Raw genomic sequence first — 51,668 nt, 5'->3', positions numbered from 1 at the left:
GGTTGCATCTCTACAATCACCACCGCGGTCACACCGCACTTGCAGGCCAGCCACCCGCCAGCCGCGTTCCTAACCTCTCAGGGCACTACAGCTAGTCGTCCCCAGCGCTAGTCGTCCCAATCAGGATCCGCTCGTCGCTCAGCCGCGGCGTCGACGACGGCGTTGACGCGCGCGACCTCCGCCTCACGATCGGCGTCGTCGTGCTGATCGCGCAACCGCTCCAGCCCTCCGCCCCAGGCCTGCACGACGCCCACGGCCTCGTGCAGCGCGGCACGTCTCGCGATCGCGTCGACGAGGCGCAGCGCCGCGGCGGTGTCGCCGGAACCGCAGCTGGGTGAGGACATGCCCTCACCCTCCTCTGTCGCGGAGAGGATGGCGACCGTCCCGCGCGGCTCACTTGGCCCGCAGTGGCAGGACACGGGACAGCACCGGCACTGTCGCGACGGCGACGACGGTGTGCATCGCGATCAGCGCGAGCGAGTTCACCAAGGTGGCGCCAGCGGCGAGAATGCCCAGGTCCGGGATCCACGAGAGCACGACGACGACAGGCACCAGAACGCGCAGCACTCGCTGCGGGTCGCGGGCGGAGCGTCGCACGAGGTACCAGCCGAGCGTGCCGAGCAGGATCCCGATCACCGTGGCCGGCGCGTACTCGGCCAGTGCCAAGCCCATGCGTTCGGTACCCGCGGGCACGAACTTGCCCGCCACCAGGGCGATCAGCGAGTTGACCGCGATCGAGACGACCGCGGCACCGAGAAGGCCGATGACGACCTCCGCTGTGCTGGGCGCGAGAGTCGAGGAGGGAGCGGGGAAGCTGGTGTCGGCCATGAGCCCGTCCTTCGGTAAGCTGAATTGCAAGCGGTCACTTGCAATTACCGTAGCCATGCGGTCACGCTGATGCAAGTGAACACTTGCATCAGCTGAGGATGGAGGAGGACGCGTGGCCAGCCGGGTGACCGACGAGACGGTGTTCGACGCGGTGCTGGCGGTGATCGCCGAACAGGGCTACGAACGGGCGGCCACCCGCGCGATCGCCGACGCCGCCGGAATCAACGAGGCGACGCTGTTCCGCCGGTTCGGCTCCAAGCAGAACCTGCTGAGGCAGGCCGTTCGCCGCAACTTCGCGGGGTTCGCACTCGACCTCGACGCACCCGGCGACGACGTGGCCGCCGACCTGCTCACGATCGTGACCTACTACTCGCGGCTGTACGAAACGCGCGGCGGCGTGGTGCTGACCCTGATGAGGGAGGCGAAGTTCAGCCCCGAGGTGGCGGCCGTGCTCACCGAACCGGAGGCACTGCTGGAGCGGGTGGACGCCGTGATCCTGCACCACCAGCGCCGCGGAGCCCTCGTCGCGGAGCCGCCACGGCACACGTTCTTCGCGCTGGTGGGCCCGGTGATGATGCGGGCCATCGCCCGGCGGGTCGACCAGCGGGCGACCCAGGCGCCCGTCGATCCCGAGGCCGTCGTGCGGCGGTTCCTGCACGGGCACCGGCCCGATCCTCGAGAGTCCTCGGCAGCCGTTGAGTGATCGAATGCAACGTTCGGGGTCACTTCTCCATTAGGGGTGCGAAATCGAGGTCGAGTCGACGATCGGGAGTGGCCGGTGGAGTTTGCCGAGTACGTGGCAAGGGAGCGGCCAGCGCTGATGCGGTTCGCCATGGTCCTGACCTGCCGGACGTGGCTGGCCGAGGACCTGGTGAGCGATGTGCTGGGCCGGGCGTTCGAGCGCTGGGAACGGATCTCGGGGATGGACGAGCCACACGCCTACGTGCGGCGGATGGTCGTCAACGAGTACCTGTCCTGGCGCAGGATGCTGACCCGCACGTCCCCGCGCGCCGAGGTCGAGCCGATGGTGATCTCCGACGGCGCGGACGAGCGCGCCGAGCGGGACGTGATGATCCGCCGCCTCGCCGGCCTGCCCAGGAAGCAGCGCGCGGCCGTGGTCCTGCGCTACTACGCGGGCCTGTCCGACCGGGAGATCGCCACGCAGTTGGGATGCCGGGAGCCGACCGTGCGCAGTCAGATCCATCGGGCACTCAACGTTCTGCGCATCGACCTCACCGCGACCGCCCCCAACTTCCAGGAGACCTCATGAGCGACCTGCGGACCCTCCACGACGCCTTCGCCGAGTTGGAGCGGCGCGTCGACGCCGTGGCCCCGGGTATGGCCCCGGTCGTGCGGCCGCGGCGGGCCATGCGGCTGGTACCCGTCGCGGCCACCGTCGTCGTGGTGGCGGGCCTGGTCGCGGGTGCGGTGTGGCTGGTGCCGGGCGGCTCCGGCACGCCCGCCGCCGGCCCGGCGACCGCACTGTCCGCGACCGCGGCGCGCAGCCCGGTTCCCACCTCGCCGGACGACCTGATCGCCCGGTTCAGGGTGGTGCTCGGCGACACCGCGACGTTCGAGGTGACCCAAAAAATCGACGTGCCAGGGCCGGGGGCTCTCCCGTCCTCGGGGAACCCCGCGCCACCGGGGACAGGATCGGTCGTGACACCACAGGTGCCGAACCCGGACGTCCCCTCCCACGCGCTTGTCTTCGGGACGCTGACCTCCGCGGGCATCACCGGGAGCTTCATCCTGACGATCCTTCCCGCCGGCGATTCCGAGCCCAGCGTGTGGTGCAGCTTCAACCGCACGGGTCCCGGCATGACTCCAACTCGACGAGAGGACTGTCATGTCAGCACGCTGCCCGACGGCTCCCGGCTGGCGACCGAGACCGCGCGGCCGTATCCCAGCGCGGTCTCGTACCTGGCGTGCCTCAAGCGGCCCGACGGGACGACGATCCTCATGCGCGTCGGCAACCAGGAAGACCCCAATGGCGCTGTGATCGGCTCGCCGGGCGGCCGGGTCCTCTCGTCGCAGCCGCCACTGACCCTCGACCAGCTGAAGGCGATCGTCACCTCCGGCAAGTGGTGACGAGGTTCGTGATGGGCCGGTCACCTCGGTGGCGGCCCATCACCGGGAGCGCGTGCCCACTACGACCGCCAACGCGCACGAGGACGCCGCTCGGGGGTCCGGGGGAGGAGCCCGTCGGCTGGGGGTTTGGGGGCTCGGCCCCAAAAGACGCGCCTGCGGCGTGCCACACAACGCCGCCCTACGCCACCTCGCCAACCGCCTCGTCGGCATCCTCCACGGCTGCTTCACCAGCCGCACCACGGCGTAGATGGCGCCGCAGACCGACAGGCCGGGTAGCCGGCACGGCGATGTTGGCAGACCAGGCGCGTATGGGGCGGGATGCGCGACGAGGGATCACATGCCGAGGGTGGCACCCTGGCGATCCGTACGGCGTTTCGCCCCCAACGATTCCACCATTGACGACAGCGCAGGTCGTTCATCGTGTTCGGGCGCCACGCCCACCTGACGCAGCCATCAGCCACCGCCACCGTGGTTGTTCGGTGACCGTCACAATCACGCAGAGCACAGTCACCCCGAGTGCGAACCAACTCGGCCCCAGCACCCATGCTGCCGCTGTCGCCGCCGCGAGCTGGATCAGCACCAGCAGGATGGTCACGAAGCCGGGTACCGGGACGAGCGCGACGCCGCTCGGCCTGTCGCCTGGCGTGCTGAAGATCGCCGGCAGACCGATCAGCACGACCACGGCGCCGATCGCCAGGAGCGCCGAATGCGACCACAGGGCCAGGGGAACGATCACCCACGCGATCAGTTCGGCGAGGAAACGCAGACCTCCGCTGAGGTAGTCGTGCCCAGGTTGTTTCTTGTCGTTCACAGCAATGGCCGCCTGTCGTCTGTTCGGTGTGTGGGGCACCGCATGCCCGAAGGGCAGGTGATGGCACGCAGGCCGTTGTCGATGAAGGTGATCATCCAGGTGAAGCTGTCGTCGACGTCCACGTCGATCTGGTACCCGCCTGCCGCTTCCGTCGTCGCGATCCCTGGCATCACACTGCGCAACATCCTCAGTGCGTGAATCTCCTGCCTGGGATCCAGCCGGTACCCGCGCAACACTGCCGTGAAGGAGCTGAGCAACCGGCTTCTTGCAGGGATGAGCGGGTCGTCGGGGCCGTCCGGACGTGCGCTGCTGACCGCCGCATAGCGGCCGGGGTGCTCGCTCACGTACCTCCGCAGTGCCCGTGCCGCAGCGGCGAGAGCATCGCCACCGGCGACGCCTTGCGTCGCGTCACGGAGGGCGTCGCCGAGTTCCGTCGCGGCCAGGACGGCGATCCGATGAACGAGGTCGGCCAGGCTGTTGACGTGTTTGTAGAGCGAAGGGGTCTTGACTTTGAGCCGCTGGGCCAGCAGGCCCATGGTCAAGCGATCGAAGCCGATCTCGTCGACCAGCGCCGCCGCGGCCTCCGTCACCAAGGAGGGAGCCAGTCGCCCTCTAGGCATGGGCCAGTGTCTTGGCCAGGAACGGCAAGGCGAGCGCGAGGACCTCGTCGGGTGTCTGCACGTGCGGGTAGTGCCCGGCGCCCTCGATGATCGCCAGTTCGCCGCGTCCTCGGGGGAGGTCGGCGATGACCTTCTCGCCCTCGGCGCGGGGGTCGGCCCAGTCGGGGTCGTCGCTGCCCTCGATGACCAGGACCGGACAGGTGATGTTGGCCAGCTGTGCACCGGCGTCGGCGGGGCTGGTCTTGCACATGGCCTGGAGGACCTTCATCCGGCCGGGTTCGCGCAGCTTGGCCTCGATGCGGGCGAGTTCGGCGTCCCAGTCGGCGGGTTTGGCCGGCGTCGCCAGGTCGAGGTAGCGCTTCCAGCTGTCCAGGCTTCCGCCGAACATGACCTTGGCGAGCTGGGTGTAGCCCGCGCGGAAACGCTTGACGCGCAACAGTCCTGCGAGATCGAGGGACTGCGCGCGGGTGAACGGCGCGAGCTCGATGACGCCGGTGATCACGTCGGGTGCGGTGGCGGCGGCGATGGTCGCGGCACCGCCGCTGATCGACTGGCCGATGATCACGGCCGGGCCGCCGAGGTGGCGGGCGACGGCGACCAGGTCGGCCGCGATGTCGGTGCGGGTGTAGCCGTCCCAGCCGAGACTCGAGTCGCCGCACCCGCGGATGTCGACGTTCGCGACCCGGTATCCCTTTGTGGCCAGGGCAGGGGCGAGGAAGCGGTAGGAGTGGCGGCTGTCGCCGATGCCGTGAGCCAGCACGACGAGCGGGCCCTGCCCGGTCACGTCGTAGGCGATGGTGTTGCCGGCGATGTTCAGGTACTCGGTCATGCCGTCCTCCGAAGCAAAGCTAATGGTGTTAGTTCTAAGCTAATCCGATTAGCAACCGCTGTCAACGTGCAGGGTCTCAGGTGGTGGCGCGGCTCGTTCAGGCATGGGATCGCTGCTGCGCCTGCCTGAAGCGTCACGTAGGGGATTTGGCTGATCAGTCGGGCGGGCTGGAGTCGACGGCGTGCTGAACGCGTTCGCGGCAGGCGCTCAGCCGGGCGAGCCTGAGATGATCGACGGTGCGGGGCTGCCCGCGCGTCCAGCTGACCCCGGCGAAGTGGTGACCCTGATGCTGACCTTCCTCGCGGCGACTGCCCGTGCCTAGGGCGGGCCTCGTTCCGGCCACGGTCATCGAGGCCGGCGCGCAACTGGCCGATGAGGTCGGCTTCGAAGCGCTGACCATGGGTCTGCTGGCCGAACGGGTCGGGGTGCGAACACCCTCGCTCTACCGGCACGTCGAGTCCCTGGACGCCCTGCGCCGCGGCATCGCCCTGCAGGCCAAACGGGAGCTCGGCGAGGTGGCGGCCAGAGCGGCCGTCGGCAAAGCGGGTCCGGACGCGATCCACGCCTTCGCCGACGCCTACCGCCGCTGGGTCATCGCGCACCCTGGTCGCTACACGGCCACTATCCGCGCACCCGCGGCCGGCGATGAGGAAGACCGCCGCGTCAGTGACGACTCGCTGCGAGCCCTGTTCGACATCCTCGCCGGACTCGGCCTGCGCGACGCCGACGCGATCGACGCCGCCCGCGCGCTGCGATCGGCGATCCACGGTTTCGCGAGCCTGGAGAGCGCCGGTGGCTTCGGACTGCCTCGTGACATCGACCGCAGCTACCGCGTGCTGATCGAAGCTGTGATCGCAGGCCTGAGGGAGAGAGTCGCGCCGCCTGCCGAAAATTCCTGATCGCTTGTCGCAGATCCGCGTGGCGAGGTCGCGGCAACAACGCGTGAGTTCGACAGCGAGGCGGCAGTGAGGCGTGCGATGCGGTTCGCGATCTCGCCATGAAGGCCGCGAAGGACAGCTGCGCATCGCTGTGTGCGCAGCGGCGGGCTTGGCGTTGGTCGCCGCGAGCGCGCTGCGTTCACCGGCGGAGGTCTGGGCCCGCCGGTGAACGCATTGACCGAGCGACGACCCTATTCGGTGAACATGGTGAACGAACGCATCTGGTCGAAGCGCTTCGCGGCGAGGTCATCAAAGCGGATCAGGAAGCATCCGTAGTAGAACTCGCCGTTCGTGGGGAACTGAGCGAGCGGCAACCATTCCTGGATCAACCGGTGCTCCTCTTCGCCCTGCAGGCGGAACCGCTCCTCCATCGACGTGTCGGCATCAGCTGCCAGCAGGCTACTGACGCTGTCGAACGCCATCTGCGCGTACGGGTTGTCCTGGCCGCCGATCTCCCGGCAGTACCCGCCGATGCGAAGCGTGCAGAAGCGGTCCTGAGACGGCCAGAGCTCGTCGACGAGCTCGCACAACTGCTTCACGGCGTCCGCTTCGGACTGGACATCGCGCCGTTCGATCCAGTCGGGCAGCACCGGTTGCACCCATGCGGTGAGCCTGCGCTCGGGAACGAGGAACGGGATGGGCTCCATGAAGAACGTCCTGGTGTCGTGGCCGGGCGGCGGTGATGCCACCTCCGTCTCCGTGCCGGCCGGGACGTAGAGGACTTGCGAGAACTCGGTGGTGGGGTGTTCTTCCATGTCTTCCTCGTGGTGCAGGAAGAACAGCAGCGAACCGTCCGCCGGCAGGTCAAGCCCTTCGGCTCGCGGAAGGGCCGCGCAGTCGACGGAGCCGATGAACGGCAACGGGTACTCCTCACCCGGCCACTCCATGCCCGCCGGTAACTCAGGAAGCCCACCGAACTGCCCGACGACCTCATCCCCGGCACCGCTGGGACCCGCCCAGATCGCGAAGCGGAGCTGGTCGGCGAACTTGTCGGCCTCGTCCTGCGGGATGCCTCGATCGATTGCGACGCTGCGGAACTGCTCGTGACGATCCATGGCGCAGCATGATCGCAGATCGGTGGAAGCGCTCCCCTCACTGTCCACAGCGCTGGTGTCCAGCTCCTCCAGCTGTACTTGGTCATGAGGTTGGTGACTGAACGCGGCTGATGGGTGGATGCCATCGAGTGCGGTGTGACCGCGTTCAGTGTTGTAGTGATCAAGCCAGGGCGGCGGTGCGGGCGTTGTTGTCGAGGAAGATCTCGCGGTAGGCCCACTCGGTCTGCAGGGTGCGGTTGCACCGCTCGACTTTGCCGTTCTGTCAAGGACAATGCGGCTTGATGGTCTTGTGGCGGGCGCCGATCGTGGCGACCGCGGCGGCCATGCCGTTGACCGTCGCCGAAGTCATGGCGCTGCCTGCCGTCGTCGACATCGTCGTCGCCGGCCGGGCTTTCGGACTCCCTATGTCTCGGGCCAAGTTCACCCATTTCTCGGGCTCGCTCGGGCGCAGCCCGCAGCGCGAGCATCATGGGCATCCAGTCCAGAACGGCTGACGCGTCGAAGGGCGTCGCGCTCGGCTCCACCTTCAAGCGCTGTTCGTGCCGCAACCCGGCGACGAACAGGCTGTTCGGCCAGTCCTGTCCGAAACTGCGCAGGAGCGAGCACGGCACATGGGGCTACCGCATCGAGCTGACCGCAGACGCGAACGGTGATCGGCGCCCTCGCCGCCGCACGACCTTCGACTCCGAGACCGCGGCGCAGGACGCCGATCCCAGATGAGGACACCGTGCGTCGCCGGGTGCGGCCGAAGGGCGGCCTGCGCGATCGCATCCAGGTCGGCCCTTACTTCCTGGGGTGGTTGCCGAAGCGGAAGGGCATCTCGAAGAAACACCTACCGCAGCTACGAGTCCCACATCCGGCTTTACCTCGTGCCGTACCTCGGCGGGATCTGGCTCGACGAGCTGGAGAGCGCCGACTTCGCGCGAGGTACCGCCGACCGGTCGGCGTCGCGTCGATGCACCGGATCGTGGCCACAGCACGTAAGGGGCTCAACGACGCGATGTACGGCGAGGGGCTGATCACCCTCAACCCCGCCGTGAAGGTCGAGCTGCCTCCCGAGGTACGGCCCAAGCCCCTCGTGTGGACCGAGGCCCGCGTGGCGCGGTGGCTTGAGACGGGGGAGATCCCCGGCAACAGCGTGAGCGTGAAGCGGCGGGAGACGCCTGGGTCGACCTCGGCCTGATGTTCACCGAGCTCGATGGCTCACCGTTGCATCCAGCTGCCGTCACCGACCTGTTCAACGCACTTGTCGAGCAGGCAGGCTTGCCGCCGATCCGCCTGCACGACCTGAGGCACGGCGCCGCGACCTTCGCTCTCGCATCGGGAGCGGACATGAAGGTCGTGTCCACCATGCTGCGGCACTCCTCGATCACCATCACCGCGGACACCTACCCTCGGTCCGGGGCATGCCGGACCGTCCCGCGATCGAAGATCATCCGCGTCTCGGGCTCACAAAACATGATCCACAACGATGGAACGGAGAATGACGATGAGTACGGAAAAGCAAAGAAGCAGGTCGAGATGAATCTCGACCTGCTTCTCTGAAGTACGCCGCCAGGGACTCGAACCCCGGACCCGCTGATTAAGAGTCCTCGGGTGGCCACCTGCTGTGGTGCCGGGTGATGTCGGTGGGTGTCGTTTCCGCACTTCAGGGTCAGGATGAGCCGAGTGCTCTTGTTACCTCGTACCGCCCAGTGTCGTCGCAGGTCGGGGATCTCGGGCACGCCTCGGGCTCCTCGGGCGCCGCTTCCCGAGCAGCTACGAGAGATCAAAGGGGGCGAGGGAGTGGTCTTCCCAGATCCGGCGGGATGCCTGTTCGGGGTAGGGCAGAGTCTTGGACTCGGTGTCCAGGACGCGGGTGAGGTACCCGCCGGGCCGGTGAGCGGACCAGCCCGCGTCGCCGGTGGTGACGAAGCGGACCCATGTCTCCTGAAGTTCGCGTGAGAGCGCGGCGGCCTCGGGAGTGGGCACCTCGCCGATGAGCTGGATGCCGACGGGGCTGTCCAGCGTGCCGAACGCCAGGGGCATGTCGAGGCTGTGGCAGGCGCCCAGGATGCCGCCGAGCGCAGGGGCGGCCCAGCACAGTTCGAACAGGTACGAGGTGCCGCCGGCTGCGGCGTTCGCCTCGGCCAGCTTCTGTGACGGCATGCGAAAGAGGGCGTCGGAGTACACCGTCTCCACCAACTCCTCCGGGCCTGCCTGCGGGAACACGGCACGGTAGGCCCGCGCGCCGTCCGGCTGTGGGGCGAGCAGTTCCAAGGCCGCGCGGGCGTCCTCCTCGGTGAAGGTGCCGTGCCGTCCGCTCATGACGCTGAAGTACCGGAATTCGTCCCGGGTGTGGCCGACGAGCAGTTCGGTCCCGCTCGCACGTGCGCCGGTCAGCGCGGGCCACGGCGTTTCCGGCAGGACCTCGCCGTCGACGACGGGACACAGCGCGGTGCCGGTCTCCGTGAGGCGTCCCCAGCTCTCCCGGTGCGAGTGGAGGTCGGCGTTGAAGGAGGTGAGCTCGGCGGCCAGGTGCCACGGGTCGATGTCGCGCAGGGCCTCGGCGGTGGGGCCCGCCGCGCCGAGCCGGTCCGCGAACGCGGCGGTGACCTGCCGTGCCAGCGCGGGGGTGCTGTGCATCCCCGGCACCGAATGGGCGATTGCCTGCCGGAAAAGGCCACGCGCGGACTTCATCGTCAGCAGGGCGGCGACCGAGCCCGCCCCGGCGGACACCCCGCCCACGGTGACCCGGCCGGGGTCTCCTCCGAAGGCGGCGATGTTGCGCTGCACCCACTCCAGCGCCGCGATCTGGTCGAGGAATCCGCGGTTGGGCGGCACGTCGTCGAGGAACGCGAATCCCTCCGCGCCCACGCGGCAGTTGATGGTCACCACGACGACTCCCGCCCCGGCCAGCGCCGCCGGGTCGAACATCGGGTCGCTCGACGCCGCCGAGACGTAGCCGCCCACGGGGATCCACACCAGCACCGGCAGTCCCGCCGCGCCGGGATCCGGAGTGCCGACGTTGAGCGTCAGCCAGTCGGTGCCCTGCGGGGGCACCGCGATCGGCAAGGACAGTGGCACCACGGGGCCGAACTCGACCGCCTGCCTCGTCCCCTCCCAGCGATGCGGCGGCGCGGGCGCGGCGAAGCGGAGCGCTCCGACCGGGGGCTGGGCGTAGGGGATGCCGCGGAACACCGCGTGCCCCTGCCGCCAGCGCCCCTGCACCACGCCTTCCGTGGTCCGTACCTTTGGCTGTTCGGACATGACGAGTCCTCCCTCGAGTGGACTCCAGGATTATGGGTCAGATGTATTATGTCAACTGTATTGGAACAGTTCCGGGGGTACGAGGGAAGGGCCGGCGATGCCGAAACAGGTGGATCACCGCGGACGCCGCGAAGCGATCGCCCGCGCACTGTGGCGGGTAGTGGAGCAGCGCGGCGTCACACAGCTGACGATGCGCGTGGTGGCGCAGGAGGCGGGCATGTCACTCGGGCAGCTGCAGCACTACTTCGCCTCCCGGACCGCCATGCTCTCCTTCGCCATGGATCTCGCGTCCGAGCAGACCTCGATGCGCGTACACCAGGGTCTCGACAAGCTCGGTGACCGTCCGCACCCCCGTGACGTGCTGCGGCTGACACTCGCGGAAATGCTCCCCCTGCATGCCGACGGCCGCGCGACCAGCCGGATGAGCGCCGCCTACGTCCTGGAGGCGCTGCACGACAAGGCCGTGCACGAGCAGGCGCGCCGCGGCCTCGTCCAAGGGCGGGCCCTCGTCGAGCAGTTGGTCCGCCAGGCGATCGCCGACGGGCACATCGACTCCAGCCGCGACCCGGCGACCGAGACCAACCTGCTCCTCGCCCTTACCGGCTTCACGTCCCTGATCGAACTCGGCGTGATCGAGCCCCAGGACGCGCTCGCCGCGATCGACGTGCACTTGGGCCGGCTGTTCAGCAGTACGTGACCTGCCCACGGACACGGGGCGGGCGGGGACAAGAACATGGGGAAAGGAACTGTCTGAGGACGTTGATCCTCGCGTAGTAGACCTGCATGCTGAATTCAGGGTCGGTCTTCGCGGGGATGTCGTTCCAGGCCACTGCGGAGCGTCCTTTCTGGGCGGTCGAAGCAGTCTGGCCCGCTGAGGTGGTGCGTGGCCCGAAAATCGTCTTCCTCATGTTCGATGGCATGAAGATGCTGGACGTCACCGGGCTCTTCGAGGTATTCGCCGAGGCCACCTGGTCGGTGCCGGCTACCTGATCAGCTACGTTTCGGCATCCGGAGAGCCTGTCATGACCTTTGTCGGGATTCGGTTGCCGATCGACGGCATACCTGTGGACGTGGTTGGCGCCGACACCGTGGTGGTCGCTGGGAGAGATGTACTGGTTCAGCGCGGGGATGCTTCGTGAGCTGGTGGCGGTGATTCAGAGGCTGTGAGGCGCCAGGCGGCTCATGTCGATTGCGCCGACTCGTTCGCGTTGGCTGAGACCGGGGTGTGGAGCGAGCGGCGACCGGCCCACTTGCTGACGAGTAGCTGAGTGGTTGGTTCTGCGCTATCCGGACGTGGACTTGCTGGCGGACGCGTTGTTTGTCGAGGCCGGCGCGGTGTTCCCTCGGCTGGGGTGTCGGTTGGCTCTGCCACATCGTTAGGTGACAACGGAGGTGGCTAGCCGAGCATCGGAACCGTTGTGGCAGAAGGGTATTCCCTGCATGCTGCCCTGGCTTGGCCATAGCCGCGGTTGGACCGGCAGGATGCGAGACGACGGCTGCTGGTGGGTGAGCACTTGGCTATTGCGGAGTGGGTGAGTCCTTCTCGAGGCGCGTGCGCTTGCCGGTGGTCGGGGATGAGCGACCGCTGAAGGGATGTCGTGACCGCCGTGGCGCTGGTGTGAGCACAGGACCATTGACTGCTGGCGTTCTCCCGCTGATCGAGTGTTGTCGAGGCGTGGAGGTGTGTGAGGTGTTGTTCGTCGGTGATGACTGGGCTGAAGGTCATCACGACATCGAGATCATGGACGCGACCGGCCGCAAGCTGGCCGCGGTCCGCCTGCCCGAGGGCGTGGAGGGCATCACGCGCTTGCACGCGTTGATCGCCGACCACTCCGACGGAGTTGAGCCCGAACAGGTGTTGATCGCGATCGAGACCGATCGCGGCCCGTGGGTGACAGCACTCGTCGCGGCTGGATACCGGGTGTTCGCGGTGAACCCGCGTCAGACTGGCCGGTTTCGCGAGCGGTTCGTCTTGTCGGGTGCGAAGAGCGACGCCGCCGACGCTCACGCGTTGGCCGACATGGTGCGCACCGACTCACACCAGTTGCGCCCGGTCGCAGGCGACAGCGATCTGTCCGAGGCCATCAAACTGCTCGCTCGCATGCATCAGACGCTGATCTGGGATCGTCAGCGCCAGGTTGCCCGGCTGCGGGCACAACTCAGGGACTTCTACCCGGCCGCGCTGGCCGCGTTCGGCGAAGACCTCGCCGCCCCCGACGTGCTCGAGCTGCTCAAGCGAGCTCCGGACCCTGACGCGCGGCCAAGGTCACGCGGGAGCAGATCGTCGCGGCGCTCCAGCGTGCAGGCAGGCGAAAGATCGATGAACGAGCGGAGAGGATTCACGAGGCTCTGCACTCCGAGCAGTTGCGCGTGCCTGCGGCTCTGCAGCGCGCGTACGCCGTGACGGTGAAGTCGTTGGTGGCGGTGATCGCCGTGCTCGTTGGGGAGATCGCGACCGTCGAGAGTGAGATGGTCAAACGCTTGCGCAAGCATGCGGACGCGGAGATCTACCTGTCCCCGCCAGGCATGGGCTAGACCCTGAGCGCACGGGCGCTCGGCGAGTTCGGTGACGACCGGACCCGGTACGCCAGTCCGAAGGCCCGTAAGAACTACGCCGGCACCAGCCCGGTCACCATCGCTTCCGGCCGCAAGACCACCGTCAACTGCCGGTACGTGCGCAACACCAGACTGGTCGACTCGCTCATGCGCCAGGCCATGAGCGCACTGAGCGCGTCACCTGGAGCCCGCGCTTACTACGACCGCCAACGCGCTCGCGGTGTGCCGCACAATGCCGCCTTGCGCCACCTCGCCAACCGGCTCGTCGGGATCCTCCACGGCTGCCTCACCAGCCGCACCACCTACGACGAGACCACCGCCTGGGCGCACCACGCCGCTGCAGCCTGACCTCTTAATCCCAGGGATGTCCTCGGGCGCGCAAACCATGATCCAGAACGACCAAAGGGAGAATTCGGATGAGTACCCGAAAAGCAGAGAAGCAGGTCAACTCGAAAGTCGACCTGCTTCTCTAGAGTACGCCGCCAGGGACTCGAACCCCGGACCCGCTGATTAAGAGTCAGCTGCTCTAACCAACTGAGCTAGCGGCGCTTGTTTGTGTGCCGGAGCCTTGCTCGTTCCGACGTCAAGAACGTTAGCACAGGGCATCCAACGGGTTTTCGCGCGGGGGTCATGCGCCCTGTTCGGCTCCGGTGTGGAGGAGCCACTGCGCCGCCGTGTAGGTCGGCATCACGCCGGCCGAGACGACCTTCGCCGCGCGTCCTTTGAGGACGAACCGGCTGGCGCCGAGGAGTGCGTCCGACACCGCGAACAGTGCTGCACCAACGAAAACGCGTCGTGCGCCCGGTCCGCGGGTGGTCGAGGCTGCGGCGACCATGGTGCCGAGCGTCAGCGCGTAGAGGCCGACCGGGCGTCCCAGTGGGCCTGCTGCGCGGGCGAACGCGAAGGCTCCGGCGGCTGAGGCGGCGACGATCGGCGCGACGGCCTTGCGGGAGCCTGGCTGGGAGCGCCGGGCCAGTGCCGCGGTGTAGCCGAGGTGGGCCACCAGGAAGCTGAAGAGGCCGGTGCGGAAGGCCCGGTCCGAGTCGCCGAGCAGGGCCACGTCGCCTGCCCACGAGCCGGCCAGGCCTAGTGCCATGCCGGGGTCGCGGGGCGGGCTGGCCATCGCGAGGGCGGGCATCAGTGCCGTCTTCGTGATGGGACGTACGGCCTTGGCACGCTGCACGGTTGCCGCGATCGAGTCCACGACCGCGGCAACCGCGTACACCTGCTTCCTCATGAGCACCTCTCGCCTTCGAGGCGCTCAGGCTAGAAGATTCAGCCCAGCAGGATTCAGCTCAGGGTGAGTGCCGTGTCGTCGATCACGAACGACGTCTGCAGCGAGGCGTCCTCCACGCCGGTGAACTTGAAGGTCACCGTCTGGCCCGCGAACGAGGACACGTCGAACGTCTTGAGCACGTAGCCCGATGCGGCGTTGGTGTTCGAGAGCGTGCCGAGCGTGGTGCTGCCTGCCGTGATCGTGAGCTTGTCGTAGGCGGTGCTGCCGGTTTCCTTGGTGTCGACGTGCACGTAGAACGTCAGCGACGCCTTGCAGCCGGCGGGGATCGTCACCGACTGGGACAGCGAGTCGGTGTGCGACGAGCCGTAGCCGTTGAGCCAGGACGACCAGGTGCCGGAACGGGCCGGTTCGCCGTCCGCGCTGTGCTGGCCGATGACGCCGGACGTCGCGGTCCAGGAGGCGGTGCCGGATTCGAAGCCCGGGTTGGCGACCTTCTGGCCCGAGCAGTTGCCGCCGCCGGTGCCGACGGTCCAGCTGAACGACGCGGAGCCGCTCTGGCCGGCGCTGTCCTGGGCGGTCACGGAGACGTTCGAGGTGGCGGCGGTGGTCGGGGTGCCGGAGATGGCGCCGGTGCTGGAGTTGATGGACAGGCCGGCCGGCAGGCCGGTGGCGGACCAGCTGTACGGCGCGGTGCCGCCGCTCGCGGACAGCGGCACGTTCACCGCGGTGCCGACGGTGCTGGACTGGTTGCCCGGGTTGCTGACGGTGACGGTGCCGGTCGCGCTGCATGTCGGGTCGGCCGACTGCGCGGGCACGCTGACGGCGTCCCAGGCGGCCTTGACCGTGTTGAACTCCGCGCAGCTGCCGGGGTAGAGGTTCTTCGCGGCGGTCAGCGTCCACGTGCGGTACTTCAGGTACGAGCTGCTCGAGGTCTTGAGCAGCATGGCGTTGTAGAAGATCTTGATGGCCTTCTCGACGCCCAGGCCGGTGATCGTCGTGTTGTTGCAGGTGGTGCTGGTGGGCTGCCCGTTGGACGGGTTCGTGCCCTGGGACAGCAGGTAGAACCAGTGGTTGCCGGGGCCGGCGGCCGCGTGGACCTCGGTGTTCGGGATCGAGCTGGAGTAGCAGTTCGCGTGGTTCAGCGCGGACGGGTTGTACATGTTGCGGATCGGGCCGCGGCCGACGAGGTTGATCGTCTCGCCGACGAGGAAGTCCGGGGTGTCGTAGGGCGACGGCTCGCTGGCGAACCACTCGGTGGTGGCGCCGAAGACGTCCGCGACGAACTCCTGCGTGCCGGCGCCGGAGATGCCGCCCGGCGTGTGGTCGTCGATGCCGTGACCGAGTTCGTGCGCAACGACGTCGATCGAGCCGATCCACTGGCCCGCGGAGTTCTTTCCGATCTGGACCTGGCTGCCGTCGTAGTAGGCGTTCTGGTCGTTCAGACCGACGCGCATCGGCCAGCCGCCGCCGTTGCCGTCGAAACCGTTGCGGCCCAGCCACTGCGTGAGCATCTTCGACTCGGTCTGCGCGGCGAACAGCACGTCCACGCAGCCGGTCTCGCGGTTGGTCTGGGTGCCGTTGCCCCACGTGTCCGTGGACTTGGTGAACGTCGTGTTGTTCGCCGCGTCCTGGCAGCTGACGTTGGTCAGCGTCGGGTCCTTGAGCGAGTACGACGAACCGGACTGCGTGGTGGCGATGGTGACCGGGTTCGGGCCGTTCCACCCGCTGGTGCCGGTGCCGTGCATGACGCGTTCCTGCTTGCGCAGCACCTTGCCGGTGGCGGCGTCCACGACCACGTCGAGCTTGCTCGGGCCCTCGGCGTCGCGGCCGGTGACCGTGACCTTCCAGGCGAGCGTCGGGGTGGACTCGAGCGCGTAGACGACCTGTTCCGCCGCGCCGACACTGTCCACAGTGGATATCGCGGTCCTGGCCGTGGTCTCGGCCTGGGCCTTGGTGACCGAGGGCGTGGTGCTGGCGAGGTTGATCGTCGCGTTCTGGTCGACGGAGGTCTGCAGGACCTGACCGGTCGAGTTGGTGACGACGACGAAGTCACCGCCCACGACCGGCATCCCCTTGTGGGTCCGGTCGTACGGGATGTACTTGAGCCCGTTGGTCGACGAGATGACGGCGTGGCGGACGAACTCGTCGCTCGCGCTGGCGTGCAGTTGGGCAGGCCGGCTGTCGACGAGGCTCGCGGCCGCGTCCACCGCCAGTGCGTCGGCGGTCTGGCTCGGGGGCTGGGCGACGGCTGGTGCGCCGGTCTGGGTGAGAACGGCCGCGACCAGGGAACCTGCCGCGGCCAGCACGAGTGTGCGTCTGGCTTGCATTTGTTCTCCTCGTTGCAGGGCGAAGACACCGGCCCTCGGTTGCAGGGGGAGCCGGTGGTTCGTCGAGGTGAATGTGGTGGCAGAGCAGGGAAAGAATGGGTTCCCGGACGATCGTTAACAAGTACTAACTTATTCACACCCAACTATTCGTGGGCCTTTGTCGGACTTGCTGCCGCGCATTCCTATGTAGGCGTTGTTGTGCGTTTTGCCCCAAGAAGTCTGCGCAGTGCGGTTGGCGTGTGGCCCAGGTGTTCGCGCACCGTCCGGCACAGGTGCGCCTGATCGGCGAACCCGAGGTCGGCGGCGAGCACGGCGAGACTGGGCTCCCCGTCCTCCAGCCGATCCAGCGCACGGGACACGCGCAGCCCGTTGCGGTAGCGGGTCAGCGACACCCCGAGCACGCCGGTGAAGGCACGGCTCAGCCGGTACGGCGAGACGCCCAGCAGCTCGGCGAGCGGAAGCAGGCTCGCCCCGGCCGGGTGGTCGTCGCCGATCACCGCGCGGGCCCTCGCCACCAGCGCCTCGTCACCGGCGCCGGTGGGAACGGGCGTGGTGACGACCTGCCGGACGGCCTGCGCCACCAGGCCCACCAGTTCCTCGGCCCCGTCGTCCTGGGCGGCCGCGAGAAGCCGGCGATGGGCGAGGTCGAGCCTGCCGTCGACGTACAGCGACGATCCTGCTAATCGCGGTGCCTCGCCGGCCACCGCACGCCACAGGTCGGCACGCAGGCTGATCGACGTGCACACGTCGCCACCGGCGGGATGCGAGAAGTGCTCCTCCTCGCCGGGTAACCCGAGATAGCCCACCGTGCGGTCGAGATCGGTGCAGACACCGCGCACCCGGCGGCGGAATCCACCGCTGCGCACGAGCACGAGCCGCACGTCCTCGCGCGGCCGTTCCGTCGTCCAGCCGCGGTGGTCGTCGCGGCAGTCCACCGCGGACACGGTGAACTCCGGGCGGGCCGCGAGGTCGATGAAGGAGAGCACCCCTCCAGGCTAGGGACGGGGTCTGACAATTTTCGGCGCAAGGATGTTCAAGACCGCAGGACCCCTCGCGGCGGAGGCTGGTGCGCATCAACCCAGAAGGAGTCGACACCATGCCCGCACTGGCCCAGCTCACCACGATCGTCCTCGACTGCGCCGATCCCGGCCCGCTGGCCGAGTTCTACCGCGCGGTCACGGGGTGGGAGGTGACCTCCAGCGACGAGGACTCCGTCTACCTGGGCGGCGACGGCGTCCAGCTCGCCCTCGTCCGCGTGCCGGACCACCGGCCGCCCGCGTGGCCCGGCTCGGCGGGAACGCACCTGGACTTCCAGGTCGCGGACCTTGATCTCGCCGTCAAGCAGCTGCTCGAACTCGGTGCCACCAAACCGGATTTCCAGCCCGGCGAGGGGCAGTGGACCGTGCTGGCCGACCCGCAGGGCCACCTGCTCTGTCTGGCAGGGTGACCCGCATGGCCTCCATCAGCAGGGAAATCGTGATCGAGTCGAGCGCCGACGACGTGTGGAAGGTGATCGGGGAGTTCGCCACGGGCCCGTCGCGGATGGCACCGGGCTTCGTGGTGAGCACCGAGGCGGAAGGCGACTACCGGACCGTCACGTTCGCCGACGGCACGGTGGTCAGGGAGCGGCGCATCGGTGTCGACGACGAAGCACGCCGGATCGCCTACTCGATCGTCGGCGGCAGCGTGGAACCCGAGCACGACAACGCTTCCATGCAGGCTTTTCCCTACGGCGAAGGGCGTTGCCGGCTGGTGTGGACCCGCGACGTGCTGCCCGATCGGTTGGCCGCGCCCATGGCCGACTCGATGTCGCGGGGCCTGGAGGTCGTCCAGCGGGCGTTCGAGAAGTCGTAGTGCGACACCGGAAAGCTGTTCGCCGCACGGTGTGCGCTCACCGTGGAGGTCGGCCGTAGCAGCGTGGCTTCACCGTGCTGGTTGAAGTAGTAGCTGTGCGCGGTGGAGCACTGGCCGAGGGAGAACACCGAGTTCTGCGTGACCTTGGCGCGCATCCGTTCTAGGAACTCGTCATTGGCCTGCTGCGTGATCTCGAAGACCGACGAACCACGTGCGCGCATCGCGGTGAACAGCCGACGCATGTGCGTCATCTGGCACTCGATCGTCGTGAAGTACGACAGTCCGCTGTAGGAGTACGGGCTGTTGAGCGACAGGTAGTTCGGGAAGCCAGGCACGGTCACGCCTTCGTAGGCCTGGAACCGGTTCTGCCGCCACCACGCGCCGAGGTCCTTGCCGTCCCGCCCGATCACCTCGAACGCCGGGAAGTTCGTGTCCCAGAGGTCGAATCCCGTTGCCAGCACGAGAACATCGACGTCGACCCGGCCCTCAGCGGTCACCAGACCGGTGGCGTCGATCCGTTCGACGGTGGACGTTTCGAGGTGCACGTGCGGTTTGGTGAACGTGCGGAAGTAGTCGTTGGAGAACGTGGGCCGCTTGCAGCCGAACGAGTAGTCCGGCGTGAGCTTGCGACGCAGTTCGGGATCGCGGACCTGGCGGTGCAGATGCGTCCGGCACCACCGCTCGGCCAGCCGGTTCGCGATCCGCAACTGCTTGTAGTGCACCACTCCCGAGATCATCATCAGCTCGAGGATCGAACTGCCCAGCCACCGCACGGCCCGCTGGACGAACGGCAGCCGTGCGAACAACGTCCTGACAGCGCGCGGAATCCGGTAGTCGGGCTTGGGACTGACCCAGATCGGCGTCCGCTGGAACACCGTCAACGCGGACGCGGACTTCGCCAGCTCGGGGATCAGCTGCACCGCCGTGGCGCCGGTGCCGATGATCGCCACCCGCTTGCCGCTCAGCTCCGTCGGTTCCCAGGCGGCGGTGTGGACGACCTCGCCGGCGAACGTGTCGATGCCCGCGATGTCAGGCGTCTTCGGCATCGACAGGAACCCGGTGGCGGTCACCAGGTACCGCGCGGTGACCGTCTCGCCGCCCGCGACGACCTCCCAGTGGTCGTCCCGCCACACCGCGCCGGTCACCTCCACACCGAAGCGCATCGACGGGCGCAGGTCGTACTTGTCCGCGACGTGCTCGGCGTACCGCTTGAGCTCCTCGCCCGGCGCGAACAGTCGTGACCAGTGCGGATTCGGCTCGAACGAGTAGGAGTAGGTCGAGGACGGGATGTCCACGGCGAGCCCCGGATAGCGGTTCACGTGCCAGGTGCCGCCGAGGTCGTCCTCCCGTTCCAGGATCAGCAGGTCGTGATGGCCGAGCCGCTTGAGCTCGATCGCCGCGCCCATGCCCCCGAACCCGGCACCGACGACGACCGCGTCGTACTGCGGGGCCACCCTGACCTCCTCGCCGAAACGGAATCTCATGTCAGTTCCGGAACCGTATGTCAGTTTTCAGGTGATCACAAGTGTCCGCAGGTCATAGACTTGGGTGCATGACGTCCAGTGCCGAACCAGTGAGCAGGGCCGAGCGCAAGAAGCTGGAGCTGCGCCGCGAGATCATCGACGCGGCCTTCGACTGCTTCGCCGAACGCGGCTACCACGCCACCGGCATCGCCGACGTGGCCACGCGGCTGGGCATCGGGCACGGCACGTTCTACCGCTACTTCCAGAACAAGCGGGACATCGTCGACCACGTGGTCGACGACCTGGTCGCCCGCATCACCGGCGCCCTCACCGCGGAGAACGCGCCGGACGCGGTCTCCACGCTCGCCGAGTACCGCGAGCAGTCCGCACGCATCGGCGAGTCGCTGGCCCGCATCTTCGGCGAGGACCCCAGGGTGCCGCGGCTGCTGCTCTTCGAAGCGCCGGGCATCGACCGGGCCATGGCCGAACGCATCCTCGACCTGTTCGACCTGGCCGCCGCGCTGACCGCCGCCTACCTGTCGCACGGCGTCGAGCTGGGCTACCTGCGCGCCGACCTCGACGTCGGCAACACCGCCAGGGCCATCAACGGCATGATCCTCGGCTCGGCCATCACCTCACTGCGCACGCCGGAAGACCAGCGCGCGCTCAGCGAGGCCGTTCGACGCGTGATGTACGACGGAATCGCTAGCTGAACCACGCCCGCGCGGCCACGACCAGCGCGTCGACCCCGGTGGTCAGCGTCGGCTCGATCTCCGGCGCGAACTCGGGGGAGTGGTTCATCGCCACCACGCGCCCCGGCTCCCAGTTCGAGAAGTCGATGCCGCCGAAGAACCAGAACACCGTGGGCACCCCGGCGGCCGTTCCGAACACGCCCACGTCCTCGCTGGCGTTGACCGACGCGTTGGGAATCAGCCGTTCCGCGCCGAAGTGCCCGGTGAACGCCGCCACCGTCCGCGCGGTCGCATCGGGATCGGAGGTGAGCACCGGAGTGGCGCCGTGCCACTCGATCTCCGGCTCCCGCGGCGCCCCGGACGCGGCGGCCTCGGCACGCACGATGCGTTCGACAGCACTGCGAACGATGCCGGCGTTGTGCTCGCTGAACGTCCGGATGCTGACCCCGATCTCGGCCGCCTCCGGAATCACGTTCGACTTGGTGCCCGCCTGCAACCGCCCAACCGTGACGACCGCACGCTCCGACGGTGAGATCTCGCGCGCGACGATCCCTTGCAACCGCACGACAACATGCGCCGCCATCAACACCGGATCGACCGTGGTCTCCGGCGCCGACCCGTGTCCGCCCCGCCCGTACAACGTGATCCGAGCCGCGTCGGACGCGGCCATCACCGGCCCGCTGCCGTACGCGATCATCCCGGCGGGCAACGGCCCGACGTGCTGCGCCAGCACCACGTCGGGCTTGCCGAACCGTTCGAACAGCCCGTCGTCGACCATGTTCCGCGCGCCGCAGCCCAGCTCCTCCGCCGGTTGGAAGACCACGAGCAACGTGCCGGACCACTCCGCACGCGTTTGCACGAGCTGCTCGGCCGCACCGATCAGGCATGTGGCGTGCATGTCGTGCCCACACGCGTGCGCCACCGGCACGTCTTCGCCGTCGGAGTTGGTCGCACGAGCGGTGGAGGCGTAAGGCAAACCGGTCTTCTCCTCGACGGGCAACGCGTCGATGTCCGCACGGAGCAGCACGACCGGACCGTCGCCGTTGCGCAGCACGCCGACCACGCCGGTGCCGCCGACCTCGGTGGTGACGTCGAAGCCCAACGGCCGCAGTGCGTCCGCCAGCAGTCCGGCGGTGCGGAACTCCTGCAACGACAACTCGGGGTGCTGGTGCAGATCGAGGTAGAGCTCGCGCAGGTCGGTCATCACCCGATCCTGTCACGAGCCAATCCGGTGCGCGGTTCGTTCCGAAGCACAGGCGTGAAGGCAACCCGAACCATCCTCATCGGCCTGGTGTCGGTGGCCGCGGCGCTGGCGGCAGGGCACCTCGTCGCGGGGCTCGTGAGCCCGCTGGCCTCGCCGTTCCTCGCGGTCGGCAACACCGCGATCGACCTGACGCCGCACCCGGTCAAGGACTTCGCGATCCGCACGTTCGGCGAGAACGACAAGCTGGTGCTGCTCGGCGGCATGGCGGTCGCGCTCGCGGGGCTCGGTGTGGTGGCGGGGCTCCTGTCCCGCCGCAGTCCCTGGCCCGGTACCGCCCTCGCCGGGGTGCTCGGCCTGCTCGGCGTCGCCGCGGTGCTGGCCCGGCCGACCACGACCGGGTGGTCGGTGGTCGCCCCGTTGGCGAGCCTGGTGGTCGGTGTCGCGGCGTTCCGCTGGTTGTGGTCCCAGGCGCCGGTGGTCGTGCCGGGGCGGAGGAGGTTCCTGCTGTCGACCGCGGCGATCGCGGCGGGTGCCGGTGTCGCGGCGGCGGGCGGGCAGTGGCTCGCCGGCCGGGTGGACGTCGAGGCGTCCCGGCGCGGTATCACGCTGCGGCCCAGGGAGACCGCGCCGGAGATCCCGTTCAGCGCTGACTTCTCCCGCGAGGGCACGCCGGCGTTCCTGACGCCGAACGAGAAGTTCTACCGAGTCGACACCGCGCTCACGGTGCCTCGCCTGCGTGCGGAGGACTGGCGGTTGCGGGTGCACGGCATGGTGGACAACGAAATGGTGCTCACCTACGACGACTTGTTGCGGCGTCCGTTGGTGGAGAAGACCATCACGCTGGTGTGCGTGTCCAACGAGGTCGGCGGCCCGTACATCTCCACGTCGAACTTCATCGGCGTCTCCCTGCCCGACCTGTTGCGGGACGCCGGTGTGCGTCCTGGTGCCGACCAGCTCGCGACGCGCAGCGTGGACGGCTGGACGTGCGGTACCCCGGTCGCCTCGATCATGGCGCCCGGCTCGAACGCGTTGCTGGCCCTCGGGATGAACGGCGAGCCGTTGCCGCTCGAGCGCGGTTTCCCGGCCCGCATGGTGGTACCTGGCCTGTACGGCTACGTCTCCGCGACGAAGTGGCTGGTGGACGCCGAACTCACCACCTTCGGCGCGTTCGACCCGTACTGGGCCCAGCGCGGCTGGGCGAAGAAGGCGCCGGTCAAGGTGATGTCCAGAGTGGACCGGCCGAAGTCGTTCGAGAGGGTGCCGGCCGGCCGGTTCGTCGCGGCGGGGATCGCCTGGGCCCAGCACACCGGTGTCGACCGCGTCGAGATCCGGGTCGACGGAGGGCCGTGGCAGCAGGCGACGCTCAGCACCGAGGTCAACGTCGACACCTGGCGGATGTGGCGGGTCGAACTGGACCTGCCGCCGGGCAACCACACCGTGGAATGCCGTGCCACCGACCGGACCGGCTACACCCAGACCAACGACCGTGCCGCCCCGATCCCGGACGGTGCTACCGGCTGGCACTCGATGGTCTTCACCTCGGTGCCCGGCTAGGACATCTGTCCACAGTGGACCTTTCGGTCGTTCTGCCTGGTAGTGCGGGGTTTGCGGATCGGTTGGTAACAGGTCGATAACCAGACCCATCCGGCGCCTTGGTGGTGGCGAATCACCGATAGCAACTGCCCGATCACCCCTTGGAGATGTTCCGACATGAACAAGACCGTCCGCAGCACCGTTCTGGCCGCCGGCGCCGTCTCGCTCGCCCTGTTCGGAGCTGCCTGCGGCTCTGGCGACATGGCGAGCAGCGGCTCCAGCACCGCGCCGACCCCGGCCACCTCGACGGCGCCGTCGTCCGCCGCGATGGCCGATCCGGCCAAGGACCTCGTCGGCCCCGGTTGTGCCGACTACGCCAAGCAGGTCCCGTCCGGCGCCGGTTCCGTCACGGGTATGGCCGCCGACCCGGTCGCCGTCGCCGCGAGCAACAACCCGCTGCTCACGACGCTGGTCAGTGCCGTGTCGGGCAAGCTCAACCCGAAGGTCAACCTGGTCTCGACGCTCAACGGCGCCGAGTTCACCGTGTTCGCGCCGGTCGACTCGGCGTTCGCGAAGATCGACGCCGCGACGATCGAGAAGCTCAAGACCGACGACGCGCTGCTGACCAAGATCCTGACCTACCACGTCGTTCCCGGCCAGATCTCGCCCGACAAGATCGCCGGTGACCAGAAGACCGTGCAGACCGGCACCGTCAAGGTCTCCGGCTCGGGCAACGCGCTGAAGGTCAACGACGCCAACGTGATCTGCGGCGGCGTGCACACCGCGAACGCCACCGTCTACCTGATCGACTCGGTCCTGCTGCCTGCGTAAGCGGATCGGTAGCACGACGAACTCCGGGAACAGCCTCGCTGTTCCCGGAGTTTTCACGTCTCGAACCGGATCACCTTCCGCGTCAGGGAAAGGTGATGGTGAGGACCGGAGCGCTCGTCGGGCCGGGTGATCCACCCGCGGGCTCGACGGTCAGCATGGCTTCGCTGACTCCCTCGATCTCCGTCACCAGCAACATCATCGCTCCGCCCGTCGGGCGCAGGGTGCCCGCTGATCGTGGACCGTGGTCGTCCACCAGCCACAGCTGGTAGACGCGGTCGTGCGGCAACGTGCGGAGGTTGCCCGCCAGGAAGACCATCTCGTTGCGGCTGCTGGACATCACCGCGGTGCCCGCTGGATCTCCCGCGGTGACGAGCCGCAGATCCGGCGCGGCCACGGCCGCGGCGACCACACAGGCAGCCGAGACGAGCACCGCGGCGCGCCGGAAACCTTGACGCCGCGAGGAAACCGTCCCGGTCTCGGAGGCCGGCGGAACCTGCCGCACGTGCCGGACCGCGGCCAGCACCCGTGGCCGGAGGGCGTTCGGCAAGACGTGGTCGACGGCGTTGCCGAGCCGGGCCGCGGTCTCCCTCAGGCCGGCCGACTCCTCCGCACAGCTCCGGCACCTGCCGAGGTGTGCTTCGAACTCGATCCGTTCGGCATCGGGCAGCGCGCCTAGTGCGTGGGCACCGGTCAGCAGGTGCGGGTTGATCGCACGCTTTATTCCCGGCTTCACGTCTCTTCTTCGAAGCTGTCCGGTGACCGGATTGCCCTTCGCCAGACGCGCCGGCTACCGCCCGACCGGCTCGCGCCCACGTCGAGAAGTTGCCGCCCGACGTCCTGGACGGCACCATCGCGTCCGGCCGCCAGGTCCTCGAGGCCCTCATCCGCCCCCGACCCCGCCAGCGAAGGACGTTCCCGATGCAGAAGACCGTCACCCTCAACAACGGCGTCGTGATGCCGCTCCTCGGGTTCGGCGTGTACCAGATTCCCGCCGACGACACCGAGCGCGCGGTGTCCGAAGCGCTGGCCGCCGGCTACCGGCTGCTGGACACCGCCGCGGCCTACGGCAACGAGGAGGCCGTGGGCCGCGCCATCAAGTCCAGCGGCATCCCCCGCGAGGACCTGTTCGTCACCACCAAGCTGTGGGTGCAGGACGCCCCCGCCGAGGACAACACCAGGCGCGCGTTCGAGACGTCCCTGACCAACCTCGGACTGGACCACCTCGACCTGTACCTGATGCACCAGCCGTTCGGCGACGTCTACAGCCAGTGGCGCGCGATGGAGGCGATCAACCGCGACGGCGGGGCCAAGGCGATCGGTGTCGCGAACTTCTACCCCGACCGGCTGATCGACCTGATCGTCAACAACGAGATCGTCCCCGCCGTCAACCAGATCGAGACCCACCCCTTCTTCCAGCGCGCCGACTACCAGGACCTCATGCGCGGCTACGGCGTGCAGATCCAGTCGTGGGGCGGGTTCGCCGAGGGCAGGAACGACCTGTTCAGCAACCCGCTGCTGACCGGGATCGGCGAGCAGTACGGCAAGTCGGTCGCCCAGGTCGTGCTGCGCTGGCTCACCCAGCGTGGAGTCGTCGTCATCCCCAAGTCCGTGCGCGCCGAGCGGATGGCCGAGAACATCGACGTCTTCGACTTCGAGCTCACCGACGAGCAGATGGCCAGGATCACCACCCTCGACACCGGCAGTTCCCTGTTCTTCGACCACCAGGACCCCGACATCGTCAGCTGGCTCGCCAAGCGCCGCCTGACCTGAGCCCTGTGGCTGCGGCGCATCGGCCTCGCCGTCTCCTGAGCACAGCAGTAGACTGACCTCACCGAGGGCATGTCGCGCGTCAGCGTTCAAGCTGATGTCGCCTTGGGCGCACGAGAAATCCGGCCGGTTCGGCTGGAGGCGGGAGCGCCGAGTTGACCTCGGAACTCAGTCTCGGAGTCATCGCACTGTCACGCAAGGAGAACGAGCTCCGGCTCCCGATCCATCCGCTCCACCTGGACCGGATCGACGCGGATCTGCGTGACCGCATCTATCTAGAACACGGTTACGGCGAACGTTTCGGCATATCCGACGAACAACTCGCGGTTTCCGTAGCGGGATTGCGTTCGCGCGAAGAGCTCATCGCGACGTGCGACGTCATCCTGCTGCCCAAACCCCTCGCCGAGGACGTCGCGGAGCTGAGGGACGGCCAGGTGCTGTGGGGCTGGCCGCACTGCGTGCAGGACACGAAGCTCACCCAGCTGGCCATCGAACAACGGCTGACCGTCATCGCTTTCGAGGCGATGAACCACTGGACCACCGATGGTTCGTTCGGCTTGCACGTCTTCCACAAGAACAACGAACTCGCCGGCTACTGCTCGGTGCTGCACGCGCTGCAGCTCGCCGGCTCGACCGGTGACTACGGCAGGCGACTGAGCGCCGCGGTGATCGGATTCGGTGCCACCGCACGAGGTGCCGTGACGGCTCTCAAGGCGCACGGCGTGCACGAGGTCAACGTCCTGACCAACCGCGGTGTCACGGCGGTCGGCTCGCCGATCCACTCGGCGCGGATGGTCCACTTCGACCACGACGACGCCGATCCGCGGCGCAGTCACGCGATCACCGACGACGGGACCGTCCCGCTGGCCGGATTCCTCGCGGAGCACGACATCATCGTCAACTGCGTGCTGCAGAACCCGGACAAGCCGCTGACGTTCCTCATCGAGGACGACCTGCCGGCGTTGTCCCCCGGCACGCTCATCGTCGACGTGTCCTGCGACCGGGGGATGGGCTTCGACTGGGCCCGCCCGACCTCGTTCGCCGAGCCGTCGTTCATGGTGGGCGACAACGTCCGCTACTACGGGGTCGACCACAGCCCGTCCTACCTGTGGAACTCGGCGACCTGGGAGATCAGTGAAGCGCTTCTCCCGCACCTGCGCTCGGTGCTCACCGGGGCGTGGGACGCCGGCGACATCATCCGGCGCGCCATCGAGATCCGTGACGGCGTCGTCCAGAACCCCAGCATCCTCTCGTTCCAACACCGTTCATCGGAGTACCCCCATGCCCACGTCTGAGCCCCTGACGACCGAAGTGGACGATCACACCGGCGCTGCCGCCGTCTGCGCGGCGTGCCCGCACCCGTGGGACGAGCACGACCCGCTCGGCGTTCGGTTCTGCGCGGCGACCACCGCCTCCGCACTGCCTCGAGGCTGCATCTGCGGGTGACCGCCGGCCGCTCGGCCACCCGGCGGTCAGCTCGCCGGGTGGCGCAGCGGTGCCCCCGCGTCGTGCAGATGACGCAGCACCTGAGCGTAGGAGCGACGCAGAGTCGTTTTGCTGTAAGGAATTCCGTGCCGGGCGCAGAAGTCCTCGACGAGGGGCTGCGCGTGCCGCAGGTTGGGGCGCGGCATGTGCGGGTAGAGGTGGTGCTCGATCTGGTGGTTGAGGCCGCCGAGCAGGCCGTCGACCCACCGGCCGCCGGTGACGTTGCGCGAAGTCAGCACCTGCTTGTGCAGGTGGTCGAGGCGCTGGCCCGCGGCGATGATCGGCATTCCCTTGTGGTTCGGTGCGAACGAGCAACCCAGGTAGACGCCCATCAGGCCTTGGTGCACAACGATGAACACCACTGCCTTCACCGGTGACAGCACGAGGAACATCGCCGTCAGGTAACCGGCCAGCGGCAGGATCTGCAGCGCGGCTTCCCTCCACGGATTGCGCAGTTCGTTGCGGCACAACGCGGTGAGACCGGAGATGCGCAGCATGGCCGCCTCGGCGAGCAGCAGCGGGAAGAACAGGAACGCCTGGTGCTTGGTGATCCAGCTGTACACGCCGTGTTTCGTGGCGGCCTGCGCACGGCTGAACGCGAGGGCGTGGATCTCGATGTCCGGGTCGTGGTCCTCGTGGTTGGGGTTGGCGTGGTGACGGTTGTGCTTGGCCACCCACCACTGGTAGCTGATACCGGTGAGGCCGCCGTGCAGATGCCCGACCACGTTGTTGTTGCGGTGACTGCGGAAGATCTGCCGATGCCCGGCGTCGTGGCCGATGAACGCCAGCTGCGTCGAGGCCACTGCGAGGGCGGCCGCGGTGAGCAGCTGCCACCAGGAGTCGCCCAGCAGCACGAACGTCACCGCGATCGCGCCGAGCAGCAGCGCGTTGATCGTCATCCGCACGAAGTAGTAACCGAGCCGGCGGTCCAGCAGGCCGGCGGCCTTGATCTCCTTGGTCAGCCGCGCGAAGTCGGTGCCGGGTGGGCGTTTCGCGATGTCGGTCGAGTCGTGCGTCGTCGAGGTCATGTGCGCTCCGGTTCGCTGGTGTGGACGTCGGCGGGCAGCACGTGCTCGTCGGCTTCATCCGACGCCAGGGGCCGGGGCCATCGGTGGCGCTGTTCACAGCGCCCGTGGTGGGATTCCCCTCCACATCGGCCACAAACCCGGCGGGCTGGGCAGAGGAAGGTTCTCTCCTCACCGTACGGCAGTCAGCAGTCCGGCGAGGAGTAGTGCCGCGCCAACGGCGGCGCCGAGCAGTTCGACCGCCAGCAGCCGGCGCCGGGCCCACCGGGCGTACGCCACGTTCACCACGGCGTGCGCGGAGGCGGTGACCAGCACCCACCACGGCCCGGCGGTCAGCAGGAGGGTCGCCCCGAGGTGGAACGAGGTCGCGGCGACGCCGCGAATTCCGCCGTGCACGGGATGCGTGCTGATGAACCCGCCCTGCGACCTCAACTGTTCGGCGGCCTGTTGACCGATCGGTGAGCTGAACTGGGCGAGCTTGGTGGCACCGGCGAACACGAGCCCGGCCAGCGCCCAGCCGAAGCCCGCCCAGAGCGCGGAGTCGACACCGCTGACCACGACCAGCACGAGCGCGAGCCGGACCACCTCGTCGGTGGTCCCCGATGTCACCGCGAGGATGGAGTCGCGCAGCCGGACGGCGTGCAACCGGCCAGCGGAGGCCAGCACCGGCAGGCGTGCGGCCAGGGCGACCAGCCATCCCAGCACGCCCAGCAGCGCCGCGCCCGCCTCCGCGACGCCCAGCGCCACCACCAGGACGGCCGCGAGGAGCCCGAGAACGCCCGCCATCACGGCGGCGCTCGCCCGGATCCTTTCGGCGACCCTGGTCGATCCCGTGCCTGGCTGTTCGCTGCTCACTGATTCGTCGATGGCCCCACGCTACGCCCGCACTCGCGCCGCGGCTCAGGCATCCGGGCGATAATCGTCCATTGTGGAGTAACGCTGGGTGCTCGGGCTACCAGCTCGACCGCGGCCGGTTGACCCTCGTCAGCGCGGTGACCTCCGGTGACCGGGCGTTGACCTGCTCGGCGACGTCGGACAGCAGCTGGCCGGAGTTGCGGGCGTAGTTCCGCATGAGCGAGAAGGCGTCCTCGACCCCGATCTGCAGACGTTCGGTCAGCACGCCCTTGGCCTGCTCGATCTCGACGCGGCTCGCCAGCGCGGTCTGCAGCTGTTCGGCGAGCAGCTCGTCGTGCCGGGCGGATCGCACCTGCAGGAGGCTGATCGTCGCGATGTTCGCGAACGACTGCGCCAGTGCGCCCGTCGCCGCGGGGAGTGCACCGGGTGAGGCGCGGAAGAGGTTCAACGAACCGATGACGTCTTCTCGCAGTCTCATGGGCACCGCGTCGTACGCTTCGAAGTCAAGGCCCACCGCCGCGGTGCTGAACCGCGGCCATCGCTGTGGTTGAGCGCGCAGGTCGGAGCACTGCACGGTCTTTCCGGTGCGGAAGCATTCCTCCGAGGGGCCGTCTTCGCTCTGTTGCAGGAAATACTCCATCGGGCGCACGAGTTCGCTGGACGTGGCCACCAGTTTGAGCACACCCGCGTCGTCGGCCAGCACGATCGCGGCCGCGTCCACGGCCAGCAACTCGACGCAACGTTCGGCCAGCACGTGCAGGAACTCGATGCTGTCGAACCGCTCCACGAGCGTGTCGGCCAGCTCGACGAAGGTTTGTGCCACCCGTTGGTCCGACACCTGTTCCACCTCATCAATTGTCGTTGTCGGCCGCGGCAACAGAGTCATCGCCATCTCGGCCAGTTGCACCACGCCGGCGATCTCGTCCGGTGTCAGGGCGTTGTCGGTGTCGCGGTGGACCTCCAGCGCGCCGATCGCCGTGGCGCCCTGTGTCAACGGGAACGCGAACACCGCCTCGACCCCGGCCTCGACGGCGGCGGGGGTGAAGCTCGGCCAGTGCGCCGAGTCCACGAGCTCGGGCGCGAGTACCGGCCGGTTCCGCAGGGTCGCTTCGAACGCGGGCCCTTCCCCGAGCGAGGTCTGCAGCTCCGCGACCTCCTCGCCGCAGAAACCGGTGGCTTCGAACAGGCGGACGCTGCCCTGACCGGTGCGCAGGTAGATCGCCGTGCCGACCGCGTTCGTCACCACCCCGGAAGCGATGCAGACGTGGCGAACGGCGGCCCGCCGGGTTTCACCCACGGTGCTCACTGACATCTCCTCACGAGATCCAGAGCAACCGCGGGGGCTGGGCGGCTTTTGTTCAGCGTAGCCCCACCGAGGCCGAGATCAAACTTTTCGCGCTTTTCGCGCCATCTGCGTCAGTCGCCTGCTGGAGCAGGATGAGAATGTGGGGGGCTGAACGGCCCAGTAGCCGGACTTCGGCTGGCGCAGGCTGACTACCAGCACCGACAGGCGAGCCGGTGCTCGCAAAATATTCGAGGTCATTCCGGTTTGCCGTGCTGGAATGAGTGTAGTGTCAATTCTGCCGGGAATATCTCGTACCTGAGCGGTCAAGCTCATGTCGTACTCGGCGAAACCAGAACCGGCTGATTTTTTCGGCCGGAGACGGGAGCCCCGGCATGACGTCGGCCCCTCACCAATCCATCACCCCACTGGCTGTCACGGCCACCGAGCAGCCTCGGTATCCGCTGCGATTGCGGTTGCGGCCGAAGGCGCTCACCACGGGGTATGTCGACGGTGCGTGGTGGCCGCGGTCCCGGGACCTCGCCGCCGAACTGCCCGCGCTGCTCGCGGTGCTGGCAGTTCGGCTGGGTGAGATCCCGCGGGTGAGCTACAACCTGACCGAGTGGGACACCGCGCCGAGCCAGATCTCCGTTGACGGCATCCGGGTGCGGCTGAGCGGGTTCTGGTCCAGGCCACCGCACACCGTGGACGTCATCTCCGGCGACCGGCGCCGCCACACGTTGCTCCTCGTCGCGCCGGACACCGACCCGTCGGCCGCCCACCAGATCATGATGCGCGCCGCACTCCGCGAGAACGCCGACACCGTCGAGCAGTTGCTCGGCGCGGAACTCCCTCGCACCACCACGCCGGCGCCGGACACGGGCAGCCGGATACCCCAGCAAAACACGCGAGGAACTCGATGACCACAGAGGTTTACACGTCCGCGTACGAACGCCGGCTCCAGATGGTGCAGGACGTGTTGTCCGGCCGGGCCGAGCTCGGTGACAAAGCCGCACGGGACGTCGCCGTGCACGTGCTGCGCGCACTGGACCACATCCCGGAGAGGGTGCGGTGACCTCGCCCCGCCAGGAGCGCGAGGAACGCCCGGCGCGGAGCACTCGGCTGCTCCGCGTCGGATGCGCGTTCACCTACCGCGCGGAGGTGCCCACGCCGGCCGTGTTCCTGGTCGGGGTGGCGCGCAGCGGTGACGTGCTGGTGAGCCGTGAACACCTGGCGGTGCAGCCGGAAACGCCGGTTCGGCACTACTTCGACCTGTACGGCAACAGGTGCGCCCGTGTCGTGCTGCCCGCGGGTCTGTCCACTGTGGACTACAGCGCCTGGGTGGACGTGCCCGATCGCGTCGAGGACGTCGACGAGGACGCACAGGAGACGGCGCCCGACGATCTTCCCGACGACGTGCTGCTGTACACCCTGCCCAGCCGCTACTGCGTGTCCGACGTGCTCGGTGACGAGGCGTGGTCGAGGTTCGGCGCCAGTCCGCCCGGCTACCTGCGGGTGCGGGAGATCTGCCAGCACGTCCACGACACGCTGAGCTTCGGCTACGGCACATCCGACTCGCAGTCCACCGCCGCGGACGTCAACGCCTCCGGCATCGGTGTCTGCCGCGACTTCGCGCACCTGGCGATCTCGTTCTGCCGTGCGCTCAACATCCCCGCCCGCTACGCCTTCGGCTACCTGCCGGAGGTCGGCGTGCCGCCCGACGACGCGCCGATGGACTTCGCGGCGTGGATGGAGGTGTGGCTGGGGAACCGCTGGTGGACCTTCGACCCGCGCAACAACACGACCCGCAAGGGACGTGTCGTCATCGGCCGCGGCCGGGACGCCGCCGACGTCGCCATGGTCACCACGTACGGCGGTCCGGTGCTGGAATCGATGGCCGTGCACGCCGAAGAGGACCTCGCGCCGGCCTGGCGGTGACGGTGCGGATCAACGCGCCGGTGGATTGGTGTCCTTGGTCGCCACCAGCGCCGTCATCGCGATCGTTCCGGCGATGACGCCTTCCGCCACGATGCTGAGGTGCTTGTTGTGGCTCCTCGAATAACGGCGCAGGGTCTCGAACGCCTGGCTCATGTCGCTCTGCATCCGCTCGGCGAGCACGCCCTTCGCCTGTTCGATGAGCACCCTGCTCTGCAACGCGTGCTGCAACTGCCCGGCGAGCAGGTCGCGATGACTGATGACCTGGGCCTGGAGCAGGCCGATGGTGGCGACGTCCGCCATGGCCTGCGCGACCCGCAGCGTCGGCTCCGGCAGCGATCCCTCCGCGACGGTGAACAGGTTCAGCGCGCCGATGGTCTGTTCACGCAACCGCATCGGCAGCGCGTGCAGTGCGCCGAACCCGGCATCCTTGGCCACGGACGAGAACTCGGGCCATCGTTGCGGGGGATCGGTGAAGCTGGCGACCGTCACCGGCACGCTGGTGAGGTAGCACTCCATGCACGGGCCCTGCCGGTGCTGCAGTTCGAAGAGCTCGAGCAGCCGGGCGCGGTCGCTGGAGGCACCGACCACCTGGAGTTCGCCGTGGTGGTCGACGAGCAGGATGCCGGCGGCGTCCACCTCCAGCGTGGCGACGCAGCGGTCGGCCAGCAGGTGCATGAACTCGACCGGGTCGAAGTCGGCGACCAGGGTGTCGGCCAGCTCGACGAACGTCTCCGCCAGATTCTCCATGGACATGGGCGTCACCTCTGTTGATCGATCGCCGGGACGGGGGGAGTGATCATCTGGGATCAGACCGGACCCTCCGGACTCAGTCGCAGACGCCGGGCGACGACGTCACGGGCGACGTCGACGACCGACTGGTCATGAGCGAACGCGTGCGCGCGCAGTCGCACCAGTGCTTCCTCCATGCTCACACCCAGTTGGACGGACAGCATCCCGGTGGCCTGGTGCACCTCGGCACGGCTCAGCGGCATTCCGTCGGCTGGAGGAAACGCGGAGTCGAGGTGCTGGCGGGTCAGCTCGTCCAGCAGCAGGGACATGATGAGGTCGGCCACGACGTGCGCGTCCTGCACCTGTTCCGGACTCAGCGGCCCAGGGCTCGTCCGGTGCAGCACGAGGGCGCCGATGCGGATCGCACCGCTGCGCAACGGGAACACGAACATCGCTCGTGCGCCGGCGGTGATCGCGGCCGGTACGAACAACGGCCACCGCTGGTCGTTCTCCCACGAGTCCAGCTGCCCCACCAGTACCGGCACCCCGGACCGGACCGCGTCCTCGGAGGGCCCCTCGCCCAGGGTGAACCGCAGGTTCTCGAGCTGGGTGCCGATCTCGTCGGTGGAATACCGGGACTCGCCGCGGCCGGTGCCGGTCATCAGGGTCAGCTGGGCGCCGCTCACCCCGATCAGCCCGATGCACGCGTCGCACACCGCCTCGCTGGAAGTGGTGATGCCGCGTGCCGCCGCGTCTTCTGCGAGGTACGACAGGAGCTTGGCCAGTCGTTCACCGCTCACCGCCGCCACCCTCCGTTGCACAGAGCATCCCACGCGCGGCTGTTCACGGCGGAACAGGGCGCGGCCGGGTGATCACCGCGCGCAGTGCTTCGAGCGCCTGGTGCTGCACCAGCCGCACCACCGCCGTAGTGGTGCCGAGCACCCGTGCCGCCTGCTCGGCGGACAGACCGTGCACAACGCGCAGTTCCAGCACCGCGCGTTGCTCGTCGGTGAGCACCTCCAGATGCCACGGGCCGGGCTCGGCCGAACGCTTCATGGCCCTGGCGGCGCCGGCGTGGCGGTACCGGCGTCGATCCGTTCGGCGAGCGCCAGTGCACCGGCGTGGCCGCGAAGCTTGCGCGCGTGCGCCGCGAGCGGGCGGAAACGATCGCGCACGCGGGCCGATCCGACGTTCTCCGACGTCTCGAGCGCCCGCAGGCCGGTGTGCACGCCGGCCTCGACGTCCCCGTCGATCATCTGGCTGGTGGACAGCAGGATCAGGCAGAGGGCCCGGCTGCGGACCATGCCCTCGCCGTAGCCGTCGACCGCCGTGGTGAGCAGCGATACGGCACTCGCCGCGTACTGCCGCCCCGCGGTGCCGGCCAGGTCGGTGTGCACGGCTCCGGCCAGCCCGGACAGATCGGCCTCGGTGAAAAACTCCGCCCAGCCGGCCACGCCGGTGCGGTTCGCGGCTCCGAACTGCTCCTGCCCGCGGTCGAGCAGGGTGCGGGCACCGTGCTCCACGCCCCGCTTGGCGCACGCCCACGCCGCGTTGACCGACAGGATGCTGGCCGCGAGGTCGTCACCGGACCGCGAGGCCGCGAGCCGCCCGAGGTCGAAGTACCGCGACGCCTCGTCGAGCTGTCCGTGGTGCAGGAACACCCGGCCGAGCCGGTAGCACACGTTGGCGGTCAACCCGTCCGCACGGGCCAGCCCCGCGAGCACCAGGGCGTGGCAGAAGTGGTTGTGCGCGTTGTTGACCAGACCTGCGTCGAAGCACACCCAGCCCGCCAGGTTCCGCAGGTCGGCCATGGCGACGTGCAGCCGTTGCCGCACCTGCTCGCTCGCAGGCGTGGTGAGCAGCGGGAGACTTTCGCGGATCAGCAGCCGAACCCCGTCGAGACAGCTCTCGCCGCCACTGCGGTAGTCCGTCTCGCGCAACGCGCGGGTGTCCTCCTCCAGGCGTGCGACGTCCGAAAGCCCGATCATGGGACAGCACCTCAGACCATGGTGGTGGCGAGTGGCACCGCCGGGGGCCGGGGCGGTCTGGGTCGTCACCGATTCTAGTCCGCGACGCCGTCGCGTCCGGCCACTGTTCGGCCGCAAACTTGATCGCCACGACCAATTGCGATAACCACTTGCCACCAACCGGGCGGCCGTGCGTTGCGCGCCGCGACAGCCTGTTCGGGTACTTCGCTCGCCCGCTCGTGAGGCACCTGTCGAGTGCTGCCGTCGAGCAACTCAGGGTCTTGACCAGGCAGCGGGCAGCGGAGCAAGGCGTGTCAGATCACTCCGCAACGCTGCAGGTCAGCATGCCTGTGTCACTAGATTGAGTAAATCTGTAGTGGTGGAGGTAGACATTCGCCATCGGTCGTGTGTACTGTTCGATAGGTCGCGAGAGAGAGAACGTCATATCGGCACGGGAGATGACGAACTACCCGTGAGTCAGTGCAAGACGCAGTACGGATGCAAGTGCTAGTGCACGGTGGTCGTCCGCCGGAGCCGATCTGTAGAACGGGCTCCGGCGGACACCGAAGTCAGTACACGGAACAGAAGTCAGGTACCAGAGGAGAAGGGAAGGGTTGCACACCATCGGATCGCCCGTCTCCGGCTGAAGTTCGCCGGGCGGGTACCGCGGTTCCATCGAGATCGGCAGGTGGTCTTCGGTTAAGCACAAGCAACGATCCCCGCAGTCCCCGTCTCTGACGCGGGCCAGGCGGAAGAAGTAAGACGGCCTCACGGTCGATTGATGGAAGTGAAACCCATAAACCCTTGGGGCCCCGGTGCTACTGCGCATCGGGGCCCCTCGTGATGTGGAGGCGCGATGACCCCAGAGACATCCCAACCGGAACCCGTCGAACCGCAGACCGCGGCCGAGAACCTCGACGACGACCACTACCCCGCCTACACCATGGGCCGGGCCGCGGAAATGCTCAGCACCACAGCGGCTTTCCTGCGCAGCCTCGACGAGCAGAAGCTGATCGAGCCCCAGCGCTCCGCCGGCGGGCATCGCCGGTACTCCCGCTACCAACTACGCCTGGCCGCCCGCGTGCGCACCCTGCTCGACGAGGGCATCGGCCTGGATGCCGCCTGCCGCATCGTCACCCTGGAAGACCAGCTCGACGAAGCCAGGAGCCACAACACCCAGCCGCCGCCGCGCACACCCGACGAGCCGTACCCGCCGTTGCGAGGCCTGTGACCCGGCAAAGCCGGGTCGTCGATCCGAAATCCAGCAACAACCGTCCACCGAACCCGGGGCAGCGGCGGCTGCCTGAGGTGGGTGGTTCCGCTCTCCTCCTCTGACAACCTGGGCTCATGCGGTTGCCCGGATGCCGCGCTGGGCAACCACGCCTGATCGTTGTGTTCGACCGATGCGGGTGGTGTGGTTGATGGCCCGACTGCTCGGAGGTTCTGCCGTGGACGGCGATGTGCTGCGACCGGGTGATGTGCTGGCGGCGGCCGAGAGCGCACCGCCGGTGGAGTCGGTGGAGGTCGTCGCGCGCGACCTCGCGGAGCGGTTCAAGGCTTTCGACGTGTCGTTCCTGCTGATCGACGTCGGCGATGAGCAGCTGGTGCGACTGACCTCGACCACGTGGAACCTCGGCGGGGGTGGCGCGGCGCGCATCGATCTGCGGGACAGCACCTACGAGGAGGTGCTGCGCACCCAGCAGCCGTGGCAGGAGCAGGACGGCAACGGCGTGCGGGTGGTGCTGCCGGTGACCAACCGCGGCGACTGCGTCGGCGTGCTGGAGGCGACCGTGCCCTCACTCGACGAGGAGATGCTGGCGCAGCTGGGCGAGGCCGCTCACGCACTGGCCTACGTCATCGTCACCGACCGCCGCTTCACCGACCTCTACCACTCCGGCAGGCGCACGACGACGATGAGCCTGGCCGCGGAGATCCAGCACCAGCTGCTGCCCACGGCGTCCTGCTGCGAGGCTGCCCAGTTCACCGTCGCCGGCGCCCTGGTACCGGCCCACGACATCGGCGGTGACACCTACGACTACGCCCTGGACCGCGACGTCCTGCACTTGTCGATGACCGATGCCGTCGGTCACGACGTGGGTTCGGCGATGACCGCGACCCTGCTGGTCGGTGCGCTGCGCAGGGCCCGCCGGGCCGGCGACGACCTGGTCGAGCAGGCACAGCAGGCCAACCACGCCCTGCTGAACCACCGCCTGGGATCACTGGCGACCGGACTGCTGGTGCGCGTGGACCTGCGCGACGGAGCGGTCGAACTGGTCAACGCGGGCCACCCCGCACCACTGCTGCTGCGCAACGGCGTCGTGGAGCCGCTCAAGCTGAAGGTCGACCTGCTCTTCGGCGTCAAACCGTGCCCCTACCGGGTGCAACGGCTGAACCTGCGTCCAGGAGACCGGCTGATGCTGCTCACCGACGGCATGTTCGAACGCGCCGCGGAAGAAGTCGACCTGCCCGCGCTGCTGCGCGGCACCGAAGCGCTGCACCCCAGGGAGGTGGTACGTGCGGCGACCAGGGCCGTGCGGCGTGCATACCGCGATCACCTCCAGGACGACGCCACCGTGCTCTGCCTGGACTGGCATGGAATCGGCCGCACCGAACGCCAAGCCGACAACGGCGCGGACACGGACTCCGCCTCGCCCTCGCGTCCTCCCTCTGCGCGCGGTCACGGTGATCATGGCGACGGTGGTCGGGGTTGACCTTGCTGTTCGGGTTCGGCAACGTCCTGAACTACGGGAAGGTCGCGTTCGACGCGGTCGGTGCTCCCCCTGGGATGCGGGCGGCGGCCGTGGCAACGGTTGCCAGGTCTTCGCTCGAGAAGCCGGCGCGACTCAGCACCGCCAGGGATTTGTTCGTTGCCAGCGTGCACAACGCCAGCTCTGCCGCATCCTGATCATCGGCCCCCGCCGCCAGCAACGCCTGCTCCAGCATCGCCCGCACACCGTCGATCATGGCGCGGACCATCGCCTGGCCCTGCGCGTCGAGGGCGGGGAACTGCGCTGCCGACATCGTGAGCAGGCACCCGTCCGGGACCGTTGGGTCGGCGATGCGGTTCAGGGTGACCTGCAGGTAGGCGGCCACAGCGGCGCTCGGGCCCGAATGGGGGCCGGACAGCGCCTGGTCGTACAGCGGGTGGTAGGTCTGCGCGTACCGCTCGAGGCTTTTCCGGAAGAGACTGCCCTTGTCGCCGAAGGTGCTGTAGAGCGAGCTCCGGCCCAGACCCGTGCCCTCGACCAGGCGGTCGATCGAGGCCTCCGAATAGCCCCAGCGCCAGAAGACGTGCATCGCACGTTGCAACGCCTCGTCCACGTCGAACTGCTTGCGGCCCACCATGGTTCATCACCCTACGCATCTTGTATCGATCGTTTCAAGATGGGTAGGGTCACCGGCATGACAAGTTGCACTGATCGTTCCAAGATGGGTACGGCCGACGTCACGACAAGCTTGAGTTCGCTGCGGCTGCCCGACGGGTTCACCGACGTCTTCGTCAGCCGGTTCGTGCAGCTGGACGGACTGCGGCTGCACGCGGTCACCGGCGGGGACGGCCCGCCGCTGCTGCTGGTCGGCGGGTGGCCGCAGACCTGGTACGCCTGGCGGGAAGTGATGCCAGCGCTCGCCCGCGAGCACACCGTCGTCGCCGTCGACTCGCGCGGGGCCGGGCTGTCCGACAAGCCCGACAACGGTTACGACGCCGGCACGCTGGCCGCCGATCTGGTCGCGCTGATGGCCGCGCTCGGGCACGACCGGTTCGACGTGGTCGGCCACGACATCGGCATGTGGACCGGATACGCCCTCGCCGCCGATCACCCCGAGCGGGTGGGCAGGCTCGCCGTCGTCGACGCCGTCATCCCCGGTCTCACGCCGATTCCGTCGGTCTTCAGCCCGGCCGCGGTCAACCAGCGGCTCTGGCACTTCGGCTTCAACCGGCTCACCGACCTCAACGAGGAGCTGGTCCGGGGGCGGGAGCATCTCTTCTTCGGCCACCAGTTCGCCACCAAGGCCGCCACCCCGGCCGCGATCCCCGCGTACGCCGTCGACGTCTACGTCGACGCGATCGTCGCGGATCCCCGCGGGCTGCGTGCGAGCTTCGCGTATTACCGGGCGCTGGACGAGACGATCGCGCAGAACGAGCGGCGCGGCAAGACCCGGCTGACGCTGCCGGTGCTCGCCATCGGCGGCGCGCGCTACAGCGGCGCGATGGTCGCCGAGACGATGCTGCTGGCGGCCGACGATGTCACCGGGGTGGTCCTCGACGATTGCGGCCATTACGTGGCCGAGGAGCAGCCGGCACGGTTCACCGAGATCCTGGAGGACTTCCTCGTGTCAAACCGATAGCAGGCGTGCCGCAAGGCTGAACACATCGGTGGCGGAGTCTCGCGAAGTTCACCATGTGCGCGGGCGTACGACCGCCAACGTGCTCGAGGTGTGTCCTACAACGCCGCCCTGCGGCCCGTCGCCAACCGGCTGGGTTTTTGGGGCTCGGCCCCAAAAAGGCACAACGAAGCAAAAAGGCTCACGCTCTTTGTGAGCGTGAGCCTTTCATTTTGCCACGTACGCCGCCAGGGACTCGAACCCCGGACCCGCTGATTAAGAGTCCTCGGGTGGACCCCGACGGTGGTGCCGGGTGATGTTGATGAGTGCCGTTTCAGCACGTGAATCCCAGGAAGCGCCAGGTGCTCCTGTCGCGTCGTGCCGCCCTGTGTCGTTGCAGGTCGGGGATCTCGGGCTCCTCGGGCTCCGCTTCCGGGTCCTTCACGACGTTGAGCGGGCGGTCACGGTGATCACGGCCGAGGTGGTCGGGCTGACGTTCCTGTGGGACTGCGTGGGCGGCGCGAACCAGAAGTGGCACCGCGGCTGACGGCCCGCAGGTAACGAGAAGCCGGTCGAGACGAGTCTCGGCCAGCTTCTCTGATGGTGCGGACGTCGGGGCCGTGGGATCCTGACCCGCCAATTCGTGGGTCAGGTCCGCCGGTGGTCCCGACCGCTATCGAACGCGATGCCGGCGACCGGTCGGTTCTGGTGATCAGGTGTCACGCAGGCCGGAGCGTGACTGTTGGCCTCGGTCGGGTGTTGCGGCGGTTCGGGACTTCCGTACAGGAAGAGGACGGCAGCGAGAGCCGCGACGTCTAGCAGATTGAATTGGCCACGATACTGGACAAAATGTCCCGACTTGCTCGGCTGATTCTTCGCCATCTTGACCTCCGTGCGTCCAAGTGGATTGCACTCAGTCTTCGAGCTGTGGCTTGCCGACGGCTTGGCGGAGCAATTCAAACTGGCTTGTCTGCCTTGCTTCCGGCTTGAACAGCGTTGCCTGCATACCACGTCCGGGACCTGTGAGACCCCCGTGTGCCTGCATAGACACCAACGGTGTACTGGTTTCGTGACAGATGGCGTAATTGCGCACGTGGTCGTATCGAGGGGCAACTGCAGGCTGATACCGTTCTCTCTCCTGATCGGCAAGATGACCACCAGTTCAAGCCGGGCTCGTGGTGCAGGTTGCCTGATACGTCGACAGCCAGGTCCGAGGGAGCGACACGTGGATCTACGCGACAAGGTGGCCCTGGTGACTGGCGCTAGTCGAGGTATAGGTCGCGGCATTGCGATCGCGCTCGGCGAGTCGGGAGCGCGCGTGTTCGTCGGTTATGTCGCGGACAAACGCGCGGCGGATGAGACTGCTGCCGCCATCGAGGTCGCGGGTGGTACGGCTGTTCCGGTGTGCGCGGACCTGGCTGAACCTGACGGGGTGGATCGAATCCTCGATGCCGTTGCCGCGGACGGTGGGCACGTCGATGTCCTGGTGAACAACGCGGGTGCAATCTTGAGACCTGCTGGATGGGCCGAGCTCCAGGGCGTTGACCTCCACAGGACCATCGAACTCAACCTCACCGCACCTATAAGGCTGATCACCAGCATCGCGCCGTCGATGCGCGAGCGGGGCTGGGGGCGGATCGTGAACTTCACCAGTACATACGCCATGGCGGGGTGTGCGCCGATTCTCGCCTATTCCTCGGCAAAAGCGGGAATTATTAGCCTCACTTATGCGATGGCGCGTGAACTGGGCCCGCACGGCATCACGGTAAACGCGATCGCGCCGGGCAACGTGGACACGGCGATGACGCGGGCCGCAGGTCCTGACGCCGTCAGATGGGCGATCGAGACCACGCCGACCGGGCGGCTCGGCACGCCGGAAGACATTGCTCGCGCAGCGCGTTTCTTGATCGAGAACGAATTCGTCAACGGACATGTTCTGACGATGGATGGCGGACAGATTCTGAATATGTGAGGAGATGGATATGAAACCTGCGCGATCTGACCTGTTGACGTTGTTATCCGACGTCAAGCGGCAGCGGCTGCCGGACTTGGTGGAGCGGACGCTGGCAGACAAGGCATCTGTTCGCCGCATCGCTGAGATCTCGTATCGACACGACAACGGCTTCACCAAGCTTGTGGTCGGGGCGACAGCGCAATCGCGGATCAGATTCCACATTTGGTCGACAAGTCAGACCAGCGAATCAAACGTGCACAACCACAGGTGGGATTTCGCATCCATGGTCTTGGCCGGTGCGTTGCACATGGAGTACTTCGACATCGCCTCCGGCAACGTCGATCCTTCCAGGCCCGAGATAGTGGAACTGGAGGCATTCCAGTACCTACCGCCTAGTCGACAGGATTGCTACGAGCTGCGGCGGTTGGGACCTGTGAATGCCGTGCGGCGGTCCGACATCGTCGCTGACACAGGTTATCTGTACCAACTTGCCCATGACAGGCTGCATCGAGTCACTGCGCCGGTGACGCCTGCGGTGACCTGTTTCATAAGCGCTCCCGCAAAGACTGATCACACCACTGTGCTGCGCCACCCCGCTGCCCCACTCGAGGACGGAAGGGTGAAGCGCTTGACGGTCGCTGAAACCCGAACCGAGCTGAGCATGATCCGGAACCTGTTAAGCACGCCCTGAGGAGACTTCGATGGCTCCTCCGTCCCGAGTCCGGATCAACGTGCTCGGCCCACTGGAAATTGTCGACCTGGATCAGGAGATGCTGGTGCCGGCGCGTGGCCAGCTCGCGCTCTTCGTTCGCTTCTTGGTGGTCAGGGCAGGCCAGGACCTGTCGATTGACGCGCTGATGGGGTTGATCGCTACTGTCAGGCGAGTGCCTGCCGGGCTTGAACAATTGCGCAGCGACGTGCACGGGCTGAAGCTTCGTGCTGCACGGTTGCTCGGAACCCAGCGCATCACGACCCGGCGTGCTGACAACACCTTCTACGGATTTCAGCTCGCGGACGGAGACTCGACCGATCTGCTGGAGTTCGACGAACTCGTGTCCGCTGCGCGCGGTGCTGTGAAGGATGATCCGTCGGCTGCGCTGACGGCGGCCGAGCGTGCGGTGTCTTTGTGGCGCGGCAATCCTGCAGGGCCCTACGACGACGGCGTGCTGACCGACGGCCTCGGAGCAGACCACTTCAACGCCCGCCTGCTGGCAGCCGAACAGGTGCTGTGCCAGGCACTGATCCAGGTCGGGTCGCGTTCCGCGCTCGAACGCGCGGTCGAGATAGCGCGGGAACTGGTTCGTCACCCAGATCACCGGTTCGAGGAGTCACTGCACTTCTTGCAGGCCGAAGCCTTGCTCGCGCTCGGCAACGAAAGCGCCGCAGTGGAGGTGTTCGACAACTTCGTCTACAGCCTCGGCGGCAAGGCCTCGCTCAAGTTCCAGAACCTGATCCGGCGTGGGAAGCGGAATGATCCAGGCGCGGCACATCACATGACGGCGGCGTCGCCCTCATTCCTGGAGTGGCTGGCGGACACCGATCGCGCGGTGCGAAACCGCAAGATACAGGGCGGCCATCGGCTGCACGTGGGGGATCTGGTCGACCATCGGTTGCTGCTGCCGTTCATCGCGGCGGACGAGCAGCACACCAGTGTCATGGACCTCCAGCATGTCATGGAACAAGCCGCGCTCGCCGGCTCCCCGCACGGCCGGTTGCTCGTCACCGGCTCTCCTGGGATCGGTAAGAGCACGCTGTTGTTCTCGCTGTACCTGAGGTTGCGCTCGAAGCTGGACGGTCCGGGCGATCACGCGCGAACGGTGCCGTTCATCCTCGATTTGAGGCAGTTCCGCGATGCTGGGGTGGATCCTGACTTCGGGTCGGCGGCCTGGTTGCGGGAACGTTTCGAGACGTTGGGTCTACCCGATACGCGTGTCTTCCTCATGCTCGACTCGCTGGACGAGTTCATGGCCGGTCGGCAGCATCGCGACGTCATCTCCCTGCTTGAACGACCGTTGTTCTTGCGGGCGAACGTCATCTGTTGTCGTGAGGTCTTCTACGACCGGCACCTCAGATCTGGTTCGTTCTCGCTCAGCCGAGACGTGCTGACGCTGCAGGCGTGGTCTCCAAGTCAGCTGACCGACTATGCGGGCAGATTTTATCGCCACTGCTTTCCGGACGAGGCGAACGCACTGCTCGCCGCTCTGAGATCGCACCTGGAGGCGAGATTCACTCTTTCCGAGGTGTGCAGCACACCGATGCGCGCGAACATGCTACTCCATCTGCTGTCACCTGGGCCGGAACCGAGAACCGAGTTGTCCGCTGTGAGCAGCGTGATCGATCTGCCGTCGCTGTACCGAGCATGGATACATCGCACGCTCGAGGCGGAGTCGTCGCGGATGGGGGCCGTGCTGACCGCCGGTCAGAAGGGCGATATTCTCAGGTCCCTCGCCTGGACGTTCTACGACGAATCGCCGGTTGATCAGGATGATCCACCGAACTTCACCGTTGAGGAGTTGAACCGGCACGTTCGCGGCGCGCATGTGTTGCTCGGAGGGAACCTGCCCGACGTTCAGGTGGCCAACGTTGTCAGTGATCTTATTGATCATTCGCTGCTGGTGGAGTCCACCCTTCTGCCCTACCACGATAGCGCTATCGGCATGCTCAACTTCTCGCACAAGTCTTTCCAGGAGTTTCTCGTCGCTGATCACATCATGCGGGCGGTGCTGTCCGATGAGGCAAAGCTCCGTCAGCTGTTCGAGCGGTATCACTCCCCTGAGGTGGTGGAGTTTCTCCGTGACATGGTGACGTGCATACCACCTGGAAGCAGAACCTCACGAGTGATGGTTCAGATCTTTCTTGCAGCCTTCACTCGCAGTGCCGCTGGTCAAGATCAGGATGAAACGAGAAATGCCAGGTCGCAGCTCGCGTTGAGCCAGCTCGCCTACATCATGGCGAACGTTCCTGATCAGCGTGTCCTGCAGTTCCTGCTGAGGTATCTCGAACTGGAGTCCGACCCGTGGCTGCGTCGCAGCGTCATCGTGGGCCTCTCGTTCGCCGGACAGATCGATCTGCTCGACGGGTACATCGACCGCTTGCGAGCTGAACGACAAGCCGGCGGGCCTGCTCTTGAGAACGAAGTGAACGTGGGGGCGCAGCTGTCGTACTTCGGAGACCAACCGCTCGACCTGCTGTTGCCTGCGCGAGACCAGGGCATGCCGGTGTGCAGGAGAACTTTGCAACGGTTGATTTACCAGCTGCAGACCTCGACGCACCAGGCGAGTTGGCGACTGGACCTCTACAGCCTGCTCGACATCGCCACACGGAGAGTCTGCTCACTCGACGAAGCGGCCGAGATACTGCGGCGAAATCGACAGCTGCTGCGTCGGCTTTCTGATGAATTCGAAGTATATCCGCAGTGTGCGAACTGGCCGGAGATCAACGAGTTGCGAGCCGCGTTGGATGGCTTGTGAGATACGCCGGAAACGGCATATGAGAAAGGAATAAAAGGTGTCGATCGAGCAACGCTCATTCGTATCGGCCGCAGCGGCGACCAGGCGGTCGGTGGACGATGCGATGACAATTTTCTCCTACTTCTCCTCGGTCGACAGTGATGCGGTCGACCTTGTCGCCGCCGACCTGGACGGGCTGCATTCACTGCGCGTGAATCAGCGCAGCACCAAGCTCTACTATGTGGAGCACGGTGTCCTGGAAGTGACGGTTGATGGCAGGCGACGCGATGTGGAGGCGGGCGGTGCGACGCTGATCCGCACGGGTGAGAAGCACGAAATGGTTGGACATGAGGTGAGGATGCTGATCATCTGTTCACCCGCTTTCGATCCTGCGGACGAGGAAATTCTTGCCTGACGATCCCGCAGGGCTCCTCCGCTAAGTGCTGTCATCGCCGAGTAGGACGTGTTGTGGCCGCGGGCAAGATATTCGCGCCTGTCCGCAGCCACGGCACTCCGCAAGAGCAGCAGGGCCAGAGAAGAGCGCGGTTCGTCTGAAGCGGCATCGGGTCGCGGGTCGCGTGGTTGTACGACGCTCTCCACCTGGCAGCGAGCATCTCCTACAACATCTCCCGCGACACCCAGCAGAAGGGCGGTACCAGCTCGACGCGTTCCCGGAGGAAAACCACAACCTGTTCTCCGACCACAACGACTTCGCCAACGTCAACTCCGACAGACGATGCAGAAGATCGTGCGGTGCGTGAACGACGGGCGCAGGTGCTCTTGACCGTCGCCTGACCCATCACAGGGAGCCTTGCCGGAACTCAACTCTGGCAGGGCTCCCCTTGGGCGTTGAAGGGCTGGCGTGAACTTCCCCGCCTCGGCGAACTCCCGCAACGTCACCAGCTTCCCCCTGCTCGATGTCGCGCTGGCCGGTACCGCCTGTCCAACGACGAGATCGCCGCCCGTCTGTTGGTGAGTCCGGCCATGGCCAAGACCCGTGTCACGTGCGATGGTCGAGCTCGGCGCCAGGGACCGCGCGCAGCTCGTGGTGTTCGCCTACGAGGCCGGCCTGGTCCGGCCCTGCTGGCTCCCGTGACGGCGGTGACCTGCCGCCAGGCACCCGACCCCCGGATCCGCTGATGTACGACACCTCCGGGTCGCCGTTGGCAGCAGCCCTGAAGTAGGCGCTGAGTTCAGGGTGAGGTCAAGCACTCTCATGTGCCGCACGAGTGCGGGCAGCCCGTTGCTCGTAGACGTTCCCGGCGGTCGCCGCGGCGAGTGTTCATAATCCAGCAGTACGGCGGTTTGCGAGTACCAAAACTTGAACGGTGCTGAGCACTCAAGTTCAGAAACTCAGTCCCATGTGGACAGAACCTCGTACGCCAATTCCGGACTCTTCAACGTGATGCTCAACGCAGATACCACTTGTGTCACCGCGACGACAACCGTCTCGGTCGGCATGCTGGCCAGTGCTGAGTCAGCCACACGGTCTGGCTTCGTCACCGTTCCGAGTAGTCCGGCTCCAGGTTCCGGGCAACCGACGGCTGTCAGGTCGAAGTCCTCGTCGGCCTGAAGTCGTTGTGCGATTTGAACGGTGTCCGCCCACCACCTGAGTGCCTCCGCGCGAAGTGCCGGTTCATCGCGTGGGTCGTTGCTCTTCAGCGAGCGGAGTTCTCCGGCGAGCCGACCGGCCACGGCCGGGTCGATGGCTGCCGCGGCGGCCAGGACGCGGACCTGGAGAGTCCGGACGACGTTGCTGTCGTCGGAGCTGTACACGATCACGCACGCCATCTCGACGGGGTGGCGGAACAGCTCGCGCGCTACTTCCTCAGTGCGGGTCTGACCTGCCTCGGCCGCTATGGCTGTCAAGAAGCTCAGCGTCGCCATCGTCTTTCGTCTGCACTCGTCGGGCATCGCACCGGGCTGTGGCAGGAGTTCGTTCACCACTCCGTAGAGCCCGTCAAGAGCGTCATCCTCTTCTGCGTCGATCGCCTGCAGCACAGGAAGGAGAAGCTGCGCGGCCTCCGGGTTGGGCGATGCTGCGACGGCCTGGACCGGAGCGGCTCCGAAAGCCATGAACGCATAGAACACGACGTGGTGGAGCGGACCCGTCGTCATCTCGGTGTCGCCGAGCGTTGAGTGAAACTCGGGTTGCTGTTGTTCGAGGAGTTCGGGGTGTAGCAACGCCATGCGTACGACGAGGAGTGCGTCTGCGGCGGTCCCGAGTTCGGTTTCCGTTTCCTCGTCGGACTCTTCGAGATCGTCGCTGTCTCGCTCCGCCAGTTCGTTCACCAGCGGGTCGATCGCGTCGCTGTCGAGGCCGGCAAGCCACAACCACGGGGAGCGGGCGTGCTCCAGCGTGTCTTTGCCGAACGTGGCGAGCACTCGGAAACCAGCCCACAGCAGTGCGCGGAGTTGGTCACGCAGACGTTCTTCGGACGGTTCGACGTCGGCCGACTCGTCATCCCGGAGACCGTGGCTTGACCTGAACTCCTCGATGAGGACGTGCCCGCGCATTCGGTCGTCATCGTCGTAGTCGGTCGACGGCGAGTCGAAGTCGTTCCGGATGGTGAGCAGGAGCGCTTCGGCAAGTTCGGGATCACCGTCGCCGCGAGCAATCAGTTGGTGTCGCGTGCCTGTTATTGCTTCGCGTCGGCACGCGGCGACCAGGAGCGCGCCGAGTGTGCCGACGATTTCGCGATCCCATGGGTGTTCGCGGATGGCGCCGGCGATGAGGTCGGTGGCGTCCGCGGCTCGTTCGGCTTTGCCGGTCGGGTCGGCGATATGGCGGACCGCCGCAGCGATCAAGTACTGAGCCGACATCTCCTGGAACTCGCGGGGAAGGTAAGTGGCAACCGGCCAACGTGGTGCGTCGTCGTTCAGTTCGGGCAGCCAACTGCCAGACGGTTGCGGTGCTTCAAGCTTTTCCACGCGCAGTGAATCGAGGGTCCAGCCGAACAGCGCCGGTGTACTGGCCAGGTGGTGTGCGAGGCTCATCCCCGCTTCGGTCGCCACCTCGAACCGGCCGGTGGCGACGGCGATGCCGATGAAGGCGCCGTCCGGATGTGTCAGGACACGTGCGTCGACAACATCACGAACTTCTTCTTCTTCTTCTTCTTCTTCTTCGATCGCCGGAGTTTCCCAGCCTGTTTGGATGAGCTCCATGATCAACTGAGGGCGCTGGGCCTGAGTCACCTCGTCGGCGGTTCCGGGATCTGGATCAGAGACTTCGATCCACACTGCGTACGGCACCTGCGGTTCCTCCTCATGTGCCCCGACCCGACGCTGAAGCTATCCCGCGATTTGCTTCGTTGTGAACCCTTCGGAAGCTGTAATCACTGCATTGGTGGATCTTCATTCGCTGTTTCGTGGCATTCACTTCATCTGACGACAGACCACCTACCTGCGAGCCGGAACCGTGTTCCTGCGGGGAGTTCGATGCACCTGAAACCGGCCACTCGACTGCTACCTCGAACTGGCCCTGCACAACGCCCAGTTCCACCGCATCGCCACTGGCCGCATGCCACAACTGTGCCCGGCATCGGCATCGTGCTTTGAGCCCTTGGCAAGGTAGGCGTCGCCGCCACAAAGACAGGTGCTCGCCTGGCGGTAAGACCGGAGCCATGCAGCATGACGGCTGCTGGTAGGTGAGCACTTGGCTATTGCGGAGCGGTTGAGTCCTTCCCGAGGCGCGTGTGCTTGCCAGTGGTCGGGGATGAACGACCACTGAAGGGATGTCGTGCCCATCGTGGCGCTGGTGTGAGCACAGGACCACTGACTGCAGGCGTTCTCCCGCTGATCGAGTGCTGCCGAGGCGTGGATGTACGTGACGTGTTGTTCGTCGGTGATGACTTGGCAGAAGGTCATCACGACATGGAGATCATGGACGCGACCGGCCGCAAGCTGGTCGCCGTCCGGCTGCCGAAGGTGTGAAAGGCATCACGCGGCTGCACGCGCTGATCGCCGATCACTCCGATGGGGTGGGACCTGAGCAGGTGCTGATCGCGATCGAGACCGACCGCGGCCCGTGGGTGACTGCACTCGTCGCTGCCGGGTATCGGGTGTTCGCCGTGAACCCTCGCCAAACCGGACAGTTCCGCGAGCGATTCGTCCTGGCCGGGGCCAAGAGCGATGCCGCGGACGCGCACGCATTGGCCGACATGGTGCGCACCGACTCACACCAGCTACGCCCGGTTGCCGGCGACAGCGACCTGTCCGAGGCGATCAAACTGCTCGCTCGCACGCATCAGACCCTGACCTGGGACCGCCAGCGCCAGGTGGCACGCCTACGGGCACAACTTAGGGACTTCTACCCAGCAGCACTCGCCGCGTTCCGGAAGATCTCGCCGCTCCTGACGTGCTCAACCTGCTAAAGCGTGCCCCCGACCCGGACGCCGCAGTCAAGGTCACGCGGGAGCAGATCGTTGCAGCGCTCCAGCGTCCACGCAGGCGAAAGATCGACGAGCGGGCCGAGAGGATTCACAAGGCTCTGCGCTCCGAGCAGCTGCGCGTACCTGTGGCTCTGCAACGCGTGTGTGCCGTGACGGTCAGTCGTTAGTGGCGGTGATCGCCGTGCTCGTCGCGGAGATCACCACCGTCGAGAACGAGATGGCCAATCGCTTGCGCAAGCACGTGGACGCGGAGATCTACCTGTCCCGGCCAGGCATGGGCGAGACCCTGGGTGTCAGGGCGCTCGGCGAGTTCGGCGACGACCGGGCCCGGTACGCCAGCCCGAAAGCACGCAAGAACTACGCCGGCACCAGCCCCGTCACCATCGCCTCCGGCCGCATGACCACCGTGAACTGCCGATACGTGCGCAACACCAGACTCATCGACGCACTCATACGCCAAGCCATGAGCGTACTGGGCACCTCACCCGGCGCACGCGTCTACTACGACCGCCAACGCGCCCGCGGCGTGCCACACAACGCCGCCCTGCGCCACCTCGCCAACCGACTCGTCGGCATCCTCCACGGCTGCATCGCCACCCGCACGACCTACGACGAGACCACCGCCTGGGGCCACCGCCTCGCTGTGGCTTAAGCCCTTAACCCCAGGGATGTCCTCGGGCTCGCAAACCATGATCCAGAACGACGAAAGGGAGAATTCGGATGAGCACGCAAAATGCAAAGAAGCAGGTAGAGACGAATCTCTACCTGCTTCTCTGGAGTACGCCGCCAGGGACTCGAACCCCGGACCCGCTGATTAAGAGTCAGCTGCTCTAACCAACTGAGCTAGCGGCGCTTGTTTGTGTGCCGGTCACTTGCCGTTCCGACGTGAAGAACGTTAGCACACGCCTCGGAGGCGCTCCCAATCGGCTGGTCAGCCCTGGTTTGGAGGTGCATCCGCCACGTAACGATCCGGCCACTTGAGCAACTTCGGGCCACCTCCTGTCGTCACCTACTCGGGGGACGCCAAAACGACTTCGTGCAGGCAGTCTCGGGAGCGGCGACAAGCAGATCGGAAGTACGTCGATGGGGATGTGGGGCAGGCGCGGTCGTGGGGTGGTCATGGCGGGAGTCGCTGTGATCCTGATCGCAGGCTGTTCAGGTGGCGGCGGGAACGCCGGCGGGTCGGGGGATCCGTCGTCGAGTGCTCCTCCGCCGCCGAAGCCTGTCACTTTGACGCTGGCGTTGAACAACGGCGCGGCTGACGTGTCGCCCGGGTTACCGGTGATCGCCACCGCGGCGGACGGGAAGCTGACCGAGGTCAAGCTGACGAACCCCGAGGGCAAGGTCGTCGAGGGGAAGATGAACCCCGAGTCGACGCAGTGGACGAACACCGAGCCGCTCGGGTACTCGAAGACGTACAAGCTGAGCGCCACGGCGACCGGTGAGGACGGCAAGCCGGAGACCAAGGAGTCGACCTTCACCACGGTGAAGCCGCGGACGCTGACCTACGTGTCGACGAACCCGCAGGACGGCACCACGATCGGTGTGGGCCAGCCGCTCGCCTTCTACTTCGACGAGCCGGTGGCCGACAAGGTCGCGGCCGAGAAGATGCTCGAGATCACCACCGAGCCCAAGGTCGAGGGCGCCTTCTACTGGTTCAACAAGAAGGAGGTGCACTGGCGGCCGCAGGAGTTCTGGAAGCCGGGCACCAAGATCACGATGAACATCAAGGTCTACGGCAAGCACATCGGTGACGGCATCTACGGCCAGGAAGACCGCACGATCACGACCACGGTCGGCGACTCGGTGATCTACGAGGCGGACGGTCAGACGCACCAGGTCAACGTCAAGGTCAACGGCCAGGTCGTGCGGACCATGCCGACCTCGATGGGCAAGCCGGCCGACGCCACCCCCATCGGCACGTACGTGCTGATGGAGAAGCACGACCACATGATCATGGACTCGACCACGTACGGCCTGGCGCTGGAGAACGGCGGCTACAAGACGCCGGTCGACTGGGCGTACCGGATGTCGAACAGCGGCATCTTCTTCCACAGCGCGCCGTGGTCCATCGGCGACCAAGGCAACCGCAACGTGAGCCACGGCTGCCTCAACCTGTCGCCCGCGAACGCCAAGTGGGTCATCGACAACAGCAAGCAGGGCGACGTGGTCGTCGTCACCAACTCCGGTGGCCCGCCGCTGGAGCCGTGGGACGGCTTCGGCGACTGGCAGGTGCCGTGGGCGCAGTGGGTGCAGGGCAACCGCTAGTTGTGATGTCCAGGGGGGTTGGTCGGCCGGGTGATGGGTGGCTGGCCTCCGAGGGCGGAGTGGGCTCGGTGGTGATTGTAGAAATGGATCCAGCCGGGCAGGGCGGTTCGGCGTTCGGTT

53 protein-coding genes, 2 tRNA genes and 5 pseudogenes are annotated in these 51,668 nt (G+C 67.2%); 34 read left to right on the top strand and 26 right to left on the bottom strand.

Annotation, left to right across the window (positions count from 1 at the left end; all coding sequences use genetic code 11):
- Positions 1 to 107: 107 nt before the first annotated feature.
- Positions 108 to 344, bottom strand: a complete 237-nt coding sequence (locus tag ACWGE0_RS41105) for a hypothetical protein (RefSeq protein ID WP_452266294.1) — start codon at positions 342 to 344, stop codon at positions 108 to 110.
- Positions 345 to 393: 49 nt separating this feature from the next.
- Positions 394 to 828, bottom strand: a complete 435-nt coding sequence (locus ACWGE0_RS41100) for a DUF6069 family protein (RefSeq protein WP_452266293.1) — start codon at positions 826 to 828, stop codon at positions 394 to 396.
- 112 nt (positions 829 to 940) lie between these two features.
- Here ACWGE0_RS41100 and ACWGE0_RS41095 point away from each other — a divergent pair, with 112 nt between their 5' ends.
- The 3 genes from ACWGE0_RS41095 (at position 941) to ACWGE0_RS41085 (ending at position 2,916) form a co-directional block, all read left to right on the top strand.
- Positions 941 to 1,531 (top strand): TetR/AcrR family transcriptional regulator, encoded by a 591-nt coding sequence (locus tag ACWGE0_RS41095; protein WP_452266292.1) that lies wholly within the window; start codon positions 941 to 943, stop codon positions 1,529 to 1,531.
- Positions 1,532 to 1,606: 75 nt separating this feature from the next.
- On the top strand, positions 1,607 to 2,098 hold the full coding sequence (locus ACWGE0_RS41090; RefSeq protein ID WP_452266291.1) for a SigE family RNA polymerase sigma factor: 492 nt from the start codon (positions 1,607 to 1,609) through the stop codon (positions 2,096 to 2,098).
- Positions 2,095 to 2,916: a hypothetical protein gene (locus ACWGE0_RS41085; RefSeq protein ID WP_452266290.1), complete on the top strand. Its 822-nt coding sequence runs from the start codon at positions 2,095 to 2,097 to the stop codon at positions 2,914 to 2,916. The genes ACWGE0_RS41090 and ACWGE0_RS41085 overlap by 4 nt, the downstream gene beginning before the upstream one ends.
- Before the next feature lie 415 nt (positions 2,917 to 3,331).
- On the opposite strand, the gene ACWGE0_RS41080 is transcribed toward ACWGE0_RS41085, so the two are convergent.
- The 3 genes from ACWGE0_RS41080 to ACWGE0_RS41070 are packed head-to-tail and all read right to left on the bottom strand — an operon-like array spanning position 3,332 to position 5,176.
- Positions 3,332 to 3,727, bottom strand: coding sequence for a hypothetical protein (locus tag ACWGE0_RS41080; RefSeq protein WP_452266289.1), 396 nt, complete (start codon positions 3,725 to 3,727; stop codon positions 3,332 to 3,334).
- Positions 3,724 to 4,347, bottom strand: coding sequence for a TetR/AcrR family transcriptional regulator (locus ACWGE0_RS41075; protein ID WP_452266288.1), 624 nt, complete (start codon positions 4,345 to 4,347; stop codon positions 3,724 to 3,726). Before ACWGE0_RS41075 ends, ACWGE0_RS41080 begins: the two co-directional genes overlap by 4 nt.
- The gene (locus tag ACWGE0_RS41070) at positions 4,340 to 5,176 is read right to left on the bottom strand and encodes an alpha/beta fold hydrolase (RefSeq protein WP_452266287.1); all 837 of its coding nucleotides are present in this window, start codon (positions 5,174 to 5,176) and stop codon (positions 4,340 to 4,342) included. Before ACWGE0_RS41070 ends, ACWGE0_RS41075 begins: the two co-directional genes overlap by 8 nt.
- A 181-nt stretch (positions 5,177 to 5,357) precedes the next feature.
- On the opposite strand from ACWGE0_RS41070, the gene ACWGE0_RS41065 reads away from it, so the two are divergent.
- Both ACWGE0_RS41065 and ACWGE0_RS41060 read left to right on the top strand, forming a co-directional pair.
- The gene (locus tag ACWGE0_RS41065) at positions 5,358 to 5,498 is read left to right on the top strand and encodes a hypothetical protein (protein ID WP_452266286.1); all 141 of its coding nucleotides are present in this window, start codon (positions 5,358 to 5,360) and stop codon (positions 5,496 to 5,498) included.
- A complete protein-coding gene (locus ACWGE0_RS41060) occupies positions 5,491 to 6,075 on the top strand; it encodes a TetR/AcrR family transcriptional regulator (RefSeq protein WP_452266285.1) in 585 nt (194 codons plus the stop codon). Before ACWGE0_RS41065 ends, ACWGE0_RS41060 begins: the two co-directional genes overlap by 8 nt.
- Positions 6,076 to 6,305: 230 nt before the next feature.
- Here ACWGE0_RS41060 and ACWGE0_RS41055 read toward each other — a convergent pair whose 3' ends face one another.
- Positions 6,306 to 7,169: a DUF1963 domain-containing protein gene (locus tag ACWGE0_RS41055; protein WP_452266284.1), complete on the bottom strand. Its 864-nt coding sequence runs from the start codon at positions 7,167 to 7,169 to the stop codon at positions 6,306 to 6,308.
- An 82-nt stretch (positions 7,170 to 7,251) separates the two neighbouring features.
- Positions 7,252 to 7,494: pseudogene (locus ACWGE0_RS41050) on the bottom strand (integrase core domain-containing protein); the annotation flags it as partial.
- Here ACWGE0_RS41050 and ACWGE0_RS41045 point away from each other — a divergent pair.
- The 4 genes from ACWGE0_RS41045 to ACWGE0_RS41030 all read left to right on the top strand — a co-directional run bounded on the left by ACWGE0_RS41045 (position 7,448) and on the right by ACWGE0_RS41030 (position 8,714).
- Positions 7,448 to 7,663 (top strand): hypothetical protein, encoded by a 216-nt coding sequence (locus ACWGE0_RS41045; RefSeq protein WP_452266296.1) that lies wholly within the window; start codon positions 7,448 to 7,450, stop codon positions 7,661 to 7,663. The pseudogene ACWGE0_RS41050 and the gene ACWGE0_RS41045 sit on opposite strands and share 47 nt — an antisense overlap.
- Entirely contained in the window at positions 7,638 to 7,889 is a 252-nt protein-coding gene (locus ACWGE0_RS41040; RefSeq protein WP_452266283.1) for a hypothetical protein, read from the top strand. Before ACWGE0_RS41045 ends, ACWGE0_RS41040 begins: the two co-directional genes overlap by 26 nt.
- A gap of 247 nt (positions 7,890 to 8,136) precedes the next feature.
- The gene (locus ACWGE0_RS41035; RefSeq protein WP_452266282.1) at positions 8,137 to 8,352 is read left to right on the top strand and encodes a hypothetical protein; all 216 of its coding nucleotides are present in this window, start codon (positions 8,137 to 8,139) and stop codon (positions 8,350 to 8,352) included.
- Entirely contained in the window at positions 8,352 to 8,714 is a 363-nt protein-coding gene (locus tag ACWGE0_RS41030; protein ID WP_452266281.1) for a tyrosine-type recombinase/integrase, read from the top strand. Before ACWGE0_RS41035 ends, ACWGE0_RS41030 begins: the two co-directional genes overlap by 1 nt.
- 213 nt (positions 8,715 to 8,927) lie before the next feature.
- Here ACWGE0_RS41030 and ACWGE0_RS41025 read toward each other — a convergent pair whose 3' ends face one another.
- Complete coding sequence (locus tag ACWGE0_RS41025) at positions 8,928 to 10,418, bottom strand: carboxylesterase/lipase family protein (protein WP_452266280.1); 1,491 nt, start codon at positions 10,416 to 10,418, stop codon at positions 8,928 to 8,930.
- Positions 10,419 to 10,515: 97 nt separating this feature from the next.
- On the opposite strand from ACWGE0_RS41025, the gene ACWGE0_RS41020 reads away from it, so the two are divergent.
- The 3 genes and pseudogenes from ACWGE0_RS41020 (at position 10,516) to ACWGE0_RS41010 (ending at position 13,322) form a co-directional block, all read left to right on the top strand.
- A complete protein-coding gene (locus ACWGE0_RS41020) occupies positions 10,516 to 11,115 on the top strand; it encodes a TetR/AcrR family transcriptional regulator (protein WP_452266279.1) in 600 nt (199 codons plus the stop codon).
- 116 nt (positions 11,116 to 11,231) lie between these two features.
- Positions 11,232 to 11,408 (top strand): hypothetical protein, encoded by a 177-nt coding sequence (locus tag ACWGE0_RS41015; RefSeq protein WP_452266278.1) that lies wholly within the window; start codon positions 11,232 to 11,234, stop codon positions 11,406 to 11,408.
- 700 nt (positions 11,409 to 12,108) lie between these two features.
- Positions 12,109 to 13,322 (top strand): annotated as a pseudogene (locus tag ACWGE0_RS41010) (IS110 family transposase).
- Positions 13,323 to 13,449: 127 nt separating this feature from the next.
- Here ACWGE0_RS41010 and ACWGE0_RS41005 read toward each other — a convergent pair.
- The 4 genes from ACWGE0_RS41005 to ACWGE0_RS40990 form a co-directional block, all read right to left on the bottom strand.
- A tRNA-Lys gene (locus ACWGE0_RS41005) sits at positions 13,450 to 13,523 on the bottom strand.
- A 79-nt stretch (positions 13,524 to 13,602) separates the two neighbouring features.
- The gene (locus ACWGE0_RS41000; RefSeq protein WP_452266277.1) at positions 13,603 to 14,211 is read right to left on the bottom strand and encodes a lysoplasmalogenase; all 609 of its coding nucleotides are present in this window, start codon (positions 14,209 to 14,211) and stop codon (positions 13,603 to 13,605) included.
- A 53-nt stretch (positions 14,212 to 14,264) separates the two neighbouring features.
- Positions 14,265 to 16,538 (bottom strand): M4 family metallopeptidase, encoded by a 2,274-nt coding sequence (locus tag ACWGE0_RS40995; RefSeq protein ID WP_452266276.1) that lies wholly within the window; start codon positions 16,536 to 16,538, stop codon positions 14,265 to 14,267.
- 182 nt (positions 16,539 to 16,720) lie between these two features.
- A complete protein-coding gene (locus ACWGE0_RS40990; protein WP_452266275.1) occupies positions 16,721 to 17,524 on the bottom strand; it encodes a helix-turn-helix domain-containing protein in 804 nt (267 codons plus the stop codon).
- Between the two features lie 110 nt (positions 17,525 to 17,634).
- Here ACWGE0_RS40990 and ACWGE0_RS40985 point away from each other — a divergent pair, with 110 nt between their 5' ends.
- A complete protein-coding gene (locus tag ACWGE0_RS40985) occupies positions 17,635 to 17,985 on the top strand; it encodes a VOC family protein (protein WP_452266274.1) in 351 nt (116 codons plus the stop codon).
- Positions 17,986 to 17,990: 5 nt separating this feature from the next.
- Positions 17,991 to 18,287, top strand: a pseudogene (locus ACWGE0_RS40980) (SRPBCC family protein); the annotation flags it as partial.
- Here ACWGE0_RS40980 and ACWGE0_RS40975 read toward each other — a convergent pair.
- On the bottom strand, positions 18,266 to 19,876 hold the full coding sequence (locus tag ACWGE0_RS40975) for a flavin-containing monooxygenase (protein WP_452266273.1): 1,611 nt from the start codon (positions 19,874 to 19,876) through the stop codon (positions 18,266 to 18,268). The pseudogene ACWGE0_RS40980 and the gene ACWGE0_RS40975 overlap by 22 nt on opposite strands.
- Positions 19,877 to 19,944: 68 nt before the next feature.
- Here ACWGE0_RS40975 and ACWGE0_RS40970 point away from each other — a divergent pair, with 68 nt between their 5' ends.
- Positions 19,945 to 20,568 carry a TetR/AcrR family transcriptional regulator gene (locus ACWGE0_RS40970; RefSeq protein WP_452266272.1) on the top strand — a complete coding sequence of 208 codons (624 nt, stop codon included), beginning with the start codon at positions 19,945 to 19,947 and terminating at the stop codon, positions 20,566 to 20,568.
- On the opposite strand, the gene ACWGE0_RS40965 is transcribed toward ACWGE0_RS40970, so the two are convergent.
- Positions 20,561 to 21,751: an amidohydrolase gene (locus ACWGE0_RS40965; RefSeq protein WP_452266271.1), complete on the bottom strand. Its 1,191-nt coding sequence runs from the start codon at positions 21,749 to 21,751 to the stop codon at positions 20,561 to 20,563. The genes ACWGE0_RS40970 and ACWGE0_RS40965 overlap by 8 nt on opposite strands.
- A gap of 54 nt (positions 21,752 to 21,805) precedes the next feature.
- On the opposite strand from ACWGE0_RS40965, the gene ACWGE0_RS40960 reads away from it, so the two are divergent.
- Both ACWGE0_RS40960 and ACWGE0_RS40955 read left to right on the top strand, forming a co-directional pair.
- Positions 21,806 to 23,305: a molybdopterin-dependent oxidoreductase gene (locus ACWGE0_RS40960; protein WP_452266270.1), complete on the top strand. Its 1,500-nt coding sequence runs from the start codon at positions 21,806 to 21,808 to the stop codon at positions 23,303 to 23,305.
- A gap of 156 nt (positions 23,306 to 23,461) precedes the next feature.
- Complete coding sequence (locus tag ACWGE0_RS40955; RefSeq protein WP_452266269.1) at positions 23,462 to 24,115, top strand: fasciclin domain-containing protein; 654 nt, start codon at positions 23,462 to 23,464, stop codon at positions 24,113 to 24,115.
- Between the two features lie 82 nt (positions 24,116 to 24,197).
- Here ACWGE0_RS40955 and ACWGE0_RS40950 read toward each other — a convergent pair whose 3' ends face one another.
- On the bottom strand, positions 24,198 to 24,848 hold the full coding sequence (locus ACWGE0_RS40950) for an anti-sigma factor (protein ID WP_452266268.1): 651 nt from the start codon (positions 24,846 to 24,848) through the stop codon (positions 24,198 to 24,200).
- A 185-nt stretch (positions 24,849 to 25,033) separates the two neighbouring features.
- Here ACWGE0_RS40950 and ACWGE0_RS40945 point away from each other — a divergent pair, with 185 nt between their 5' ends.
- The 3 genes from ACWGE0_RS40945 to ACWGE0_RS40935 all read left to right on the top strand — a co-directional run bounded on the left by ACWGE0_RS40945 (position 25,034) and on the right by ACWGE0_RS40935 (position 27,328).
- Positions 25,034 to 25,885, top strand: coding sequence for an aldo/keto reductase (locus ACWGE0_RS40945; RefSeq protein ID WP_452266267.1), 852 nt, complete (start codon positions 25,034 to 25,036; stop codon positions 25,883 to 25,885).
- 152 nt (positions 25,886 to 26,037) lie between these two features.
- Positions 26,038 to 27,177, top strand: coding sequence for a N(5)-(carboxyethyl)ornithine synthase (locus tag ACWGE0_RS40940; RefSeq protein ID WP_452266266.1), 1,140 nt, complete (start codon positions 26,038 to 26,040; stop codon positions 27,175 to 27,177).
- Positions 27,164 to 27,328, top strand: a complete 165-nt coding sequence (locus tag ACWGE0_RS40935) for an RGCVC family protein (RefSeq protein ID WP_452266265.1) — start codon at positions 27,164 to 27,166, stop codon at positions 27,326 to 27,328. Before ACWGE0_RS40940 ends, ACWGE0_RS40935 begins: the two co-directional genes overlap by 14 nt.
- 26 nt (positions 27,329 to 27,354) lie before the next feature.
- Here ACWGE0_RS40935 and ACWGE0_RS40930 read toward each other — a convergent pair whose 3' ends face one another.
- The 3 genes from ACWGE0_RS40930 to ACWGE0_RS40920 form a co-directional block, all read right to left on the bottom strand.
- Positions 27,355 to 28,395 carry a fatty acid desaturase family protein gene (locus ACWGE0_RS40930; RefSeq protein WP_452266264.1) on the bottom strand — a complete coding sequence of 347 codons (1,041 nt, stop codon included), beginning with the start codon at positions 28,393 to 28,395 and terminating at the stop codon, positions 27,355 to 27,357.
- A 168-nt stretch (positions 28,396 to 28,563) separates the two neighbouring features.
- Complete coding sequence (locus ACWGE0_RS40925) at positions 28,564 to 29,247, bottom strand: hypothetical protein (protein ID WP_452266263.1); 684 nt, start codon at positions 29,245 to 29,247, stop codon at positions 28,564 to 28,566.
- A 97-nt stretch (positions 29,248 to 29,344) separates the two neighbouring features.
- Entirely contained in the window at positions 29,345 to 30,553 is a 1,209-nt protein-coding gene (locus tag ACWGE0_RS40920; protein WP_452266262.1) for a GAF and ANTAR domain-containing protein, read from the bottom strand.
- 371 nt (positions 30,554 to 30,924) lie between these two features.
- Here ACWGE0_RS40920 and ACWGE0_RS40915 point away from each other — a divergent pair, with 371 nt between their 5' ends.
- Genes ACWGE0_RS40915 through ACWGE0_RS40905 form a run of 3 tightly spaced genes read left to right on the top strand, consistent with a single transcriptional unit; the run spans position 30,925 to position 32,467 of the window.
- Positions 30,925 to 31,452, top strand: a complete 528-nt coding sequence (locus ACWGE0_RS40915) for a DUF5994 family protein (RefSeq protein ID WP_452266261.1) — start codon at positions 30,925 to 30,927, stop codon at positions 31,450 to 31,452.
- Positions 31,449 to 31,604, top strand: coding sequence for a DUF6307 family protein (locus ACWGE0_RS40910; RefSeq protein WP_452266260.1), 156 nt, complete (start codon positions 31,449 to 31,451; stop codon positions 31,602 to 31,604). Before ACWGE0_RS40915 ends, ACWGE0_RS40910 begins: the two co-directional genes overlap by 4 nt.
- Positions 31,601 to 32,467: a transglutaminase-like domain-containing protein gene (locus ACWGE0_RS40905; RefSeq protein ID WP_452266259.1), complete on the top strand. Its 867-nt coding sequence runs from the start codon at positions 31,601 to 31,603 to the stop codon at positions 32,465 to 32,467. The genes ACWGE0_RS40910 and ACWGE0_RS40905 overlap by 4 nt, the downstream gene beginning before the upstream one ends.
- 9 nt (positions 32,468 to 32,476) lie before the next feature.
- On the opposite strand, the gene ACWGE0_RS40900 is transcribed toward ACWGE0_RS40905, so the two are convergent.
- From ACWGE0_RS40900 to ACWGE0_RS40885, 4 genes are read right to left on the bottom strand one after another with little or no spacing between them, the layout of a single operon-like run.
- On the bottom strand, positions 32,477 to 33,220 hold the full coding sequence (locus ACWGE0_RS40900) for a GAF and ANTAR domain-containing protein (RefSeq protein WP_452266258.1): 744 nt from the start codon (positions 33,218 to 33,220) through the stop codon (positions 32,477 to 32,479).
- Between the two features lie 53 nt (positions 33,221 to 33,273).
- Positions 33,274 to 33,996 carry a GAF and ANTAR domain-containing protein gene (locus ACWGE0_RS40895; RefSeq protein WP_452266257.1) on the bottom strand — a complete coding sequence of 241 codons (723 nt, stop codon included), beginning with the start codon at positions 33,994 to 33,996 and terminating at the stop codon, positions 33,274 to 33,276.
- Between the two features lie 43 nt (positions 33,997 to 34,039).
- A complete protein-coding gene (locus ACWGE0_RS40890) occupies positions 34,040 to 34,252 on the bottom strand; it encodes a sigma factor-like helix-turn-helix DNA-binding protein (RefSeq protein ID WP_452266256.1) in 213 nt (70 codons plus the stop codon).
- Positions 34,249 to 35,184 carry a tetratricopeptide repeat protein gene (locus ACWGE0_RS40885; RefSeq protein WP_452266255.1) on the bottom strand — a complete coding sequence of 312 codons (936 nt, stop codon included), beginning with the start codon at positions 35,182 to 35,184 and terminating at the stop codon, positions 34,249 to 34,251. The genes ACWGE0_RS40890 and ACWGE0_RS40885 overlap by 4 nt, the downstream gene beginning before the upstream one ends.
- Positions 35,185 to 36,019: 835 nt before the next feature.
- On the opposite strand from ACWGE0_RS40885, the gene ACWGE0_RS40880 reads away from it, so the two are divergent.
- Both ACWGE0_RS40880 and ACWGE0_RS40875 read left to right on the top strand, forming a co-directional pair.
- On the top strand, positions 36,020 to 36,394 hold the full coding sequence (locus ACWGE0_RS40880; protein WP_452266254.1) for a MerR family transcriptional regulator: 375 nt from the start codon (positions 36,020 to 36,022) through the stop codon (positions 36,392 to 36,394).
- A gap of 190 nt (positions 36,395 to 36,584) precedes the next feature.
- A complete protein-coding gene (locus ACWGE0_RS40875) occupies positions 36,585 to 37,874 on the top strand; it encodes a PP2C family protein-serine/threonine phosphatase (RefSeq protein ID WP_452266253.1) in 1,290 nt (429 codons plus the stop codon).
- Positions 37,875 to 37,905: 31 nt separating this feature from the next.
- On the opposite strand, the gene ACWGE0_RS40870 is transcribed toward ACWGE0_RS40875, so the two are convergent.
- Positions 37,906 to 38,508, bottom strand: a complete 603-nt coding sequence (locus tag ACWGE0_RS40870) for a TetR/AcrR family transcriptional regulator (protein WP_452266252.1) — start codon at positions 38,506 to 38,508, stop codon at positions 37,906 to 37,908.
- An 84-nt stretch (positions 38,509 to 38,592) separates the two neighbouring features.
- Here ACWGE0_RS40870 and ACWGE0_RS40865 point away from each other — a divergent pair, with 84 nt between their 5' ends.
- The 7 genes and pseudogenes from ACWGE0_RS40865 to ACWGE0_RS40835 form a co-directional block, all read left to right on the top strand.
- On the top strand, positions 38,593 to 39,510 hold the full coding sequence (locus tag ACWGE0_RS40865; RefSeq protein WP_452266251.1) for an alpha/beta fold hydrolase: 918 nt from the start codon (positions 38,593 to 38,595) through the stop codon (positions 39,508 to 39,510).
- A gap of 364 nt (positions 39,511 to 39,874) precedes the next feature.
- Positions 39,875 to 40,033, top strand: coding sequence for a hypothetical protein (locus ACWGE0_RS40860; protein WP_452266250.1), 159 nt, complete (start codon positions 39,875 to 39,877; stop codon positions 40,031 to 40,033).
- Between the two features lie 678 nt (positions 40,034 to 40,711).
- Positions 40,712 to 41,458: an SDR family NAD(P)-dependent oxidoreductase gene (locus tag ACWGE0_RS40855; protein WP_452266249.1), complete on the top strand. Its 747-nt coding sequence runs from the start codon at positions 40,712 to 40,714 to the stop codon at positions 41,456 to 41,458.
- A 10-nt stretch (positions 41,459 to 41,468) separates the two neighbouring features.
- Positions 41,469 to 42,131: a hypothetical protein gene (locus tag ACWGE0_RS40850; protein WP_452266248.1), complete on the top strand. Its 663-nt coding sequence runs from the start codon at positions 41,469 to 41,471 to the stop codon at positions 42,129 to 42,131.
- Positions 42,132 to 42,141: 10 nt separating this feature from the next.
- On the top strand, positions 42,142 to 44,910 hold the full coding sequence (locus tag ACWGE0_RS40845) for a BTAD domain-containing putative transcriptional regulator (RefSeq protein WP_452266247.1): 2,769 nt from the start codon (positions 42,142 to 42,144) through the stop codon (positions 44,908 to 44,910).
- Positions 44,911 to 44,947: 37 nt separating this feature from the next.
- On the top strand, positions 44,948 to 45,304 hold the full coding sequence (locus ACWGE0_RS40840; protein WP_452266246.1) for a cupin domain-containing protein: 357 nt from the start codon (positions 44,948 to 44,950) through the stop codon (positions 45,302 to 45,304).
- A 524-nt stretch (positions 45,305 to 45,828) separates the two neighbouring features.
- Positions 45,829 to 45,985 (top strand): annotated as a pseudogene (locus tag ACWGE0_RS40835) (response regulator transcription factor); the annotation flags it as partial.
- Between the two features lie 257 nt (positions 45,986 to 46,242).
- Here the strand turns inward: ACWGE0_RS40835 and ACWGE0_RS40830 are convergent.
- A complete protein-coding gene (locus ACWGE0_RS40830) occupies positions 46,243 to 48,129 on the bottom strand; it encodes a hypothetical protein (protein ID WP_452266245.1) in 1,887 nt (628 codons plus the stop codon).
- 591 nt (positions 48,130 to 48,720) lie between these two features.
- On the opposite strand from ACWGE0_RS40830, the pseudogene ACWGE0_RS40825 reads away from it, so the two are divergent.
- Positions 48,721 to 49,932: pseudogene (locus ACWGE0_RS40825) on the top strand (IS110 family transposase).
- Positions 49,933 to 50,059: 127 nt separating this feature from the next.
- Here ACWGE0_RS40825 and ACWGE0_RS40820 read toward each other — a convergent pair.
- Positions 50,060 to 50,133, bottom strand: a tRNA-Lys gene (locus tag ACWGE0_RS40820).
- A 281-nt stretch (positions 50,134 to 50,414) separates the two neighbouring features.
- Here ACWGE0_RS40820 and ACWGE0_RS40815 point away from each other — a divergent pair.
- On the top strand, positions 50,415 to 51,548 hold the full coding sequence (locus ACWGE0_RS40815) for a L,D-transpeptidase (RefSeq protein ID WP_452266244.1): 1,134 nt from the start codon (positions 50,415 to 50,417) through the stop codon (positions 51,546 to 51,548).
- Here the strand turns inward: ACWGE0_RS40815 and ACWGE0_RS40810 are convergent.
- The coding region (locus ACWGE0_RS40810; protein WP_452266295.1) for an integrase core domain-containing protein at positions 51,545 to 51,668 on the bottom strand (124 nt) is incomplete at its 5' end. The genes ACWGE0_RS40815 and ACWGE0_RS40810 overlap by 4 nt on opposite strands.

The sequence above is a fragment of the Lentzea sp. NPDC054927 genome (assembly GCF_053610285.1).
Note: the sequence above shows the minus strand (reverse complement) of the source record. Positions and strands in the feature narration are given on the sequence as shown.

Coding starts and splice junctions, on each gene's coding strand:
- ACWGE0_RS41105 (WP_452266294.1), bottom strand. CDS start 344: ATGTCCTCACCCAGCTGCGGTTCCGGCGACACCGCCGCGGCGCTGCGC.
- ACWGE0_RS41100 (WP_452266293.1), bottom strand. CDS start 828: ATGGCCGACACCAGCTTCCCCGCTCCCTCCTCGACTCTCGCGCCCAGC.
- ACWGE0_RS41085 (WP_452266290.1), top strand. CDS start 2,095: ATGAGCGACCTGCGGACCCTCCACGACGCCTTCGCCGAGTTGGAGCGG.
- ACWGE0_RS41075 (WP_452266288.1), bottom strand. CDS start 4,347: ATGCCTAGAGGGCGACTGGCTCCCTCCTTGGTGACGGAGGCCGCGGCG.
- ACWGE0_RS41070 (WP_452266287.1), bottom strand. CDS start 5,176: ATGACCGAGTACCTGAACATCGCCGGCAACACCATCGCCTACGACGTG.
- ACWGE0_RS41055 (WP_452266284.1), bottom strand. CDS start 7,169: ATGGATCGTCACGAGCAGTTCCGCAGCGTCGCAATCGATCGAGGCATC.
- ACWGE0_RS41040 (WP_452266283.1), top strand. CDS start 7,638: ATGGGCATCCAGTCCAGAACGGCTGACGCGTCGAAGGGCGTCGCGCTC.
- ACWGE0_RS41030 (WP_452266281.1), top strand. CDS start 8,352: ATGTTCACCGAGCTCGATGGCTCACCGTTGCATCCAGCTGCCGTCACC.
- ACWGE0_RS41025 (WP_452266280.1), bottom strand. CDS start 10,418: ATGTCCGAACAGCCAAAGGTACGGACCACGGAAGGCGTGGTGCAGGGG.
- ACWGE0_RS41020 (WP_452266279.1), top strand. CDS start 10,516: ATGCCGAAACAGGTGGATCACCGCGGACGCCGCGAAGCGATCGCCCGC.
- ACWGE0_RS41015 (WP_452266278.1), top strand. CDS start 11,232: ATGTCGTTCCAGGCCACTGCGGAGCGTCCTTTCTGGGCGGTCGAAGCA.
- ACWGE0_RS41000 (WP_452266277.1), bottom strand. CDS start 14,211: ATGAGGAAGCAGGTGTACGCGGTTGCCGCGGTCGTGGACTCGATCGCG.
- ACWGE0_RS40995 (WP_452266276.1), bottom strand. CDS start 16,538: ATGCAAGCCAGACGCACACTCGTGCTGGCCGCGGCAGGTTCCCTGGTC.
- ACWGE0_RS40985 (WP_452266274.1), top strand. CDS start 17,635: ATGCCCGCACTGGCCCAGCTCACCACGATCGTCCTCGACTGCGCCGAT.
- ACWGE0_RS40975 (WP_452266273.1), bottom strand. CDS start 19,876: ATGAGATTCCGTTTCGGCGAGGAGGTCAGGGTGGCCCCGCAGTACGAC.
- ACWGE0_RS40970 (WP_452266272.1), top strand. CDS start 19,945: ATGACGTCCAGTGCCGAACCAGTGAGCAGGGCCGAGCGCAAGAAGCTG.
- ACWGE0_RS40965 (WP_452266271.1), bottom strand. CDS start 21,751: ATGACCGACCTGCGCGAGCTCTACCTCGATCTGCACCAGCACCCCGAG.
- ACWGE0_RS40955 (WP_452266269.1), top strand. CDS start 23,462: ATGAACAAGACCGTCCGCAGCACCGTTCTGGCCGCCGGCGCCGTCTCG.
- ACWGE0_RS40945 (WP_452266267.1), top strand. CDS start 25,034: ATGCAGAAGACCGTCACCCTCAACAACGGCGTCGTGATGCCGCTCCTC.
- ACWGE0_RS40935 (WP_452266265.1), top strand. CDS start 27,164: ATGCCCACGTCTGAGCCCCTGACGACCGAAGTGGACGATCACACCGGC.
- ACWGE0_RS40930 (WP_452266264.1), bottom strand. CDS start 28,395: ATGACCTCGACGACGCACGACTCGACCGACATCGCGAAACGCCCACCC.
- ACWGE0_RS40915 (WP_452266261.1), top strand. CDS start 30,925: ATGACGTCGGCCCCTCACCAATCCATCACCCCACTGGCTGTCACGGCC.
- ACWGE0_RS40910 (WP_452266260.1), top strand. CDS start 31,449: ATGACCACAGAGGTTTACACGTCCGCGTACGAACGCCGGCTCCAGATG.
- ACWGE0_RS40900 (WP_452266258.1), bottom strand. CDS start 33,220: ATGTCCATGGAGAATCTGGCGGAGACGTTCGTCGAGCTGGCCGACACC.
- ACWGE0_RS40890 (WP_452266256.1), bottom strand. CDS start 34,252: ATGAAGCGTTCGGCCGAGCCCGGCCCGTGGCATCTGGAGGTGCTCACC.
- ACWGE0_RS40885 (WP_452266255.1), bottom strand. CDS start 35,184: ATGATCGGGCTTTCGGACGTCGCACGCCTGGAGGAGGACACCCGCGCG.
- ACWGE0_RS40880 (WP_452266254.1), top strand. CDS start 36,020: ATGACCCCAGAGACATCCCAACCGGAACCCGTCGAACCGCAGACCGCG.
- ACWGE0_RS40875 (WP_452266253.1), top strand. CDS start 36,585: ATGGCCCGACTGCTCGGAGGTTCTGCCGTGGACGGCGATGTGCTGCGA.
- ACWGE0_RS40870 (WP_452266252.1), bottom strand. CDS start 38,508: ATGGTGGGCCGCAAGCAGTTCGACGTGGACGAGGCGTTGCAACGTGCG.
- ACWGE0_RS40865 (WP_452266251.1), top strand. CDS start 38,593: ATGGGTACGGCCGACGTCACGACAAGCTTGAGTTCGCTGCGGCTGCCC.
- ACWGE0_RS40850 (WP_452266248.1), top strand. CDS start 41,469: ATGAAACCTGCGCGATCTGACCTGTTGACGTTGTTATCCGACGTCAAG.
- ACWGE0_RS40845 (WP_452266247.1), top strand. CDS start 42,142: ATGGCTCCTCCGTCCCGAGTCCGGATCAACGTGCTCGGCCCACTGGAA.